Source organism: Ensifer sp. EB106-03-01-XG145 (assembly GCF_058792075.1).
The window spans coordinates 1-54220 of sequence record NZ_JBYTEC010000021.1; the positions used below are offsets into that span (position 1 = coordinate 1).

Sequence of the window (54220 nt, forward strand, 5' to 3'; positions counted from 1 at the left end):
ATCGAGAGCCGCGCCGTCGACATCCTGCAGCCGGATCTCTGCGGCTGCGGTGGGTTCTCCGAGATGGCGAAGATTGCAAGTCTTGCGACGTTGCATGGCGTTCGCATCGTGCCGCATGTCTGGGGTACCGGCGTGCATCTTGCCGCTGCGCTACAGTTCATGGCGGCGATGACGCCAGATCCGGTGCGGGTGAACCCGATCGAGCCGATCATGGAGTTCGACCGGACGGAGAATCCCTTCCGCCAGGCGGTGCTGAAGACGCCGATCGAAGCCGTGAATGGTGTCGTTGCCATCCCCGACTCGCCCGGCCTCGGCATCGAGATCGATCGCGGTGCGCTCGCCCAGTTCAAGATGCCCGAGGCTTGAGATGATCGAGCGCACCCTCTCCGGCTGTCCTCCTGAACCCCGTCTGCCGAAGGGCACGGTCGATGCCCAAATGCACATGTATCTGCCGGGGTTTCCGTCGCTTCCCGGCGGTCCGCCTTTACCGGCTGAACCGTTGCCAGACGTCACGGCCTATCGCGGGGTCATGGATTGGCTCGGTATCGACAGGGTGATCATCACCCAGGGCAATGCCCACCAGCGGGACAACGCCAACACGCTTGCCTGTGTCGGCGCAATGGGCGCCGCCGCGCGGGCCGTCGTCGTCATCGACGAAACCACGTCCGATGCGGACATGCACGCGCTGAGCGCATCCGGCGCCGTCGGCGCACGCATCATGGATCTGCCCGGTGGCGCGGTGGGGCTCGATGCACTGGAAGCGGTCGACGCGCGTGCACATGCGGCGGATTGGATGATCGCCGTGCAGTTCGATGGCAATAGGATTCTCGACCACCTGCCGCGGCTGGAGCGCATCCGTTCACGCTGGGTGCTCGATCACCACGGCAAGTTCTTCGCCGGCGTCGACCCGGATGGGCCGGAGATTGCAGCACTTCTGAAGCTGATCGATCGGGGCAATGTCTGGTTCAAGTTCGCGGGGGTCTACGAGAGTTCGCGAGCGGAATGGCCCTACGAGGACGTGGCCGCCTTTTCGCGCAGGATCGCAGACCATGCCCCGGAACGCATCATCTGGGGCTCGAACTGGCCGCACAACATGATCCGGAAAACGGAAGACTATCCCGATGACGCGCGGCTTGCCGAACTGGTGCTCGGCTGGCTTGCCGACGACCGGGCAAAGCATCTGGCCCTCGTTGAGAACCCGGAACACCTGTTCAAGCTGCCGGCCTTCGCGGCGGCGTGACTTCGACCCGCGGCCGGAGCCGGGAGGCTCCCTGTCGGGCCCAAGGACATGAGATTTCGCATGCCGGCCCGGACGGGCAGCAACTCGGCCTTGGGAGAGGCCGAAGCACAATTAGTGGAGGAGGAAACGATGAAGAAAATTGCAGGCATGCTTTGCGTCGCAATGGGGCTGGCGTTTGCCGGCACAGCGGCGCAGGCGCAGGAAATCACCTTGCGTTCGGCGGACATCCACCCGGACGGCTATCCGACGGTTGAGGCCGTGAAGTACATGGGGCAGCTGCTGTCCGAGCGCAGCAACGGCCGGATCAAGATCGAGGTCATGAACAACGGCGTGCTCGGTGGCGAGAAGGACACGATCGAGCAGACCCGCTTCGGCGTCATCGACATGAACCGGGTCAATGCGGCGCCCTTCAACAACCTCGTCAAGGAGACGATGGTCCTTGGCATGCCATTCCTGTTCCGCTCGACCGAGCACATGCACAAGACGGTCGACGGCCCGATCGGCGAGGAGGTTCTCGCCGCTTTCGAGCCGCACGGTCTGATCGGTCTCGCCTTCTACGATTCCGGCGCCCGTTCCTTCTACACGACCAAAAAGCCGATCGAGAAACTGGCCGATCTCAAGGGGCTGAAGATCCGCGTGCAGCAGTCCGACCTCTGGATCGCGATGATGCAGGCCTTCGGCGCCAACCCGACGCCGATGCCGATGGGCGAGGTCTATTCGTCGCTTGAAACCGGTGTCGTCGACGGTGCCGAGAACAATTGGCCGTCCTACGAGTCCGCCCGTCATTTCGAGGTGGCCAAGAACTACTCGCTCACCGAACATTCTCTCAATCCGGAAATCCTGGTGATCTCCAAGATGAGCTGGGACAAGCTCTCCGCCGATGACCAGGGCCTGATCCGCCAGGCGGCAAAGGATTCCGTCGGCAAGATGCGCGAATTGTGGAGCGCGCGCGAAAAAGTCTCGGAAGAGAAGGTTCGCGCCGCCGCTGCAAACGTCATCAAGGTCAACAAGGAAGAGTTCGCCGCCGCCATGGGGCCGGTCTACGACCAGTTCGTCAGCGACCCGAAGCTCAAGGACCTTCTCGAGCGGGTGAAGGCGGTCAAGTGACAGCAGACGGCGGGCCGGCTCCGAGAATGGAGCCGGCTTTCGCAACTGTCCATTGATCGCTTTTGCGGAGGAGGAAGAGACATGCGTCGTTTCATGCGGGCGATGCGCCCGGTTCTCGGAGCGCTAAGCCGCGCGTCGCTCTATATCGCCGGCACCGGCATGGTCGCTATGACGTTGATCGTCGGCTGGCAGGTCTTTGCCCGCTACGTCTTGAACGACTCGCCAAGCTGGTCTGAACCCTTGGCCCTTCATCTCATGGCCTGGTTCATCATGCTCGGTGCCGCCGTCGGCGTGCGCGAAAGTGTGCATCTCGGGCTCGATGTCATCCGTCATGTGATGAAGCCTTCAGTGCAAATGGCCATGGACCTGATGAGCCTTGGCCTGATCGTCATCTTCGGCGCTTCCATGGCCTATTACGGCCTGCTGCTTTGCGTCGGCACTTGGACGGCCACCATTCCCGTTCTCGGCTGGCCGGGAGGGGTCGACTTTTTTCCGCTCATTGTCGGCGGTGTGATGATTGCCCTGTTTGCCGCCGAGCGTTTGATCGATCTGGTTCTGGGTGTCGATGTCGCCGCAGATGTCGTCGTGCAGGAGATGGCCTGAATGGCTTACACTATCCTCTTCGGGGTCTTCACCCTCTTGATGTTCATCGGCACGCCGATCGCGTTTTGCCTCGGCATCGCCTCCTTCGCCACCGTTCTCTATCTCGGCCTGCCGCCGGTGGTGGTGTTCCAGCAGTTGAATTCCGGCATGAACATCTTCGCCATGATGGCGATCCCGTTCTTCATCTTTGCCGGCGACCTCATGGTGCGCGGTGGCATTGCCAACCGGCTGATCCAGTTTGCCGCCGGCCTCGTCGGGCACCTTCGCGGTGGTCTCGGCCAGGTCAACATCGTCGCTTCGACACTCTTCGGCGGCATCTCCGGCTCGGCAGTGGCGGATGCCTCGGCGGTCGGCGGCCTGATGATCCCGCAAATGGCAAAGCGCGGCTATGACCGCGACTATGCCGTCAACGTCACGGTCAATGCGGCGATCATCGCGCTGATGGTGCCGCCGTCGCACAACATGATCCTTTATTCGATCGCGGCGGGCGGCAATGTCTCCGTCGCCGATCTCTTTACCGCCGGCATCATTCCCGGCCTGCTGCTTGCGCTTTCGCTGATGGTGACGGCCTATATCGTTGCAAGGCGCAGAGGCTATCCGGCCGAGCCGTTTCCGGGATTTTCCAAGGTCTTCTATTACCTGCTCGCCTCATTCCCCGGTATCGTGCTGATCGGAATCATTTTCGGCGGCGTACGCTCCGGCGTCTTCACCGCCACCGAGAGCTCTTGCATCGCCGTGCTCTATGCTTTCCTCGTCGCCATGCTGGTTTACCGCGAGCTGGATTGGACGGGTTTCGTCGAGGCGGTGATGGGGGCGGTGCGCACCACCGCCATGGTGCTTCTGGTCATCGGCATGGCGGCGTCCTTCGGCTGGCTGATGGCGTTCCTGCAGGTGCAGGCGCTGATGATCAGCGCGATCAGCGCGATCTCGGAAAACCCGATTATCGTGCTGCTTGTCATCAACATCATCCTGCTGTTCCTTGGCACCTTCATGGACATGGCGCCGATGGTGATCATCTGCACGCCGGTGCTCCTGCCGGTGGTGAAGGCCTTCGGCATCGATCCGGTGCATTTCGGCGTGGTGATGATCCTCAACGCCGGCATCGGGCTCAACACGCCACCGGTCGGCACGGTGCTGTTCGTCGGCTGTGCCGTTGGCGGGATTTCCATTCGCGAGGCGATGCGCACCATCTGGCCGTTCTTCGGCGCCAGCATCGCGGTGCTGATGGCGGTCACCTACATCCCGGCCCTGTCGCTCTGGCTGCCGTCGGTCTTCAAGTGAGTTGACGGTCTCGATGCTTTCGGGCTCGGCATCACTGCCGGCCCGGTCTACCCCCGCGATGGGTCGGCTATTCGTTCCGGTTCGCAGCGATGCACTGGCGTTCCAAGCGTTTCAGAAAAACGCCGATCTCCTTTGCCGCCTGCAGATCGCCCTTCCGTTCGGCGACAACGCGACCTTCGCGCCAGACCTGGATCGCCTCTTCGAACCGGGCGAGCTTGTGCAAGATGGCACCGCGCAGTTTCCACGCTGCCGAATAGTCCGGGTCGAAGGCGATTGCCCGCTCGACATGGGCAAGTGCGGTTTCGAGATCCGCCTCCTGAAGGCAGATGCTGCCGAGCGTGAAGCGCAGCAGGGCGTCATCCTTGCCGTCTTGTAAGAGCTTTTCGAGCACTTGCCGCATTGCTGGCGTTCCTCCTACACGATCGCCGATTCAGGCCGCAGGCTTGGTTGGGGCGAGGACCGCATGTCCGTTGCCCGGCGGCGCCGGCAACGATCTCGCCCTGTCGAGAGACTGATATCGCCGGCGGCTCCAGATCAAGGGGTCGGCATGGGTGGAAGTCTCGGTTGCGACAATTGTTCCGACGAACAGCGTGTGGTCCCCGACCTGCATCGACGCGCTGAGCACGCAGTCGAGCGCAGCGGCGGCCCCGAGAAGCCTTGGTCGTCCGCTCGGCCAGTCGGCCCAGATGCCGACGAGGTAACGCTTGGACGCTTCGATCTTGCCGGCGAAGGCATCCGCGATCAGTTCCTGCCCCTCAGCCAGCATGGCCAGCGAGAACCCCTCTTCAGCGGCGATCAATGTGGCGAGCGGACTGTCCGTCTTGATCGAAATGACGATTGATGGCGGGTTGGCGGAGAGCGAGAAAGTGGCGGTCACGGTCCGGCCGAGACTATCGGCGCCCCTACCGGAGCTTGCCACGCAGACGGTAGCGGCGAGATGCGACAGGGTGTCGGCGAACTCCGGTTTCGACACGGCCAGGTCGGCGTGGGCGTCGATATCGACGGAGAGCGAATATGTCTGGCGCATGGGTCTTGTTCCAACTGAGGTAGCCCGTGGCGGCGGGGAGACGCCACGGGGTTTGCGAACGCCCAGGTGCAGGCGGGGGCGAGAGGGCCGTCGCAAATTCTCTGACCATCCGATCCGCGAGCCGGTTCCGGCTCGCGGTGCTCATCGGCTGGTCAGGCGGACTTCAATTCCGCTTCGGCAAACTCGTAGTTGGCGAGCTTGTCGAGGAAGTTCGAGGTGTAGTCCGGCCGGCGGTTGCGGTAGTCGATGTAATAGGCGTGTTCCCAGACGTCGAGGCCGAGCAGAGCCTTGCCTTCGTTGGTGGCGACCGGATTGGTGCCGTTGGCCGTCTTCGTCACCTTGAGCTTGCCGTCAGGGCCGAGTACGAGCCAGGCCCAGCCGGAGCCGAACTGGCCGGTGGCGGCGGCCTTGAAGGCATCCTTGAAGCCTTGAACGCTGCCGAAGTCTTCGGTGATCTTCTTTTCGAGCGCGCCTGGGATCTGGCCACCCTGAGGCGAAAGGTTTTTCCAGAAGAGGATATGGTTCCAGTGTTGGCCGGCATTGTTGAAGACCGGCGCCAGTTCCGCCTTGCCGTGGCTGAGTCGAATGATCTCCTCGAGCGACAGGCCGGCAAGCGATGCGTCCTTCTCGACGAAGCCGTTCAGCGCCGTGACATAGGCCTGGTGGTGCTTGCCGTGGTGGAATTCGATCGTCTCGGCGCTCATGCCGTTTTCAGCGAGTGCTGCGGGTGCATAGGGAAGGGCGGGAAGTTCGAAGGCCATGATCAATTCCTTTGCGGGGGGGACACTCTCGACGGATCACTTGTCTGCGAATGGATGAGAGTGTATTTAGCAAGACAATTCTTTGTAAATCTGCGTGCAGGAATATGTCAAGCGATCACTTGTTAAATCCGGAGCAAAGCAGCGGCCGCACGCCGGGAGAGCGCATCATGCTGGCGCTCAAGCTGTATGGCCCGCAAACGGCGACGGCACTCGGCAAGCGTCTGACGATTACCGGTGAGGCCGTACGGCAACAGCTGGTTCGCCTCGCCGAAGATGGTCTCGTCCTGTCCTGGTCGGAGGCGAAAGGCGTCGGCCGTCCATCGCAGTTCTGGGGGCTGACCGCGCTTGGCCACGCTGAGTTTCCCGATACGCATGCGGAACTGACCGTCCAGTTGTTGAGGACGATCCGGCAGACGCTCGGCGAGGTGGCGATCGATCGGCTGATCGCGGCACGGGAGAACGAGACGCGGGAGAACTACAGCGCGGCGATGAGTGACAAGGAGAGCCTGCGCGAGCGGGTGGACGAACTAGTGCGGTTGCGATCTCAGGAAGGCTATATGGCGGCTTACGAGGATCCCGGTGACGGCACGCTGCTGTTTGTCGAGAACCATTGTCCGATCTGCGCCGCTGCGACGAGCTGCCAGGGCTTCTGCCGGGCGGAGTTGAGCGTGTTCCGTGCAGTGCTTGGCCCCGGGGTCGAGGTCGAGCGCGCCGAGCACATCCTCGCCGGCGCCCGCCGCTGCGCCTATGTCGTCAGGATGGTCGATCAAGCCGCCTGATCTGCCTTGGTAAAGGCGTGGCGCCGCGCCCGGTTGAATACGAGCGCGGCGCCGGTGCTCATCCTGTCAGCGCGCGCCCATGCGCAGCGCACCGTCAAGGCGGATGACTTCGCCGTTCAGCATGCGGTTCTCGCAGATGTGCTGCACGAGGGCCGCAAATTCATCCGGTTTACCGAGGCGCTGCGGGAAGGGCACGCTCTTGCCGAGCGAATCCTGCACTTCCTGCGGCATGCCGGCCATCATCGGCGTTTCGAAGATGCCCGGAGCAATGGCGACGACACGGATGCCATAGCGCGCGAGTTCACGGGCGACCGGCAACGTCATCGCGACGACGCCGCCCTTGGACGCCGCATAGGCGGCCTGGCCGATCTGGCCGTCGAACGCGGCAACCGATGCGGTGTTGACGATCACGCCTCGTTCGCCGTCCTCACCGGGCTCCTCCCGCTGGATCGCCTCGGAGGCAAGCCGCAGCATGTTGAAGGTGCCGATCAGGTTGATGCCGACCGCGCGCGAAAAGCTTTCGAGGCGATGCGGGCCGTCGCGGCCGAGCACCTTTTCACCCGGCGCGATACCGGCGCAGTTCACCAGTCCATGGAGATGGCCGAAGCGATCCAGTGCCGCTGCAACGGCGGCGGCGCCATCCGCTTCGTTGGTGACATCCGTCTTCTGGAAGAGGGCGTTGCTGCCAAGTTCCTCGGCCATCTTCTGGCCGGCCTCGGCGTTGACGTCGGCAAGAACCACACGGGCACCCTCGCCATGCAGTCGCCGCGCGACGGCTGCGCCGAGGCCCGAACCGCCACCGGTCACGATAAAGACTTTTCCATCGATCAGCATCTGAGGCTCCTCCCGTACCGGATCGTGTCGTTCGTGCATGTTTCCTTTAATCGTGCCCGATCAAAGGGCAAAAACATGCAGCACGTCAAAGTGCTACAGCGACCTTAGCGCGCCTAACGAGACGCGCGGCGCTGCAGGACATGGACATAGCCTTGCTGAGGCATGAAGCCAAGGGTGGCGGGTGCGGCGATGCGTCCATTCCCGGTCCGCGTCACCGCCTCCTTTCCGCAAACCGCTTTAGAAGTCCGCCACCAGGTGCGGTTCGCGCTCGGGTCCAAAGCGGGGTTGGACGCCGAGGAAGGAACCGGCGCGACTGATGATCTCCCGGACGACGGGCGCCGCTGTGTGCGCTGCCTGACGGCCGCCTCTCTCGCCCGTCAGCGGTGCATCGACGATCGAAAGGACGATGTAGCGTGGGTTATCCATGGGAAAGCCCGCTAGAAAGGCATTGAAATTGAGGTTTGTGGCGTATCGGCCATTGATGACCTTGTCCGCCGTGCCCGTCTTTCCTCCGACATGGAAGCCGGGCACCTGGGCGTGGCGGCCGGAGCCCAGTTGGCCGTTGCGGTTGTAAAGGTAGCGCATGTCGGCGCTCGTCGTCGGCTGCAGGACTTGCTGAGCCTGTGCCTTCGCCGTCTCGGAGGATCGCGGAAGGAACGTCGGAGAGATCAGGGTGCCGCCGTTCAGCAGAGCGGCCGCGGCGACCGCGGTTTGCAGCGGCGTCGTCGCAACGCCGTGTCCGAAGGATATGGTCACCGAATTGATCTTCTTCCAGCTCCGGGGCTGCGTGGGCGTTGCCACGCCCGGCAGCTCGGTCTCCATCCTGGAAAGGAGCCCAAGCCTGGTGAGAAAGGCCTGATGTCCCTCGATGCCAACCAGATCGGCGACCGCGGCGGTTCCGATATTGGATGAATACTGAAAGACCTCGGGAATGGTGAGGGGGCGATACTTGCCGCGAAAATCCTTGATGGTGAAGCCGCCCATGCGGATGGGGCGCGACGCACCGACCACGGAGTTGAGGCTGATCTTGCCGGCGTCCAGTCCCATTGCCAGGGTGAAGCTTTTGAACGTCGAGCCCATCTCGAACGTCGCATTGCTCATCCGGTTGAACCAGCCCTTTTCGTATTCCTTGTCGATATTGCCATCCGGTAGCGTGCGCGAAGGCTGGTTCGGATCGTAGTCGGGCACCGAAGCCATCGCGATGACTTCTCCGGTGTCCACATCTAAGACCACGGCACCGGCGGCTTCCGCCTGGTAATCGATCATGGCGCGCGCAACCGCTTCCCGAACGATGCTCTGAACGCGAAGGTCGATCGAGAGCTTGACCGGCTCGAGCGGGGTGTTGCCGGTCAATCCCGCCGCCCGGAGATCGGCAAGTCCTTGCTGATCGATGTAGCGCTCCATGCCCTGCAGGCCCTGATTGTCGACGTTGACATGCCCGAGGATATGCGAGGCCGTCGATCCGCCCGGATAAAAGCGCCGCTTTTCCGGCCGGAAGCCGATGCCGGGAATGCCGAGTGTCAATATGTCCGCCTGCTGTCGCGGCGTGAGTTGTCGCCGCAACCACTGGAAGGCGGTGCCGGATCGAAGCTTCCGGTGCGTATCGCGCCAATCGAGATTGGGAATGACGGTCGCGAGCTTCTCGACGACTTCGTCCGCATCGACGATCTTTCGCGGCTCGGCATAGAGCGACACCATGTTGACGTCGGTCGCCAGCAGTTCCCCATGCCGATCGACGATGTCAGGGCGGGAGGCCACAGCGTGGCTGGTGTCGTTGATCCACGCCGTCTCGACAGGTCTTTCCAGTCCGTACTGGACCAGTCGCCCCATGATCACCAGAAAGATCAGGGCAAAGCCGGCGATGATGATGCCAAGCCGTTGCCTTGCCTGCGTTCTCCGGCCCAAGGTGATGCCGACGACCGCTCCGCTTTTGCCACTGACGTTTCGTTTCAGGGAAAAATGTGCCCGGCTTTTCAGCCGGACGGCGAGAGAGATCAATGTCATTCCGAACGCATCCAGATCTAAGCCACCCGAAGCCATGGGATCGGTCTGCCAGCCGGCACACCGAACAAGGCTCTCGGACGCGAATTAAAAGAGGATAGGCTTTGCCTGTGTGGCTAAAATTGTTCGGTATGTCCTAACAACCTATTAACTCTTGCGCGTTCTGGTTGTTGATCCACAGGCAATCGACGGAGAACCGCGTGGAGACCGGGTCAACGCCGGAAGAAAAGGGCCTCCGCGTCTCTCCGGCGCGGAATGCGCGACGTTGAAACTAGCGCTGCGCGATCGGCGAAATATCGATAATCCTGATGCCGACGGCGTTACTGGATTCGTCATAGACGATTTCCCCTCGGCCGATGACCATGCCGTTGACCTTGAGTTCGACCGGATCGCCGAAATCGCGGTCGAGATGGATCGTATCATCAGGGTGGAGTTTTGAAATCTGAGAGACCGTCAGCCTGGCGCGGCCGATGACCGCCTCGATCGCCAGGGGGATGCCCTGGACCGCCCGTTCGCTCATCACCGAGCGGCTCTCGAGCTCAGGTCTCTCATGGAGCTCGACCAACTCATCCTGTAGCTTCTTGTTAATCATTCTGCACCATCCAAAGCACTGATTCACGACTCTTTAACAAAGAGTTGCGCCAGTTCGCCCTGGGTGGCAACCGTGGCTAAATGGGGGTTCTTCCTGCCTTGCAAGGGAGCGTTAACAAACAGTTAACATCCACAACGCGCGCCCGGCAGAAGGCCTCAAAGCGTCACCGCGTTCCAGTTTCCGTCCCGTTTTTGGAAACCGATCATACGACGGCCGTTCGGCAACTTGTCACCGAGTCGCACGACATAGACGTAGCCCTCGTACACCATCAGACCCTGATCACCGTTGCTGTAGAGGATCTCGAAGCTCGGCTGGTTCGGGGAAGCGCCTGCACCTGTCGGAGCCCCTGACGGATCGATCGCCGCCACTTCCGAGGGGACGTTTTGGGGACCAACGAGATAGTATAGCGACGACGCAAGGGCGGCGGCGCAGAGGAGGGCGCCGACCAGCGACGGCACCAGGCGCAGCTTGAAACGTTTTGGCGTCGGCTGAGGTGTTGCAACACTCAAGTTCGTTTTCCCGATTCGATCAAATACTGCCATCGGAACCGTTCTCGCGCGGCACTACCCGGCAGCCGTTACAGACAATGCTGTTGGTGGGCGGCCGGGTTTGCGTTGCGGAAGCCGTTCTCTGCTCTAATCCAAAGAGGTCACGACCTCTCAGAATCAACAGCATGCCCATTCGTCGATATCAGGGACATATGGTCCTGGTCGTTTCCACACCTTTTGAGTGTCTGCAACATCTGCCCCACTTCGCCTTCAAGTAGGGCCGATACGGTGCCTTGCTAGGGGATATGTCGACCCGCCGCCTCTAGGCTGCTTCGCGCTTGCCGGTTTGGAGGAGCCGCAGCCATGGGGTCAGGTGGAAGACGCTCATGAAGATGTACATCACGGTCATCCCGCCGATCTGCAGTCCCTGCTCGCCGGCGCATAACATCTGTCCGACGTCGGCGCCCCATGCGCCGGTCGAAATCGCCATGAGCGCGAAGGTCGGCGCCGCCGCGAGGGCGAGCCCATCGGCCGCCCTCCGTGCTGCCGTCCGGTGGACCTCCCGCGCGCTCGCAGAGAGGCTCGCGCTCATCGCACCGAGCCCGCGTCCTGGTTTCGCATCGCTGCCTCGCCGGCGTCCGAGACCTCGACCCAGCGCCGATCGGGTGCGGCGCCTTCGACATAGCTGTCGTTCCAGTTCCACCACTTGTAGGTCGGCGTCTGGGGATAGCCTTCGGGAGAGTCTTCCCAGATCTCCTGTCGGCCGAGCGGCGTGATGTCGAGATAATTCCAGGTGCCGCCCATCTGCTCATCACCGCGGTTGTTGATGAAGTAGGTACGAAACAGCCGATCGCCGTCGCGGAAAAACACGTTGTGGCCGTGCCACTCGTCGACGCCGAAATCGAGGTCGAAGCTGTCGGTGATGGTGTACCACGGCATCGTCCAGCCCATGCGCGCCTTCAGCCTGGCAATATCCGCCTGCGGCGCCCGCGAAGCGAAGACCAGAGTGGTTTCACGGGCGTTGAGATGGGCAAGGTGGGCAACCTGGTCGGCGACCATGGAGCAGCCGCGGCAGGCGTGCTCGGGCCAGCCATAGACGCCCGGCTCGTAGAAGGCGCGGTAGACGATCAACTGATGCCGGCCGGCAAAGAGGTCAAGCAAGCTTTCCTTGCCCTCGGGGCCCTCGAAGACATATTCCTTCGTGACCGCCATCCACGGCATGCGCCGGCGCTCTGCAGCAAGCGCATCGCGAGCATGCGTGTGTGCCTTTTCCCTGACGAGCAGGTTCTGTCGCGCTTCTTCCCAGGCCTGTTGTGAGACCACCTGCGGCTTCTGCATGGTGGGCTGGTCGGTTGCATTCTCGACTGTCTTGGTCATGGCTTTCAATCTCCTCGTTTTAGACGAAGCCTGCGTCGCACGGGCGAGAGCGCCGGGATGCAGGTCATCGCGCCGTCATCGAGAGTAGTTTGGCACCGTGGATCAAATGGCGGGAGTAACAACTGTGACGGTATTCATTCGGGCGGCGCGATGGGGGCGTGTGGGCCGGCGACCTTTCCGTCCTAGAGCCCGGCCAGCCGGATCTCGCCGGCGAAGAAATCGGCAAAGGCCCTTACCTTCGGCAGCAGCAATCGATTGGTTGGATAGACGATATAGATGCCGCGCTCAGCAAGTTTGTGTTGCGGCAGGATCCGCACGAGCTTGCCTTGGGCGAGCAGCGGGTTGGCGATGAAGGATGGCAGGGCGCCGATACCGATGCCGGCCTGGATCATCTCACGCAGCATCAGGCTGTTGTCGACGACGAAGCGTGCCGGCAGTTCGATGCTCGCCGTGCCGTCGGGACCTTCCATGATCCAGCTTCCCGGCTGGTCGGCGAGCCGGTAGCTGAGGCAATCGTGATTCTTGAGCTCGCTCACGCTTGCCGGCGTACCCCTGGCCGACAGATAGGTGGGCGCGGCGCAGATGATTTGTTCGACCTCGCCGAGCCGCTTGGCAATCAGTGATGAATCCGCAAGTGCTGTGCGCGCGCGGATCGAGACATCGAACCCTTCCGAGACGACGTCGAGCACATGATCGTCGAGCGTCATGTCGACCTTCAACTGCGGATGCAGCGCCATGAAGCGGGCGAGCATCGGCGCAAGGACCGTCAGCCCGAAAGAGAGGGGGGGCGTTGATCCGCAGCCGGCCATTGATCTCTCCGGCCTCGCCCGATGTCGAACGCTCCAACTGGTCGAGTTCGTCGAGGAGCCTGCAGCACTCGGCGAAGTAACCACGCCCGGTCTCTGAGAGGCTCATGCGCCGGGTGGTGCGCAGAATGAGCACGGTGCCGAGACGTTGCTCGAGCTGCCGGATCTGCTTGCTGATCGACGCATTCGATTGTCTGAGCTCTTCGGCCGCCCTGTTGAAGCTTTGAAGCTCGACGACGCGCCGAAACGCCCGCATGGCCGCCAGCAGATCCATAATTTCTCCAGAGTAAAATATCTATTCTCCTTATCGCTGATTATTCGCAATGCCGCCAGCAATACGGTGAGCTCAGCTTCCTGATGTTCAGGCAATGCAGAAAAAGGAGTTCACCATGTTCAACACCGCAACGTTCAGCCGCACAGTGGCAGTCTCTCTCGTGGCCGGATTGCTGGGGAGCGCGGCCTTCGCGCAGGACGTCGGCAAGAGCCCCTGGGGGCCGAAGGACGAGATCGGGCGCCTCAACCTGATTACGCCCGCTTCGCGGGCTGCGATCCTGTCGCGCATCGAGGGTGCCAAGTCCTACGACCTCGCGGTGGAGTATTTCATCGGCATGCCAAGCTGGGAGGCGGCCGGCGACCCGCCATACCAGATGTGGATGACCCACACGCCGCACGGCACAACGGTTTCTGATCCGATGAAGGTCGGCAAGGAGATGAACCAGCACGTCAGTTACTCTGGCTCGGCCGTTTCGATGTACGCGCATATGGGCACGCATATCGATGCGCTGAACCACTTCGGCCTGAACGGCAAGATATGGAACGGTTATGCGGCAGCCGATCACCTCGGAGACCAAGGCTGGACCGTCACCGGCGCGGAGAAATTGCCGCCGATCGTTGCGCGCGGCATCCTGATCGATGTCGCGGCGGCGAAGGGCATGCAGATGCTGCCGGAGAACTACCGCATTACCCGCAACGACCTGCAGGAGGCGCTCGACAGCCAGGGCGTCAAGCTCCAGCAAGGCGACGTGGCGCTGATCCGCACGGGGCGCATGCAGCACTACGAAGACAAGTCCGCCTACATGAGCAACCCGCCCGGGCTGAGCATCGATGCGGCGAAGTTCCTGGTCGAAGATGGCGGCGCCATGGCCGTCGGTGCCGACAACCTGAGCTTCGAAGCGTTTCCGGCAGAAACCGAAAACAACTACATCCCGGTTCACACCTATCTGCTGGCCCAACAGGGCGCGCCGATCATCGAGCTCATCAATCTCGAAGAGTTGTCGAAGGACCGGATCTACGAGTTCGCCTTCGTCGGCGCATCCCTCAAGTTCCGCGGGGCCGATGCCGCACCGATCCGTCCTGTCGCCTTCCCGCTGCGTTAGCCTTTCCAGAATGCTCTTGCTTGAGAGGAAGAGCCAGCCGAATGATCAAACGACGAAGACGCCGCGGCAACTCCGCGGCGCCTTCGCTCTGTCATCGCGCGATCTGAAATCAGGCCCTGTCTCACCGATTGGTAAACGCCCGCGCGCTTTCTGCGGTGCCACTAATCGATGGCGGCGGGTATCTCTGTTTCGGCGCGGCCGCGCAGCGGCTTTTCCGGCATCAGATGGAACATCGCGAGCGACAGCACCATCGCCGCGGTGCAAGCGGCAAAAATATAGGCGAATGGCAGTGCCGAGGCGGTCGTGGCACTGATCGCCTGAATGGCTTCACCACCCAGCGGTAGGCCATTGCCGAGCGCGATCGCGCCGAGGATCGCGACACCAAGGGCGCCGCCGAGCGATCGCAGGAAGGTCAGGACGCCGGTTGCCACGCCGAGATGCGCCTGGTCGACGGCGTTTTGCACGGAAATGGTCGCGACCGGAAACGTCATGCCGGAGCCGAAGCCCGCGCCCGAGGTCAATAGCACCAGCACCGATAGGGTTGTTCGCCCGGCGAGAGCGGCGAGCGCCGCCAGGCAGAGGAAGCTGAGGATGCTGCCGACGAGTGCCATTCGCTTGTAGTGGACGAGGCGCGGTATCGTCCGCGCGCTGGTCGTTGCTCCGAACACGGTGCCAAGCAACAGGCCGAGCATGATCAGCCCCGAGCCACCGGCGGAGAGGCCATGGAACGATTGCGCGTAGACCGGGAGGTAGACTGAAAGGCCGACATTGGCGCCCTGCGCCAGAAACATCGCCAGGGTTCCATAACGCACGATCGGATTGCTGAGCACTTCGAGCGAAATCAGAGGCTCGGTCACGCGCCGAAGGCGCAAGGCGAACGCACCCCAGAGAAGCGCCGAACAGCCGAGCAAACCGGCGATCGCCGGCGAAAGCCATGCATAGCGGCTGCCGCCCCAATTCAGCGCCAGCAGCAGAAGCGCGGTCGCGACGACGAGCAATGTGGCGCCTGCTCCATCGATCCGGTGCGCCCTGGTTATAACAGGCAGTTTCTTCAACGGATTGCTGATGATCGCCAGGGCCGCAAGGCCGAGCGGGATGTTGATCCAGAAAATCAACGACCAATGGAGATGTTCGGCGAAGGTGCCGCCCAAAAGCGGCCCGGCGATGCTTGCTACGGCCCACGTTCCGGAAATCCAAGCGGCATAGCGTGCGCGCTCGCGTGGTGGGACGAGGTCGCCGATCACCGTTTGCGAGAGGGCGAAGAGACCGCCGCCACCCAGGCCCTGGACCGCGCGGCCGATGATCAGCGTCAGCATGTTCGGCGCCAGCGCGCTTATCAGCGATCCCGCAAGGAAGATGATCACGGCGGCGAAGATCGTCGGCCGTCGCCCGTGAATATCGGAGATCTTGCCATAAAGGGGAGCCATGGCCGTCGCGGTCAGGAGATAGGCCGTCACGACCCAGGGCAGATAGTCGCTGTGTCCGAGGGTCTTGCCGATCGTAGGCATGGCGGGTGCCACGATCGTCTGGTCGAGTGCGGCCAGAAGCATCGCGAGAAGGACTCCCCCGATGATGACGTTCTTCTCCGGCTCCGAGAGAGAGGCCGCCGTCGCGGTCGTTTCACTAGGGTGACGTATCTCATTCATGCGGGTGGCCCGATGCAGTCATTTCCACTTTGACGAGAGGCATTCAGAATGCTTGGGCGCGCGATAGTCAACCGTCCGAGTGACCGGGAGCTTCTCGCCGCCTGATGATCGGGGGAAGCAAAGCGGGGTCGACCGAGCCGCCTCGTGAGACGGATCTGGCGGGCGAGGCAGTCTGCGGGGCGACCGGGCTAGGCACTTCGGTGCCGTGCCATCAGCTTGGCCTGAAGCACGACCACGACGAGCAGGAAAGCGCCGCGGATGACCGATTGCCAGTAGGCGGAGAGCGAAATCCAGCCGAGACCGTTTTCGAAGTTCAGGATGACGGCCCTCGGTCACAAGTCAATGGTGAAAGCTGGATGGACGCGGCCATGGACCGCCTGAAAGGCTATAAGCAGGCGCTCGCTTCCGCCGACATCGCCTTCGACGAGACGCTTGTGCGCGATGGCGACTGGCTGCCACTACGCGGTTACGAGGCCGGGCTGGACCTGCTCTCCATGCCGAACCCGCCGATCTTTCGGTCATGGGCTACGACGACCAGGAACTGGCGCGCTACACCCATCCGCCGCTCTCGACGCTGGTGCTGCCGAACTACGAGATGGGACAGAGGGCCGCCGAGATCCTGATCGACATGGCGATCCACGGAAAACACATGCGTCCGATGACCATAAAGGTCGACGGGCCTTTGGTGGTTCGCGAAACCACCTCCGGCTGGCCCGCCCGGGCCGCGCAGGCAAAGCGATAGAGCGGCGCAACGCTTTCGGGAAACAGGATAGAGCGTCGTTAGTCGTCCGCTTCGTTGGCATAGGCGGCGATGTAGGCTTCCGTTAGCGCCTCTTCCAGCGGGCGACCCAATCGATAGGGAGAAAGCGTCTCGGGCCGCGCGACGCCGTGCGGCAAGCGCGAGCAGGGTTCGGGTGCGCCCAGAACGGTGTGCACGGGAAGGCGCTCCGCATAAACAGGCAGATCGTAGTCCTCCTCATCGTCGGCGATACCCTTGGCCCTGATCTTTGCTGAGGCCCGTTCGATTTCCATGACGATGACAGCGGTCGCCTTGATCTCTTGAGCAGTGCTCGGGCGCAGGGTCGCGGTGCGGTCCGGAAAGAGCCGGTCCACCATCATCGTCAGGGCACGCAGTTTCTCCTCCTGGTCCTCGACCAGGCGGGCCGTTCCGAAAGCCATGACCGAGCGGTAATCGGCCGAATGGTTGAAGCCGGAGCGGGCAAGCACGAGGCTGTCGAGGTGTGTGACGGTCAGGCAGGCCGGCTCGCCCGCCGACAGGTTGCGCAGCATGCGGCTGGCGCTGCTGCCGTGCCAGTAGAGGTGCCGCCCTTCACGCCAGAAGAGCGTCGGCGTGCAGAAGGGTTGGCCGTCGATGACATAGGCGACGTGGGCGAGTGCCGCCGCGTCGAGCAGCCTGTGCACCGTCTCGTGGTCGTAGAAACCACGGTCATGGCGGCGCTTGACGCGGTTGACCGTATCGACGGGGTAGGCGGGCGTGGAATGTTCGGTCACGGCTGGTTCCTTTCAGGCTTGCATCCTGAAGGTTCGCATGAGCAGACTGGTTTGAAATAGGTCCACTTTTGTAATCTTCATGCCAACCACTTCTCTTCCAAGACAGGGATCGGCCTTCCCGCCGATCGAACTTGATCGCTCGATCCGCAACCATGCGCTTCGGGTCCACAGTGGGTTGCGTGCCGCTATCGTCGACGGTTTGCTGGCGCCCGGCTCCCGTCTGCCGTCGAGCCGCGAGCTTTCCGCCCAACTTGGCATAGGCCGCAATATGATCGTTGCGGCCTATGAGCATCTCGCGAGCGACGGACTGATCGAGGCCCGCCACGGCTCGGGCACCTATGTCTCGTCCAGCCTGCCGACACCGCCATCCATTGCAACGGCACCGGATATCCCGCTGGCCTTTGGCGGCCGGCCGCCCTTCGCTCTCGGCCAGACCCATGTGGAGCCGGCTTTTCTTGCGCGGCTGGCTGCGGCCACCCGGCGTCATATCGCGGAAGCGAGCGTCGACGACCTTGCCTATGGCGACCCACGCGGCAGCTTGCATTTGCGCCGACAGATCGCAGACTTCCTGGCCGTCAACCGAGGCATCCGTTGCGATCCAGGCTGTGTGGTGATCGTCAGCGGCACCCAGCACGGGCTGAGGCTGTGCGTCGACGCACTGCTTGCGCCGGGAGATTGTGCCTGGGTCGAGGAGCCCGGCTATGGCGTGTCGCGCTCGACACTGATGACAGCAGGTGTGCGGCTTGTGCCGGTGCCGGTCGACGGGGCAGGGATCGATGTTGCAGCGGGTTTTGCACGAAACCCTGGCGCCAGGGCTGTCTATGTCACCCCTTCGCACCAGTTTCCGACCGGTGTGAAAATGGCGATGGACCGACGTGTGGCGCTGATCGATTGGGCTGACGCGACTGGCGTCTGGATCTTCGAGGACGACTACGACAGCGAGTTCCGCTATTCAGGTCCTCCGCTGACGGCACTGGCAGGGCTTGCGCCGGACCGCGTCGTCTATCTCGGGACCTTCGCCAAGACGCTGTTTCCGGGGTTGCGGCTGGGTTACGTGGTGGTGCCTCCAGGCGCATTGGGACGGGTGTTGGCGCGTCGCGCCGCCTTCGACCGGTTCATGCCGGTTTTCCTGCAGAACGCCGTGGCCGATCTCCTGGCGGATGGATCGGTCGCGTCCCATTTGCGCAAGAGCCAGAGGCGCTATCGTGTCGCCCGCGATCAACTGACTGAAATTGTCAACGCCACATCCCGGGGGACACTGTGCCCGGATGTCCCGGAACAGGGCCTTCACATGATCGTCCGGCCGCGCGACGGGCTCGCGCCGGGCCTGTCGCAATTGATCCGGGCGGAAGCGAAAATCGAAGCGGTGCTTCTGTCCGAAACCTTCATGGAGCGACGCGACGCCGAAGGCCTCATCCTCGGGTTCTCAGGATATGAAACCGGTGCGCTGCGGGCGGCAGCCACGCGCCTGGGAACCACCGCGCTCAAACTGGCCGACGGCTCTCGGTGGTGACCACCCCACGCGACACCTTCAAATGGTGGGCAACACGGTTCTTACGTGGTCCGCGAGTGCCTTCACCGCGGATGACGGGCGAAGTTCGGCAAATTCGAGCGCAATGCCGATCGTCGGGAGCTTCGGCAATCCGGCCGAAATGACGTGCAGGTCGGAGGGGACGGCGGTTCTCGTTAGAACACTGATCGCATGGCCGGATCGGGCAAATGCGATGAGACCGGCAAGGCTGTTGCTCGCAAAGGCGACGCGGTACCGACGATTGACGGCCTCCATCGCGTCGCAGGCTGCCCGGTAGTCGAGCGTCGTCGGGGCTGACAAGGCTAAGGGCAGGGAGACACGGTCGAGGATCTCCGGTTCTGCAGCCTTGCCGACCCACACGAAGTCTTCGGTGCGAATGGTCTCGCCGTTTGAAACATCGGCAATTGACACGAGCGCCAGATCGATTTGCCGCCGCAGCAACATTGGGCGCAGTTCCGTGGTCGGTGCGCAGACCATGCGCAATTCGACCTCCGGGTGCTGATCGAGAAAGCGCTCGATGATCCCTGGGAGAAAGGCGATTGAATAATCTTCCGGGCACCCCAGGGTCACGGAACCTTTGAGACCCTTGCCTTCCATCTCCGCCAAGATCTCATCGTGCCCGGCGAGAAGATGTTCGGCATGGGCCAGCAGCTTTTCACCGGCCGCGGTCAGCCGTACGCCGGATCCGGTGCGATGGAAGAGCGCCTGCTCGAGAAAGTCCTCCAGACGCTGCATCTGCATGCTGAGCGTCGATTGCGTTCGCCCGACCTGAAGGGAGGCAAGGCTGATTGAGCCCGCCCGCGCGATGACGGCGAAATTTCGAAGCAAGGCAAGATCGAGATTTCTCATGATATCAAAATATCCAATATCGGAGCGGAATACTATCAATTTGCATGAGGCCATAACTCCCACTAGCCATTGAGAACCGCCAACGAGGAGCAATCTGATGTCGCTGAATTCCGATCCTGCTTTCTGGGCCTCCGCCAACAAACATCTCACGCGCTATGGGCCCGGTTTCGAGGCGATCATCGTGGAACGCGCGGAGGGAAGCTTCGTCTATGATGCGGACGGTCGCGCCGTTCTGGACTTCACCTCCGGACAGATGAGCGGTGTTCTCGGCCATACTCACCCTGACATTGTTGCGACCGTCGACTGGCAAATGCGGACGGTCGCCCATCTCTTCAGCGGCATGCTGTCGCGGCCCGTCGTCGAGCTCGCCACGCGCCTTGCCGCGCTTGCGCCGGGGCTCGACCGGGTTCAGCTTCTGACAACGGGCGCTGAGTCGAACGAGGCGGCCATTCGCATGGCGAAGCTGGTGACCGGCGGCCACGAGGTCGTCGCCTTCGCGCAGAGCTGGCACGGAATGACGGGGGCCGCCGCCTCGGCGACCTACAGCGCCGGCCGAAAGGGATACGGTCCCGCCGCCGCCGGCTCGTTCGTGATCCCGGCGCCGAACGCCTACCGGCCGCGGTTCACCCACCCGGATGGGAGCAATGATTGGCAAACGGAGCTCGACGATGCCTTCTCGTTGATCGACCGGCAGTCGACGGGCAGCCTCGCGGCGTTCATCGCAGAACCGATCCTTTCGAGCGGAGGGATCCTCGAACTTCCGCCGGGCTACCTCGCCGCGCTCAAGCGCAAGTGCGAGGAACGGGGCATGCTGCTGATCCTCGATGAGGCCCAGACGGGCATCGGCCGGACTGGGCATATGTTCGCCTTCCAGCGTGACGGCGTGACGCCCGACATTCTCACCTTGTCGAAGACATTGGGCGCCGGGCTGCCGCTTGCCGCCGTCATGACGACGGCGGAGATCGAGCAAAGGGCCCATGAAAGGGGCTTCCTCTTCTATACCACCCACGTCTCGGATCCGCTGCCAGCGGCGGTCGGCGTAACGGTGCTCGACGTGGTCGAACGTGACGGCCTGGTCGAACAGGCGATCGCGCGCGGCGAGCTGCTGCGCAGGGGTCTCCTGTCGCTTCAACAAAGGTTCGAATGCGTCGGCGATATCAGGGGGCGCGGCCTTCTCCTTGGGCTCGAAGTTGTCGCTGATCGGCAGACGAAGGCTCCGGGCTTCGATCTGGGTGCCAGGGTCATGGAGGAGGCGATGCGGCGCGGTCTCAGCATGAACATCGTCAAGCTTCCCGGGATGGGCGGCGTCTTTCGCATCGCTCCGCCACTGACCGTTTCGGACGGAGAGATCGATCTCGGACTGGAGATCCTGTCGGCTTCCATCGACGCGGCCATGCGTGCCGGCTGAACGCGCTCGCGTGCAGATTTTCGTTTCATCCCAAGATACCGCCAACCCGCATCGGAAACCTGATGCGGGTTGGCCTGTCCCGTTGGCAGGTTGAAGCATAGCGCCAAAGCCATCATGGACGCGACCTTGCAGCCGATAGGGGCGGCGTCGTCATTCTGTTTTCGTCGACGTGGCGCGCATCGCCGTTAAATACGCGCCTGGCGGCTGGACCCGAACTCGCAGGAAACATAACTCCACGATTATGATTTTGGCCCCATATTTCATTTTTACATCACCGTTTGGCATGGCAAGTTGACGCCTATCAAATCAACGGGGTTTGTGAGGACGATGCGGGTTCGGGAGCGATCGGCGTCGCAGGGAGGAAACATGAAACGGATGATTCTGGCTGCGATCGCGGCTTTGGCAATGAGCGGCGCGGCCTATGCCGACACGATCAAGATCGGTGTTGTCGGTCCATTCTCCGGTCCGTTCGCGCTTCAGGGCAAGAACTTCAAGGCTGGCATCGATGCCTATATGTCGCTGAACGGCAGCAAGGTCGGCGACGACGATATCGAGATCATCTATCGCGACGTGCCGCAGGCCGATCCGGCCCAGGCGAAGGCGCTGGCACAGGAACTGGTGGTGAAAGAAGGCGTGCAATATCTCGCCGGCTTCTACTTCACGCCGGATGCCATGGCGGTAACGCCGCTCCTTACCCAGGCGAACGTGCCGCTCGTCATCATGAACGCGGCAACCTCGGCGATCGTCACGAAGAGCCCGCTCGTCGTGCGCACCTCGTTCACCACATGGCAGACCTCGACGCCGATCGCCAAGGTCGCGAAGGACGCCGGCGTTTCCAAGGTCATCTCGGTCGTCAGCGATTACGGCCCGGGCGTCGATGCCGAGAACGCCTTCAAGGCGGGCTTCGAAGCGGCCGGCGGTCAGGTGGTCGAGGCGATCCGCATGCCGCTCGCGACCAATGATTTCTCGCCGATCATGCAGCGCATCAAGGATTCGGGCGCCGAGGGCGTGTTCGCCTTCCTGCCGTCCGGTCCGACGACGCTCGGTTTCGTCAAGGCCTTCAAGGAGAACGGCCTGAAGGACGGCGGCATCAAGTTCTTCGCCCCCGGCGACCTGACACAGGAATCCGACCTGCCGGCACTCGGCGAGGCGGCGCTCGGCATCCAGACGACCTTCCATTACGCGGTTTCGCATGACTCGCCTGAGAACAAAGCCTTCGTCGAAGCAGCCGGCAAGGCGATCGGCAACCCGGCCGAACTCTCGTTCCCTTCGGTCGGTGCCTATGACGGCATGCATGTCATCTACAAGATGATCGAGGCGACCGGTGGCGAGCAGGATGCGGCCAAGGCAGTGGAGGCCGTAAAGGGTCTCTCCTGGACAAGCCCGCGCGGCCCCGTGACGATCGATCCGGAATCACGCCACATCACGCAAAACATCTACCTGCGCGAAGTCGCCAAGGCTGATGACGGCACCTACTACAACAAGGAAATCCAGACCTTCGAGAAGCAGGGCGACCCCGGTCTCGCTGCGCTGAAGTAGGCAGGTTGGGGCGGGCGCACAGCGCCCGCCGACACCGATGATGCGCTGATCGGCGGCGCCCATGAACGAAGCCATGTGCCCGCCCCGCGACGTCACAGTGCTGGCGCAGGAGTAGCGCTCCGCGCATATAATGCGCCCAGAATCCGGCGCAGCAAAAACTGGAAGAAAGGGCACGGATAGCCCCATGCAAACCGTCCTCAGCATTGCGATCGATGCCCTTGCCTATGGCATGGTGCTCTTCGTCATCTCCATCGGCCTTTCGGTGACCATGGGCCTGATGCGCGTGGTCAATCTTGCGCACGGCGCCTTTGCCATGATCGGTGGTTACATCGCCTCCTATGCGGCGCGCGATCTTGGCCTTGCCTATGGCTTTGCCGTGCTGCTTGCGATCTTCGGCACCATCGTCATTGCCGTGCCCATCGAACGACTGCTCTACCGGCGCATCTATGGCGCGCCGGAACTGACCCAGGTGCTGATGACCATCGGCATCACCTTCTGCATCATCGGCATCGCCAACTACGTCTTCGGCCCGACGTTGAAGACGGTGCCATTGCCGAGCGAATTGCAGGGATCGGTGGATCTCGGTTTCCGGGCGATCGCCACGCACCGCATCTTCGCAATCGTCTGCGGCCTCGCAGTTGCCGCCGGCCTCTGGTACGCGATCGAAAAGACCGCCTTTGGCGTGAAGCTGCGTGCCTCGGTCGACAATGCGGCGATGGCTGCCGCCCTCGGGGTGCGCACGGAGATCGTCTATGCCGTGAGCTTTGCGGTTGCCGTCGGGCTCGCCGCCTTCGGCGGCGTCGTCGGCGCCGAGTTGCTTCCGGTCGAGCCCTATTATGCGCTGCGCTACATGGTGACCTTCCTGGTCGTCGTCTCCGTCGGCGGTGCCGGGTCGATCCCGGGTGCGCTCGTCGCCTGCCTGCTGCTCGGCGCGATTGATACGACCGGTCGCTATCTCATGCCGGAATTCGGCGAGTTCTTCTTCTATCTGGCCGTGATCGCGATCATCTGCGTCTTTCCGCGCGGGCTCGCCGGGAGGGCCAAGGGATGACCATGACGACGACGAACGACATGATTGCGGCATCCCCAGCGCGCCGGCGTTTCGGCGGTGGAGACCTCATCGGCCTGGCGATCATCCTGCTGGTCGCGGTGATCGGCTATTTCCTCTTTCCCAACAATCTGGCGCTTCTGACCCGGATCATCGCCGCGGCACTTCTGGTGCTGTCGCTGGATCTCGTCACCGGCTATTGCGGCGTGGCGACACTCGGGCACGCTGCCCTCTTCGGCGCCGGCGCCTATGCAGCGGGCATTGCCTCGGCGCATTACAGCATCAACGATCCGCTTGCCATGCTGGCGTTCGGCATCGTGGCCGGTGCGGTTGCGGGGCTTATCTGCGGCGTCGTGATCCTGCGCGCCCACGGTCTTCCGCAATTGGTTTTGTCGATCGCGCTCATCCACCTTTTCCACGAGTTCGCCAACAAGGCATCGTCATGGACCGGCGGTAGCGACGGCCTTTCCGGGATCGCGCCGACTGCGCTCCTCGGACTCTATGAGTTCGACCTCTGGGGCCGCACGGCCTACGTCTTCGGCGTCGTGTTGCTCGCCATCGTCTTCGTGCTGTTGCGGCTGATCGTGCGTTCGCCCTTCGGCATGCTGTGTCGTGGCATCAAGGAAGATCCAGTCCGCATCCGCTCCATGGGCGCGTCGCCGAAGATCGCGCTGACGAAAATGTACGTGATATCCGGCGCCGTTGCCGGCGTCGGCGGGGCGCTGAACGCGATCTCAACCCAGGTCGTCGGCCTCGACAGCCTCTCCTTTACGATGTCGGCCGAGAGCCTTGTCATGCTGGTGCTCGGCGGCACCGGCTCCCTCTTCGGCGCGCTGACGGGCACGGTGGTCTTCATGTTCTTCGAGGATGTGGTCTCGGCCGCCAACCCCTTCCATTGGCTGACGATGGTGGGTGCGCTGCTGATCGCCGTCGTCTTGTTCGCGCCGAAGGGCCTCTACGGCACCGCGGCCGCCTTCGTTGCCCGCCGCCGGGAGGCCAAGTGATGCAGCCGATCTTCGAAGTCCGCAATTTGAAGCGCGCCTTCGGTGGCCTTGCGGTCACCAACGATGTCAGCCTCAGTATGGCGCCGGGAGACCGGGTGGCGCTGATCGGCCCGAACGGTGCCGGCAAGACGACGTTCGTCAATCTCGTTACCGGCAACCTTCGGCCTGACTCAGGCGAAGTGCGCATCGCCGGCGAGCCCGTGACCGGCGTCGACGCGATTGGCCGCGTTCGGCGCGGGCTTGTGCGCTCGTTCCAGGTGACGCGGCTTTTTGCCGACATGACGCCGGCCGAGCATGTTGCGCTTGCCGTGCTTCAGCGGAGCGGCCGCGCCGGTCGTCTCTTCGGCAATTTTCTCGGCATGTCCGATGTCATGGCCGAGGTTCAGGAACTTCTCGGCAAGCTCGGCCTCAAGGAACTGATGCACCGCAAGGTGAGCGAGATCGCCTATGGCCAGCAGCGACTGCTGGAGATAGCCGTCGCCCTGGCGCTGAAACCGAGGGTGCTGCTGCTCGACGAGCCAGCTGCCGGCGTGCCGCAAAGCGATACCGGCCGCATCGAGCAGGCGCTGGCCGATCTGCCTGCCGGCCTCGCCGTGCTGATGATCGAGCACGACATGGATCTCGTCTTCCGCTTTGCCAAGCGCGTGGTGGTGCTGGCTGCGGGCGCGATCATCTTCGACGGTTCGCCGTCGGAGGTCACCAAGGACCCGCGCGTCCGGGAAGCCTATCTGGGGAGCTATGCCAATGCCAGCCACGCCGCTTGAGGTGGAAAACCTGTCCGCGGGCTACGGCCCGACGCGCGTGCTCGAAGGCGTGTCCTTTGCCGTTCCGGCGGGCGCCCGCCTTGCCGTTCTTGGCCGCAATGGCATGGGCAAGACGACCCTGCTTGCGACCCTTGCCGGCCAGACGCGGCGCTATGACGGACGCATCCGCATGGGCGGTACCGATGTGACCGCGCTGCCGAGCGCCTCGCGCGCCATGCAAGGGCTTGGCTTCGTGCCGCAGGCGCGCTGCGTCTTCCCGACGCTGACCGTCGAGGAGAACCTGTTCGTCGGGCTCAAGAACCGTCCGAAGAGCGCCATCCAGGAAGCCTACGACATGTTTCCGCGGCTTCACGAGCGGCGAAGAAACCTCGGCAGCCAGCTTTCCGGCGGCGAGCAGCAGATGTTGTCGACGGCGCGTTCAATCCTCGGGCGGCCCTCGATCCTTCTGCTCGATGAACCGCTGGAGGGGCTGGCACCCGTCATCTGCGAGGAACTGATGAAGGCCTTTGCCGAACTGGCGAAGACCGGCGACATGACCATCCTGCTGGTCGAACAACGGATCCAGAGCGCCCTCGACTTTGCCGATCAGGTGATCGTGCTCGAGCGCGGGCGCATCGCCTGGAGTGGAACGCCGGAAGCGCTCGCCAGAGACCACGATGCCGTCGAACGGCTGCTGGGAGTGGGCGGCCTCCACTGAACCGGAAACGGCTTACTTCGGTCGTTAACGGACAACGAGACGGCTGCGCTCGCGCTCGTAGTAGCGTGCGAGCGGCGGCAGGGCATTCTTCAGTTGGTCGAAGACCGCATCATCCACCAGAAGCGCGCCATCATACTTGGCTTGCACGAAGGACCGGTGCCGCTCAAGCGCTTCCTTCTTAGCGCCGACAGTGACGGTGAAGACGGGCGATACGGTGCTGCGTCCCTTGACGGTAATCCGATCCAGTTCGGCGATAGGGAAGGTTTTTTCCACGAGACGCGCAGTTTCTTCGCCGAGGAGCAGCGAGATGCCGTAGTCCTTGGAAGCCCCTTCGAGACGCGATGCGAGATTGACCGCATCGCCGAGGGCGGAATAGTCGAAGCGCTGGTGCGAACCCATGTTGCCGACGACGCACTCGCCGGTGTTGATGCCGATGCCGATTCGCAGCGTTTGCGCGGGCCGCCGCTCCCGCTTCGCCTCAGCCTCCAATTCCTCGTTGACCCGCGCGAGCGCTGTAAGCATGTCGAGCGCTGCGCGCACCGCGTGAACCGCATGGTCGGGGTCGTCAAGCGGCGCATTCCAGAAGGCCATGAGGCAGTCGCCGATATATTTGTCGATGGTTCCGCCCTGTTTCAGCACCGCATCCGACAGCGGCGTCAGTAGGCGGTTGACGAGTGTCGTCAACCGCTCAGGATCGTCCTTCATCTCCTCAGCGATGGTGGTGAAGCCGCGGATGTCGCAGAAGAGGATCGAAAGCGTGCGGCGTTCGCCGCCGAGCTTCAGATGCGACGGGTCTTTCGCCAGTCGTTCGACAAGGGCGGGGGAAAGGTACTGCTGAAAGGCGCGGGTGATTTCATGGCGCCGTCGGCGCTCTTCGGCATAGTCAAGCCCGGCCTGGCCGGCGGCCACGGTCAGGAAGGCGAGCCCCGGGCCGAGCGGCGAGAGGAAGACATGCCCGAGGCGCATGGCCACATAACTTGCCAGCACAATAAGGCTCAGCGCGACAATGGTGGATCCGAGCGTGCGCCACCCCGTTGTTCTGAGCACCGCGAAGGCGGCGAGGATCGCCGCAAACGCGATCGCCGCGATCACAACGGGTCGTGGAGCCCGCTGGATGTAGAGTTCGTGCGCAAGGTTGTCGTAGATCGTCGCCTGCATCTCTACGCCGGAAACGAGCTTGTTCGAATGGACGGTATCGGACGTCGCGAATGCGTCCGCGCCCCCATCGGCAATCGACGGAGCGTTCTGCAAGCTGAGCCCGACGAGGACCACCCGATCGCGAAAGGTACCTTCCGGCAGGAAATTGGTGGGATCGAGCGCCTGGTAATAGGAGACGGTCGGATAGGTTCGCGCCGGTCCGAAGACCTGGATGAGGGCATCGGTCGGGGGAGGTTGCGTCCGCGTGCCGGCGATCCCGGCCAGAACGGCGGCAAAGCCGTCGGGATAGTCCGGGATGGAGCGTAGCGTGCCGTCGCCACCAAGGTTGACCGAGGCAATCCCGGTTCTTGCTCCCTTAGCGGTGAAGCGGGCAAGGGGCTCGGTGCGCACGAACTGGTCGGCCTGCGGCGCTTCCACCAGCGTCTGGTCGCCGGCAAGGACGACGCCGGTATCAAGAGCTTTTTCCAGCTCGTCGTCGTTCACCGGATCGGCCGACGGCTCGGCGAAAATGACGTCCATGCCGATCGCGCGGGCGCCGGCCTTGCGCAGCGCTTCGATGAGACGGGCGTGCAGCGCGCGTGGCCACGGCCACTGCCGGCCGATCTCGGCCATCGAGGGTTCGTCGATGGCGACGACGACGGGGCTGTTTTCGGGCAGTGGCGGTGTGCCGATGGTCGACAGATAGTCGAAGCTGCGCAATTCGTTGAGCAGCCAGGCATTGGACAAGGTCGCAAGCGAAAGCGCGATGCTGACGAAGGCGGCAAGACCCAGAAGCTTCAGCCGCCGCAACGCGAGGCGACGAGCATCCAACTGTCCGTATCGGCCGCCCGATGCCTGCACGGCGACGTACTCCTTGATCAGAACCGCACCTTGACTGTGCCCTTGAACGTCGGTCCCCAACCGGGGAGACCGCTTCTGAGCTCGAAGTCCTCGTCAAGCAGATTGAATGCCGCCAGGTCGACTTCGATCTGCTTGTCGAAGGGCTCCCATTGCAGCGATGCGTCGAGCGTCCAGAAGTCATCGAGCGTCACCCCGCCGGCCGGCCGTGAGCCGATGTAATTTGCGGCGATCGTTGCCTTCACGTTTGCGGTATTGACCCAGGTCAGCGCTACCTGGCCGGTGTTATCGGGTACGAACAGTAGCTCGTCCAACTGATTGACGGTGTTTTCCCTGACGTCGGCCTCCGTGTGGGCGGCCGCCAGGGAAAGGCCGAAACCGTGGCCGATTGCAAAGTTCGCGGTCGCCGCGACCCGGTCCAGCCCCACTTTGGCGTAGTCCAGATTGATGGGGGACAGCGGGACATTGAGCGACAGTTCGCGCACCTCCTGGTGCTGGTAGTCGAGCGCGGTGAAAAGCCAGTTGTTCCACTCCGCGTCCCAGCGGAACGCCAGAGTGTCGGCGTAACCTTCTGCACTGAAGCGAAGTTGGTTGGGCTGCAGGGCGACGATGCCGATCGGAGCGAGGGTGGCGACATCGAAGTTCAAGCCATCGCGCATGGCGGCGGCCCTCAACCAATGACCCTCCGCGGGCGCCCAGGCGATGCCGAGCTTCGGTTCGAGCCGGATGTTGCCGTCGTTGGCATCCTCGATGTAGCGGGCAAACAGCGCGCCTTCTGCCTTCAGGTCCGGCGTGATTTCGTAGATTGTATCGATATAGGCCTTGGCGACGGTCTGCGCCGCGGATGTCGAGACGGATCCGATGAAGGGGGTGTTGTTGCTGCCGACCGTCATCGCAAACGGATCGAAGATGTCGAACGAACTGTCGGAGCGAACAACGCCGCCTTCGATCCCGTAGCGCCAGGTGAAGTCGCCGTCTCCGTAGAGGTGATTGATGGCAGCGATATAGGTTTTCTGCTTTTCCTCGCTGCGGCTCGTTGCAAGGTCCGGTAGCCCGACGCGGGAGGCGCTGACCTTCTCGTTTTCCACGACATCCCGATCAGAAAAGAAAAGGGCGGCATTGGCGATGTTGCGGTAGCCGAAGGTGTGGCTCCAGGCGACGCCGGACAAAAGTCTATCGGCCTTGTCATCGAGGAGGTTGTCGAGGCTCGTGGTCGGATAGTCGAGGACACTCTTGTCGTCATCGAACTTGCCGTAATTGGCATAGGCGACGATCCGGTCGTCCGGTGTCGGCGAGGCGGTCAGATAGCCGTTGCCGCCGAGCAGGCGCGTTTCACGCTCGATCGCCAGACCCTGCCCGAAGTCGATGGTATCGCGCGGCTCCTCCCAATGGAGGTTGCCGTAGACACTGATCGGGAAGGGCGAGAAAGTGAGCCCGCGTAGTTCCGCCTCGCCGATCCAGCCGGTGTGATCGTTGTCGGCAATGATGCCGCCGCCAAGTGCTGCTTCAAAGAATGGCCGCTGGACGATATTGGCCGTGCGTTCGCGGCTTGCCAGCATATGCGGTTCGATCAGCAGACCCTGGAAGAAGGCGGAGAAGCTCTGCGGGTTGGCGGTGTTGACGACCGGGCTGCCGTCGAAATCATAGTCGTTGAACAGCGGATTGACGCTGCCGTGGATCGCCTGGTCGACATAGCTCGATCCCGTGAACGGATCGAAGACCACATCGCCGTAATATTGCCCCCAGACGTTCAGCCCCTGCAGACGAAAGGCGTCGTTGAGCGTCGAGCCGGCGTCCTGGTTGGCGCCAAGGGCTGCACTTTCGCCGCCGCGCGCCCGGGTTCGGCGCATCAATTCCTGGGCATATCGGATCGCCGCGTCGGAATCATATTCGTCGATCGCAATGGCGGTCCGCATCTGCATGATGACCGGATCGTTCGGATCAAGGCGATCGGCATTGTCGAGCGCTTGCGCGGCGGGGATGCGGTCGCCCTTTTCGTAGTAGGCGCCCGCCAGCAGCAATTGGGCGTTAGAGTAGGCGGGATTGGCGGTCGAACCGGCGAGCAGGTCGTTCAGGGCCTTGTCCAGATCGCCCGTCTGCATGTGGTAGCGCCCGCGTGCGACCAGAGTGATGTCGAAGGACGGGTCGGCGGCCAGGGCCGCGTCGATCTCAGCCTTCGCTTCCTTCATCCGGTTTTCGTCGAGATAGAGGATCGAGAGATTGGCGTGGGATACCGGGTCGCTGGGATCAAGTGCGATCGCCTGCTTGAAGGCCCTTTCTGCTGCGCGGTTGTCGCCCCTTTGTCCCTGAACCAGGCCAAGCGAGTTCCAGAGAGAGGAGGAGCCCGGAGCCGTCTTCAGTCCAGCCTCCAGGTCTGCCAGCGCGCCATCAAGGTCGTTTTCGTAATGGTAGCGGTAGTCGGAGCGGGCTTCGAGCGCAGTCGGGTCCGCAGGGTCGATGGCAAGCGCCTTCGCGATGCCATCGCGGACCTGTTCCCGGTCGTCGAGCAGCAGCGCAAAGCGCGCGCGGGCGGCCGGCAGGGTAGGATCATCGGGATATTGGCGCTCGGCTTGCTTGAGCGTTTCGATGGCGGCGCGGATATCGTCGCGGAAACCGTTGGTCCAGGCCTTGGCCATCGCGCCATAGGCACCGGTCGTACCCTGCGGCGGTGCCTCGACCCGATCCGGATTGGCAAGCGCCCGGGCGAAATAGCCACCATAGGCAGCGATGGAACGCCGCTTGGCATCAAGTCCGCGGGCCGAGTGTGCAAAAAGCTTTGCCGCATCGTCATAACGCTTCTCCGAGCCGGCGATCAGGGCATCGATGAGATCGGCGCGCGCCTGCTGTGTTGCGCCGAGCCGTCCGCGGCGCGCCTCGGCCAGAGCTGCCTGGGCCTTCTGGCGGCCGTCGAGTGTCAGGTAGATTTCAGAGAGCGTCAGCCAGTCTTCGACCGAGCGCGACTCGGGGCGCTTGCCCTCGATGCGTTCGCGTTCCCCACGCATGTCGGGCACGCGAAGCGGCGTCGCCGGCATCCAGACGAAGGAATCGCGCAGCGACAGATGGAAAAGCATCTGCTCGCGATCCTTCGGATTGACGACCACCACCTTGGACGGCGCCTTACCGATTGCCGCGACCGCGCCTTCGCCTTGGGCAACCGTGACGCTGCCTTGTGCGTTGCTGAGTTCGACGATGCCTTCGAGCACGATCAGCGAGGTCTTGCCGTCAGGGCCAACGGTCAATGTCCAATCGGTGCCGCGAATGGCGGCCGTTGCGGCCGGCGTATCGATTGCCAGGCCCTGTCCGCCGCGTTCCGCACGTGCCCAGATCGTGCCCGATTGCAGTTCGAGATTGGTGTCGCCATCCGCCCCCATGCGCTTGACGCGCAGGGCCGTGTTGCGGCCGAGCCGGATCTGCGTGTGGTCGGAAAAGAGAACCGCAAGCGCGCCGGTTGCGTTGGTGCGCAGCACGTCTCCGGACAGCAAATCCTGGGCGAGATCGACGAAGCGCCAGTTGGAGACATCGACGAAGCGAACTTCCTCACCGGATTTGCGGGCGATTACCGATCCGGCAACGGGCGGCGTCCGCTGAACCGGCTCAGCGAATGCCATGCTTGGACAGAGTATCGCTGCCGTAGCTAGCAGTACCCGAAGTCTTTGCCGCCCCATCTTTGTTCCCGTCTCCACCCCGCCATGGATTCAGTGAATTTCGACCAGGTCAAAGTCAATAGTGTTCGAATATTCTAAGTTGTTTTCCAAGCAATGTGTCTTATTCGGGAAACAGCTTCCGCAACCTATTCGCTCGGTTGCAGCATTTGGCCGCTGAATGACGAAGGGCGCCCATCGGGCGCCCCTCGAATTGCCGTGCGTGGCGAGAGATTCCTGCCCGTCCGGGAAGAATCAAACCGAAGCCTTCACCCGCTCCCAAGCATTCATCAGGTGACGGCCAAGAACCTCCGACAGCTTTGCCTTGTCACGGGCCTCGAGCGCGACGATCATCTCTTCATGTTCGGCAACGGCATCTGCCCATTTCTCCGGTCCCTCGTGGCCGATGAAGCGGATGCGCTTCAATCGCGTCTGCAGCACCGCATGCATGTCGGCCAAGGCGGCGTTTGCCGCGAGTTGGACGATGGCGGAATGGATCTGCTGGTTGAGCTTGTAATACTGCAGCCGGTCGCCGGCCTTGTAGCGCTGGACCATCTCGTCGTGCAGCGCACGCACTTCGGCAATGCCCGCGTCGCTTGCCGCCTCGCAGGCGAGCTTGCCGGCGAGCTCCTCCAGCGTCTGCAGGACCGTCAGCATGTCATGTACGTCCTTGGCGCTGAAGCGCTTGACGACGGCGCCCCGGCTCGGGACGAGCTCCACCAGTCCTTCGCTCGCCAGGTACTTGATGGCTTCGCGCAGTGGCGTGCGCGACACGCCCAGTTGTTCGCCGAGCTGGCCTTCGTGCAGGCGGGTGCCGGGCGATAGATCGCCCTCGATGATCATGTCGCGCAGGTGGCTGACCAACGTGTCGTGCAGGGCCGTGCGCCTGATCGGGCCAGGGCCGCCATCCGGCCGTCTCTCCAGAGATGTGATTTCGTTCATTGTTTTGCTTCTGCACCTGGCGACTGGGTGTCGACCGTCTGTTCCCGTTCGTGCCGATTGAATCAGCGCTGTCTCATTAAAGCATGGAGACCGCCTGTCCCATCGTCAACAGAAAATGCTGCATACAGAATACAAAAGACTTGATGCAGAATTTTGAATAACGTATGACAGCAACCGAAAGAATGAAGCGGAGGACATCTCACATGACGACCAACGGTGCTGCCGGTCACGGCGCGCGTCCTGTCATCGCGCTCGCCATGGGCGATCCGGCGGGTATCAGCCCGGAACTCACGGCAAAGCTTCTGGCGCTTGCCGATATCCGCGAAGCCGCACACATCATCACGATCGGTGATCGCAGGATCCTGGATGAAGGCGCCAAGGCTGCGGGCGTGAAGCTCGATCTCGAGCCGTCGACGCTTGAGGATCTGGAAAAGGCCGGCACGTCGCGCCACGTTTTCGTCGACCTCGCCCACCTTGATCCGGCAGATGTCGTGCGCGGCGAAGCGACGCTTGCGGGCGGAACCTTTGCTACCCGGAACTTCCGCGCCGCGCTCGAACTGGCGCATGCCGGCAAGGCCGACGCCGTCTGCTTCACGCCCTTCAACAAGAAGGCCATGCGCTTTGCCTATCCGGGCTATGACGACGAAATCCGTTTCGTTGCCGATGTTCTCTGCTTCACCGGCAAGGTTCGCGAGTTCAACGTCCTCGAGAAGGTCTGGAACGCGCGCGTCACCTCGCACATTCCACTCAAGGACGTGGCTGACAACCTCTCGGTCGACGGTATCATCGCCGAACTCGAGCTGACCCGGGCCTGCCTCAAGGAGGCGGGTTATGAAGAGGCGAAGATCGCGGTTGCCGGTCTCAACCCGCATGCCGGCGACGGCGGCAGCTTCGGCATGGAAGAGATCGACATCATCGAACCGGCGGTCGAAAAGGCGAAGGCACTCGGCTTCAACGTCGAGGGGCCGTTCCCGGCCGATACCGTTTTCGGTCGCGCTCTCAAGGAAGGCTACAACGCCGTCCTCACCATGTATCACGACCAGGGCCAGATCGCGATGAAGCTGATGGGCTTCGACAAGGGCGTGACCATGATGGGCGGTCTGCCTTTCGCGCTCTGCACGCCGGCCCATGGCACGGCTTATGACATCGCCGGCAAGGGCATTGCCGACGTCGGCGCCAGCCGCCAAGCGCTGCTGCTCGCCGTGCGCATGGCAAAGAAAAAGGCCGCGCTCAAGGCCGCCGCCTGATTTCGCACGCTTTCACGCAATAACGGCGCAGGAGGAGGTCTTGCGCCACAGAACCACAAAAACGGGAGGACCCGACTTGAAGAATACCGTCTCCATCGCATGCATCATGGCAGCCGTCTTCGGCGTTGTTGCTCCGGCCGCAGCCTTCGAACCCGATCGCCCGGTTGAATTCGTCGTCACGGCAGGTCCCGGTGGCGGCACCGACATCTTCGCCCGCACGATCCAGGCGATCATCGGCAAGTACGAGCTGATGAAGGCTCCGGTCGTCGTTACCAACAAGGGCAGCGCCGGCGGCGCCGAAGGTTTCGTCTACACGGCGACCAACAAGGGCGACGCTTACAAACTCGCTTTCGGCACGAACAATGCCTACCTGCTGCCGGTTCGCGCCAAGGTGCCGTACAAGGCTGAAGACCTGACCCCGGTCGCGGCGCTCGCTTCCGACGAATTCGTTCTCTGGGTCAACGGCAAGGCCACCTACAACACGGCGGCCGACTTTGCGGCCAAGGCGAAGGAAGGCGGCCTGAAGATCGGCGGCAGTCAGTCCAAGGACGTCGACCAGATCCTCACCTCGATGATCAACGAGGCGACTGGTGCTACGATCAACTACATCCCGTTCAAGAGCGGCGGTGAAGCAGCCGTCCAGCTTGCCGGCGAACACCTCGACGCCAACGTCAACAACCCGAGCGAAAACCTCGGCCAGTGGCAGGCCGGCATGGTCAAGCCGCTCTGCGTCTTCAAGAGCGTCAAGCTTTCGAACGACGCCAAGGTCGCCGGTGACAAGGGCTGGAGCGATATTCCGACCTGCAAGGAATCGGGCATCGCCATCGACAACTACTCGATGCCGCGCACCGTCTGGCTGCCGGCCGGCGTTGACCAGGATGTGGTCAAGTTCTATGCGGACCTGATGCGCAAGGTTTCGGAAACGCCGGATTGGGCGAAGTACCTCGCCGCCACCTCGCAGTCCCCCTCCTACATCGCTGGCGACGATTTCAAGGCCGCCATCGATATGGACGGCGCTGCCGTCGGCGAAGTGCTGAAGCGCGAAGGTTGGCTCGCCAACTAAGGGCGAGACATTGAGGCGGGTGCCTTCGGGTACCCGTCATCCGCTTTGAAAGGTCACGATCATGAGCGAGAACGGTGCGAATGGGGTCTCCCGCTTCGCGGTTGAGCTTGGCGTTGCTGCGCTGACCGGCGCCTTCGGCGCGGCGGTCTGCTACGGGTCCCTCGATATCGGTGCGGGATGGACCGAATTCGGGCCGGAAGCCGGTTATTTTCCCTTCTATGTCGGCCTTCTGATCCTTCTCGGAAGCGCTGCGAACGCGATCCACGCTTTCGCCAAGCATCGCGGCACGGGTGAGATCTTCATCGACGGTCACCGCGCCAAGGTGGTCTCGTCGTTTCTGTTGCCGCTGATCGCCTTTGCCGGCGTTTCCGCCTGGCTCGGCCTTTACGTCGGCACGGCGCTCTATATCGCCGGCACAATGCTTTTCCAGGGGCGTTACAAATGGTGGATCGCGTTGCCGTCCGGCGTCGCCGTTTCGCTGTTCTTCTTCATCGTATTCGAGATCGGCTTCAAGGTTCCCCTGCTCAAGGGACCGGTCGAGGCCTGGTTCGGGATCTACTGACATGGAAAATATCGGTCTTCTGATCGATGGCTTCGGCCACATCCTCAGCTGGAACCATATCCTGCTGATGATGGTCGGCGTCACGCTCGGCATTCTGGTCGGCGTGCTGCCGGGCCTTGGCGCGCCCAACGGCGTGTCGCTGCTGTTGCCGCTGACCTTCTCGATGGATCCGATCTCCGCCATCATCCTGCTCTCCTGCATGTACTGGGGCGCACTCTTCGGCGGGTCGACCACATCGATCCTCTTCAACATTCCCGGCGAACCTTCGTCGGTGGCGACGACCTTCGACGGATATCCGATGGCGAAAGCCGGCCAGGCGAGCCGAGCGCTGACGCTCGCCTTCGTGTCTGCCGGCATCGGCGCGCTTGCCGGCGTCGTCATGATCACGCTGCTCTCCGGCTGGGTCGCGAACTTTGCGCTGCGCTTCTCGTCGCCGGAATATTTCGCGGTCTATTTCCTGGCCTTCGCCAGCTTCATTTCCATGGGTGCGCAATCGCCGTTCAAGACGCTCGTCTCGATGATGCTCGGCTTTGCGCTTGCCTCCGTCGGCATGGACACGATCTCCGGTGACCTGCGGCTTACCTTCGATATCCCGACCCTGATCAAGGGCGTCAGCTTCCTGATCGCCGTCATGGGCCTCTTCGGCATCGGCGAACTCTTGCTGACCACGGAAGAAGGCTTGCGCTTCGAGGGCATCAAGGCGCGCGTCAAGATCGTCGAGATCGGCCGCACGCTGATCGAGATCCCGCGCTACTGGTCCACGATCCTGCGCTCGACGATCATCGGCATCTGGATGGGCATCACGCCCGCCGGCCCGACGGCGGCCTCCTTCATGAGCTACGGCGTTGCCCGTCGGTCGGCCCGCGACAAGTCGAAGTTCGGCAAGGGCGATCCGCGTGGCGTTGTGGCACCCGAAACCGCTGACCACTCCGCCGGTACCTCGGCACTGCTTCCGATGCTGGCGCTCGGCGTCCCCGGCTCGGCAACGGCCGCCGTCATGATGGGTGGCCTGATGATTTGGGGTCTGACGCCCGGCCCGATGCTCTTTACCGAGCGGCCGGACTTCGTCTGGGGGCTGATCGCCTCGATGTATCTCGGCAACGTCGTCGCCGTGTTCCTGGTGATCGCCACCGTGCCGCTCTACGCCTCGATCCTGCGCGTGCCCTTTGCGATCATCGGCCCGATTATCGTCGCCGTGATCTTCTCCGGCGCCTACCAAGTGGCAAACTCGGTCTCCGACATCTTCCTGGTCATCGGCTTCGGCGTGCTCGGCTATGTCTTCAAGAAGCTCGAGTACCCGCTGGCGCCGTTGGTTCTCGCCATGGTGCTTGGCGACAAAGCTGAGGACGCCTTCCGCCAGTCCATGCTGCTTTCAGGCGGCGGCCTCAATATCTTCTGGTCGAACCCGCTGGTTTCCTCTCTGATGGCGCTCGCTCTTGCACTCCTGCTGTCGCCGCTTGTCTTCGGACTGATCGGCCTAGTCCGCAAGCGCAAGCACGATACCGATGCCCCGCATGGTGACGGCAGCGCGGCGGCTTGACGGAGCCGCCGCACCCCCAACATCCAGAGACGACGAGGAAGGTCATGGCGAACACATTGCGCAAATGGACCCGTGAAACCTGGCCGATCGCGGCCGCCATGATCCAATATCCAAACGTGCTGGGCGACGGCAGTTCGGTGCAGGAGCAATCGGTCGAGCAATGGGCAGAAACGCTCGCCGATGTGGTCGATGCCGGCTTCACCGAACTCGACCCCACCGACAGCTGGATCCGGCTTGCTGACCTTTCGCCGGATCGGCTCGACAGCTTCGTCAAGCTCGCCCATGACCTCGGCCTCACCATGCCGGCGATCTCGACTGCGCGGCGCAGCGTGATCGACCCGGAGCATGGCGACGAGTATCTTGCCTACGGCCACCGGGTCATTGAAACCGCGGCCGCCATCGGTGCGGGCTCCGTTTCCTTCGGCTTTTTTGGCTCGCTGACTGACGCGCAGAAGAAGGCGCTGTGGTTCTGGACCGTCGATGGCGTCAAGAACCCCGACGAGCCCGCCACCTGGCAGAAGGCCGTTCAGCGTATTCGTGATCTTGGCCGTCATGCCGAGGAACTCGGCATCGAGCTGGCGCTCGAAATGTACGAGGATACCTATATCGGCTCGGCAGACAGCGCCGTGCGCTTCGTCACCGATGTCGGCTTGGCGAACGTCGGCATCAATGCCGATCTGGGCAACCTCGTTCGCCTGCACCGTCCGGTCGAGCACTGGCAGCAGATGATGGCCAAGGTTGCTCCCTTCGCGAAGTATTGGCACGTCAAGAACTACTACCGCACCGAGGACGAAACGTCGGGCCTGATCGTTACCCATCCTGCGCCGCTGGAGTTCGGTGTGATCAACTACCACGCCGCGATCCGAATGGCGCTTGCCCACGGCTTCAACAGCCCGTTCCTCTGCGAACATTACGGCGGCGACGGCATCTCCGTCAGCGCTGCCAACCGGGACTATCTGAGGCGCATTCTGCCTCGCGAATAAGGGAAGAGACGCGATGACCACAATCTTTGACGCACCGGAAGAGTTCGCCACGACCGCGCTTGCCGGCTTCAGTTCGATTTACGCGCGCAACGTCCGTCTCGTGAAGGGCGGTGTCGTTCGCTCGACCCAGGTGCCGAAGGGCAAGGTCGCTGTCGTCATCGGCGGCGGCTCCGGGCACTACCCCGCTTTTGCCGGCTATGTCGGCCCGGGCATGGCGGATGCCGCCGTTGCCGGCGATGTCTTCGCTTCTCCCTCGACCGCGGCCGTTGCCCGCGTCTGCCGCCAGGCCGATCAGGGCGGTGGCGTGCTGCTCGGTTTCGGCAACTACGCCGGTGACGTCCTGAACTTCGGCGTCGCTGCCGAGCGCCTGCGCGCTGAAGGCATCGACGTGCGCATCGTGCCGGTGACGGACGACGTAGCCAGCGCTTCCGCTGAAACGCCTTCCAAGCGCCGCGGTATTGCCGGTGATCTCGTGGTCTTCAAGATCGCGGGCGCTGCTGCCGAAGCCGGCCTTAACCTGGATCAGGTCGAGCGCGTCACTCGCCTTGCCAACGACCGCACCGTTTCTTTCGGCGTGGCCTTTGGCGGCTGTACGCTTCCGGGCGCCAAGGCACCGCTCTTTGCCGTGCCGAAGGGCGAGATGGCGCTTGGCCTCGGCATCCACGGCGAGCCGGGCATCCGCGAAGAAAAGATGGTTTCGGCGAGCGAGTTCGCCAAGCTTCTGGTCGGCAAGCTGCTGGCCGAACGCCCGGCGGATGTCCGCAAAGTTGCGCCTGTCCTGAACGGTCTCGGCTCGACGAAATACGAGGAACTCTTCGTGCTTTGGGTCGCGGTCGAGAAGGAACTGAAGGCGGCCGGCCTCGAGATCGTCGATCAAGAATGCGGCGAATTCGTCACCAGCCTGGACATGCAGGGCTGCTCGCTAACGCTGATGTGGCTGAACGATGAGCTTGAGACCTATTGGCGCGCGCCGTGCGATGCGCCGGTGCTGCGCAAGGGCGCGATCATCGCGGCCGAGCCCGCGACCGAAGAGATCAAGGTCGAGGACGGCCCGCAGATGTTTGCCCCCGCATCCGATGCTTCGAAGGAGAGCGGCAAGTGCATTGCCCGACTGATTGGCGAGATTGCCGAAGCGTTGAAGGAGGCGGAAGACGAACTCGGCCGTATCGACGCCTTCGCCGGTGATGGCGACCACGGTCAGGGCATGCGCCGCGGTTCCGCCGCAGCCGACGAGGCGGCAAAGACGGCGGTCGCGGCCGGCGCCGGCGCTGCAAGCGTCCTGGCGGCGGCGGGCGATGCCTGGGCGGATCGCGCCGGCGGCACGTCGGGTGCGATCTGGGGTCTGTTGCTGCGTTCGTGGAGTAATGCTTTCGACGACGAGACGGCGCCCTCGGACGCCGCCATCGTCGATGGCGCACGCCGCGCCCTCGATGGCGTCACGCGCCTCGGCCGTGCACGCGTCGGCGACAAGACTCTCGTCGATGCGCTGGTGCCCTTTGTCGAAACCCTGGAGCGTGAGTTTGCCGCCGGCAAGCGTCTGATCGAGGCGTGGCAGGCTGCCGCCAAGGCCGCGACCGCCGCCGCAGAGGCGACTTCCAGCCTGACGCCGAAGCTTGGCCGCGCCCGTCCGCTCGCCGAAAAGAGCATCGGTCACCCCGATGCCGGCGCCATCTCGCTGGCGTTGACGGCGCGAATTGCCGGCGGGTTCCTGCTGCAATCGGCGATGGCCTGAGCCCTCAATCTTCCGATCGGGTGGCCGCAGTGCCGCCCGATCGTCTCTCTCTCTCTCTCTCTCTCTCTTTCCTTTCGCGCGCGCGAACCGCCCGTTTTCTCGCCGAATTGCTCCCGTCGGTGCGGTTCTGGCTTCCGGGACGGCGTGCCGATACCGTCGGCCGTGGCTTTTTCAACACAATCTCCGGTCATTGTTGGGGAAACCCCATCAATTTTCTCGGCTAACGAATATCTGCCACGGAATTGCCGGATCGCGGGCTATGCCTCGTCTTTCCTGCAGCGTGCGCTAAGTGCTTGAGTTCGTGTGCCGCCGGTTAACTGCCAATGATTTCTGAAGTTCCGAGAAGGAGACAAGAATGAAAAAGAGTTTTGCCGTGAAGGTGTCCGCAGCGTCTCTGGTTCTCGCTGGTGCGATGGCCGCAAACGCAGCCGATCTCGCGACAGTACAACCGCAACCGGAGCCGGACACCAGCAACGGCGTCAAGATCGGCTACCTCGATTGCAACATCGCCGGCGGCGTCGGCTATGTGCTCGGTTCTGCCAAGGAAGTCGATTGCGTCTTCCGCTCGACGATGGGGGCTGAGGCTTCCGACCACTACGCCGGCGCCATCCGCAAGATGGGTGTCGATGTCGGCTTCACGACGCAGAGCCGGCTGATCTGGGCGGTGTTTGCACCGACCGCTGGCTACCACCGCGGCTCGCTCGGTGGCCTCTATCAGGGTGCAACTGCCGAAGCGACGGTCGGCGCCGGCATCGGCGCCAACATCCTCGTCGGCGGCACTTCCGGTTCGATCCATCTGCAGACGGTCAGCGTGACCGGCCAGATCGGCCTCAACCTTGCGGCAACCGGCACATCGATGACGCTGACTGCCGTCAACTAAGGTCGTTATCGTCGGCCTGTTGACCCCTCCCGCAACTGGCCCGACACGATCGCATAAACGACAAGGGCACCGCGGCTCAGATTGGGCTGCGGTGCCTTTGCATTTGAACTGTTGCCATCCGCCGATTCCCGTTTAAGGAAGGCTGGTAAAGTTGTGCGCCGTAAGGGGCGAACGTCGAGGTTTGGATTGAACAAAAGCCTTTGTCTGGGTGTGGTTGCCCTTTGCTTCGCGTCCACGCCGCGCTGTGCGTTTGCCGAGTGGCAGGCGGTCGAGAAGGAAGCGCCCTATGCCATCGAAGGGCAGACGGGCGCGGACCTTTATGCGTCGATCGGCGAGCGCGGGCCGAAGGCCGGACTTGGCCGGGCGATCGCCCATACCAATTTCAAGCTGACCTGGACGCGGAAGTACGAAGAACAGGCAGGCGCCTGCGTGCTGACGACGGCAAAGCCGAAGCTGATCATCACCTATACCCTGCCGAAGCCCGCGAAGCCTCTGCCTGCGGGCACACGCGAAAACTGGGACATCTTCATCGACGGGGTGCGCAAGCACGAACTCGTGCACGGGGATTTCATCAAGGAAATGGTGCGCGCGATCGAAGGCGCGACCTTGGGGCTCACCGTCCCCAATGATCCGAAGTGCCGCAAGATCAGGACCGAAATGACCAAGCGCCTCGGCGCGCTCTCGCAGGCACAACGCCAGCGCAGCGGCGACTTCGACCAGGTTGAGCTGACGGATGGCGGCAATATTCACCAGCTTATCTTGAGGCTTGTGAACGGGCCGTAGCCAGGGACCTTGCGAGGAGGATGCAGAACAACCCGGCATGTCCGGGTTCAATCAAACGCTCACGCATAACGCACAAGGAACTCCTCGGCCGTCAGTTCGCGGAAGTCATCGAGCGCGCGGCGGAGGCGCTGGTGGTCCCAGTCCCACCAGGAAAGCGCGTCCATGCGCTCGCCGATGCCTTCGTTGAAGCGAGCGCGGATGAGCTTGGCGGGCACGCCGCCGACGATGGTGTAGGGCTCGACATCCTTGGAGACGACGGCGCCGGCGCCGATCACCGCGCCATTGCCGACGGTGACGCCAGGCAGGATGGTGGCGCCGTGGCCGATCCAGACGTCGTGACCGATCGTCACCCGGTTCGATCGTCGCCAGGCGAAGAGGTCGTGGTCGAGATCGGTGTCGTCCCAATAGTTCGGCGCGCGATAGGTGAAGTGGTGCAGCGTCGCGCGCCAGGTCGGGTGGTTGGTGGCGTTGATGCGCACGGCGGCGGCGATGTTCACGAACTTGCCGATCGTCGCGCACCAGATCGAACCGTCCTGCATGATGTAGGAGTAGTCGCCAAACTCGACTTCGTCGAGCCGCGAACGCTCCTGCACTTCGGTGTAGCGGCCGAGCGTCGATTTGTTGACGCTCGCCGTCGGGTGGATGAAGGGCTCGAGCCCGAGCTTCTGGCTCATGCGGCGGCCTTTCGCGGCGAGAAGGCCGAGACGTCGAGAATGCGGTCGGCAACGGCGTCGCGGACCTCCTCATCGTGGAAGATGCCGATCAGCGCCGTACCCTTCGCCTTCTTCTCAGCGATCAGTTCGACGACGACGGCCCTGTTCTTGGCGTCGAGCGATGCGGTCGGCTCGTCGAGCAGCAGGATCCTGTGGTCGGTGATGAAGCCGCGGGCGATGTTGACGCGCTGCTGCTCGCCGCCGGAGAAGGTGGCTGGTGGCAGGCTCCAGAGTTCGCGCGGCAGGTTGAGCTTGCTTAAGAGTTCCGCCGCGTGCGCACGCGCCTCTTCGATCGGGGTGCCGCGGGCCTGCAAGGGTTCCGCGACGATGTCGAGAGCGGAGACACGGGGCACGACACGCAGGAACTGGCTGACATAGCCGAGCGTCGTGCGCCGGACCTCAAGCAGGGTGCGCGGCTCGGCCGTTGCCAGGTTTACCAGCTTGCCGTCGTGATCCATCAGGATCTGGCCTTCGTCCACGCCGTAATTGCCGTAGAGCATTTTCAGGATCGAGCTCTTGCCGACGCCGGAGGGGCCGCCGAGAACAACGCACTCGCCTGCCTTGACCGAGAAGGAGACGTTGGCGACGACGGGCCGGCGGACGCCGTCGCGCAGGTGCATGGTGAAGCTTTTTGCAACTTCGGAAACAACGAGGGGCGTAGCCATGATTTACACCTGCAAGATCGAGGAGACGAGGAGCTGGGTATAGGGCTCGCGCGGATCGTCGAGCACCCGGTCGGTCAGTCCCTGTTCGATGACTGCGCCATCCTTCATCACCATCATGCGGTGTGAAAGCAGGCGGGCGACGGCAAGGTCGTGGGTGACGATAACAGCGGCAAGGCCGAGGTCATGCACGAGCCCGCGCACCAGGTCGAGCAAGCGTGCCTGCACCGACACGTCGAGACCGCCGGTCGGCTCGTCCATGAAGACGAGGCGTGGGGAGGTGACGAGGTTGCGGGCGATCTGCAGGCGCTGGCGCATGCCGCCGGAGAAGGCGCGCGGCTGGTCGTCGATGCGATCGACGCCGATCTCCACTCGCTCCAGCCAGTCGCTGGCGGTGGCGCGAATGTTGCCATAGTGACGATCGCCGACGGCCATCAGCCGCTCGCCGACATTGGCGCCGGCCGAGACCGTCATGCGCAGGCCATCGGCCGGGTTCTGATGAACGAAGCCCCAGTCGGTGCGCATCAGGAAGCGGCGTTCCGCTTCGCCCATGCGGGCAAGATCACGGTACTGACCGTCGCGCATGTGGTACTCGACGATACCCGAGGTCGGCATCAGCCGGGTCGAGAGGCACGAGAGCAACGTCGTCTTGCCGGAGCCGGATTCGCCGACGATGGCGAGCACTTCGCCCGCATAAAGCTCGAAAGAGACGTTGCGGCAGCCGATGCGGCTTCCGTAGAACTTCGAGAGGTCGTTCACTTTCAGAAGCGGGAGGGTACTCATTCTGCGGCCTCCTGGCGGGCGAGCATGTGACCTGCATGGCCGCAGGCGCGGCGGTCTTCGCAGTGATCGGTGTCGGAGCAGACGAACATGCGCCCGCCTTTGTCGTCGAGAATGACCTCGTCCAGATAGACGTCCTCCGCACCACAGAGTGCACAGGGCTTGTCGAAGCTCTGGATCTCGAAGGGATGGTCGTCGAAGTCGAGGCTGACGACGTCGGTGTAGGGCGGTACGGCATATATGCGCTTTTCGCGGCCGGCGCCGAAGAGCTGCAGCGCTTCCGACATGTGCATCTTCGGATTGTCGAATTTCGGTGTCGGCGAAGGGTCCATGACGTAACGGCCCTCGACCTTGACCGGATAGGCATAGGTCGTGGCGATGTGGCCGTTGCGGGCGATGTCCTCGTAGAGCTTCACATGCATCAGCCCGTATTCCTCGAGCGCATGCATCTTGCGTGTTTCGGTCTCGCGCGGTTCGAGGAAACGCAGGGGCTCCGGGATCGGTACCTGGTAGACGAGCGTCTGGCCTTCCGAGAGCTTTTCCTCCGGAATACGGTGGCGCGTCTGGATGATCGTCGCCTCCTTCGTCCGGGTGGTGACGGCGACATTGGCGACCTTCTGGAAGAAGGCGCGGATCGAGACGGCGTTGGTGGTGTCGTCGGCGCCCTGGTCGATGACCTTCAGCACGTCCTCCGGCCCGAGGATCGAGGCGGTGACCTGGACGCCGCCGGTGCCCCAGCCATAGGGCATCGGCATTTCGCGTGAGGCGAAGGGGACCTGGTAGCCGGGGATCGCGATCGCCTTCAGGATGGCGCGGCGGATCATGCGTTTCGTCTGTTCGTCCAGATAGGCGAAATTATAAGTAGCAAGATCGTTCATCGCCGATTACCCTTGAGTGTGTCGACCGCGGATGGGGTCAGGATTTGAGCGAGATAGTTTTCTGGGTGGTTGTGACCGTCGCGGTGGTGGTGGCCGCCCTGTTCTGGGCCGCCCGCAATGCCCGGCGCGAGCCGGACGCCAAGGCGCGCAAGGACGATGGTTCCGGCGATGCCGGTGTCGTCTTTGCCGGTGACAGTGGCGGCGATTGCGGCGGTGGAGATGGCGGCGGCGACTGAACGGTCACCGTGCGTCCATGCGGTTTGCCCGATCATTCGGCCGCCTCCCGTTGTTCCTTCGCCGTGTCGCCGGCGTTGGCCGCCTCGTAGTCGCGGCGCATGCGGCGAACGAGATCGAGTTCCGCCTGGAAGTCGACATAGTGCGGCAGCTTCAGGTGCTCGACAAAGCCGGTCGCCTGGACGTTATCGGCATGCGAGATGACGAATTCCTGATCCTGGGCGGGTGCTACGATGTCCTCGCTGAACTCGTCGGTCCTGAGCGCCCGGTCGACCAGCGACATCGACATCGCCTTGCGTTCACTCTGGCCGAAAACGAGGCCGTAGCCGCGAGTGAACTGGGGCGGCTGCTTGGCCGAACCCATGAACTGGTTGACCATCTGGCATTCGGTGACGCGGATCGTGCCGAGCGAGACGGCAAAGCCGAGCTCGGGCAGGTCCAGTTCGACCTCCACCTCGCCGATGCGGACTTCGCCGACGAAGGGGTGGGTGCGGCCATAGCCGCGCTGGGTGGAATAGGCGAGCGCCAGGAGGAAGCCTTCGTCGCCGCGGGCGAGCGCCTGCAGGCGCAGGTCGCGGGCCATCGGAAACTCCATCGGCTCGCGGGTAAGGTCGCCCATGACATGACCTTCGGGCATCTGGCCGTCGCCCTCGATCAGGCCCTCGCCGTCGAGAATGTCGGAGACGCGCATCACATGTTCGCCGGGTTCCTTGACCGCCGGTTCGGCGACGCTCTCGTCGGCGATCAGCGACGGGTCGAGCAGGCGGTGGGTATAGTCGAATGTCGGGCCGAGCAATTGTCCGCCGGGCAGATCCTTGTAGGTCGCCGATACGCGGCGTTCGACCTTCATGTTAGCGGTGTCGACCGGTTCCGAGTAACCGAAGCGTGGCAGCGTCGTGCGGTAGGCGCGCAGGATGAAGATCGCTTCGATCATGTCGCCCCGTGCCTGGCGAACTGCTAGAGCCGCAAGCGCGCGATCATAGAGCGAGGCTTCCGCCATCACCCGATCGACGGCAAGGCCGAGCTGCTCGACCACCTGTTCGATGGTGATCGACGGCAGGTCGCGGTCGCCGCGACGGCGGTCGGCGAGAAGGCGGTGGGCATTGGCAATGGCGGCTTCCCCCCCCTTGACGGCTACGTACATGGATTACGCCTCCTTCTGCGAAAGACGGGTTGTGCGCGGCAGGCAGAGCAGGTCTTCTCCAGCCGTCAGCACGAGATCGACGCCGCGCGGGAAGATTGCGCGGTTGGCGGTCCAGAATTCGAGGAAGACGTCGGGCAGGCCCTTCACGGCAAAGTCCGTCTCGTCCTTGATGCCGGGACCCTTGGCGGTCAGCAACGGGCCGCCGGTCAGCGCCTCGATTTCGATGACGAGCGTCGTCGATCGATCCGGGTATTCCTGGGTGCCGAGCGAGAACAGGTCGAAACCTGGGAAGGCAGCGCCTTTTTCGACGAAGGCGAATCGGGCTTCGGTCTTGCTGGTGGTCACCGAGGCGCCCGTATGGAAAGCGACCCATCGCGGAACGGCCGATTTTCCGAGCGCCGGCGTCAGCCAGACAGGCGTATCATGGTCGCAAAGCGTAAGCGCCACCGCGCCGGCGGCAGCACCGAGCGGAGCGGGGGGCGTGCTCATCGCCTTGAGGCGCATGGTCGTGCCCGGGCGGGCAAAACCGTCCATCAGGTCGCGGAAGACGGATTGGGCGGCAAAGACTGGATCTGCGAAGGCGCCGGCGTAAATCTGCGATTGGCTGGCCATCAGTCGTCTCCCCGGACCATGGTGAAAAAGTCGACGCGGGTTGCTGCAGTCTCTTCGGCCTTGCGGCGTTCTTCCAGCGCCAGCCGGTCCGCCACTTGGTGAAGCAGAGCATCGACGTTCGCGCGACCGTCCTCGCGCTGGGCGAGTGCGTCGAAGATCGCTGCAAGCCGCGCGCGCTGCCGGTCCGCACAGAGCAGCTGCCCGTGGCCGATCTCGCCGCTCGAAAGGCGGATGGTCGCGCGCGAGACCGTCGCCTCGCCGAGATTGAAGGGATCGCCACCGCCACCGATGCGGCCACGCACCATGACGAGGCCGGTCTCCGGACCGCGAACCGGATGAACGTCCGGCTTGTCGGCGAGCGCTTCCCAGGCAGCATTCAGCTCGTCGAGGGTCGCGCGAGCGAGCAGTCCCATGGCTTTCTTGCGCGCCGGATCCGGCGGGCTTTGTTTCAGCTTCGCATCCATCATTTTCACCTCAAATGTCTATTGATCTAGACAACTGTACATCTTATACTTTTCCATAACGTCCGCAAATGACAGGCTTGTGACATGGCAATGCGAAAAGTGGTTGAGCGCCAGACCGGCGTCGCTCTGTGGCGGCAGATCGCCGACCGGATCCGCCTGGCAATCAGCAATGGCGACTACGATGCGGCCGGCATGGTGCCGCCTGAGACGGTGCTTGCGGGCGAATTCGGCGTCAACCGGCATACGGTCAGAAGCGCGCTTGCGGCTCTTGCCGAAGAGGGACTGGTGCGCGCGGTCCAGGGACGCGGCACGATGATCGAGCGCAAGGAAAGGGTGAGCTACCCGATCTCGAAGCGCACGCGGTTCTCGCAAGGGCTCGGTCGCCAAGTGAAGGAGATCGGCACGAGGCTGCTCGGCCACGCCGAATTGCCGGCAAGCGGCGAGATCGCAAAGGCGCTCGACATTGCGCCGGGCGATACGGTGATCGAGCTCAAGACCGTCAGCAGCGGCGATGGCCGGCCGCTGTCTGTATCCTCAAGCTATTATCCTGCGCATCGTTTTCCGCGCATGGCCGAAGAATTCGAACGGCTGCATTCCGTCACCAAGGCTTTCGCCGCCCACGGCTTGGATGACTATGTCCGTGCCTCGACCGAGATCGTCGCCCGGCATGCCGACGCGGAGGAGCTTTCGATGCTGAAGCTCTCGCCGGGTGCGATCGTGCTTGAGGCGCAGTCGCTCAACGCCGATCTCGACGGCTCCCCGGTGGAGTATTCCCTCACCCGTTTCGCCGCTGACCGGATGAAGCTGCGGATTGAGACATAGAACGCGGCCGGCTACCCACGGCGACAGGATCCGCACCCGGCCTCAAGCACCTCATCGGGGAAATGTGGCGGATAGGCCGCATTTCCGACGCGTTTTTGCCGCATGACCGGAACCTGCATCAGGAACCGCGCATTTAGAATTCTCGTAGGGGAGAATGGCAATGGCGACGTGGCGACCCGATCCTTCCTTCTATCCATCACCGCGCATGGCGGCCAAGGCTCCCAAGGAAACGCTCGCCTATGTGGCGGCGTTCGATCCCGAGCGGAAGCGGCCGGATGCGATTGCGGTCGTCGACGTCGATCCGGCGTCATCAACCTATGCGCAGATCGTCGGCCAGGTCGACATGCCGAATGTCGGCGACGAGCTGCACCATTTCGGCTGGAACGCCTGTTCGTCCTGTCTCTGCCCCAATGCGCCGCATCCGCATGTCGAACGTCGCTATCTGATCGTGCCGGGCTTGAGGTCCTCCCGTCTGCACATCATCGACACCAAGCCGGACCCGCGCAATCCGAAGATCGTGCGCGTGATCGAGCCTTCGGAAATTGCCGAGAAGGCGAACTATTCGCGGTTGCACACCACCCATTGCGGGCCTGAAGGCATTTACGTCAACGCGCTCGCCGACCGCGACGGCAAGGCGCCCGGCGGCATCTTCCTGCTCGATCATCAGAGCTTCGATGTGCTCGGGCAATGGGAAATGGATCGTGGGCCGCAGAAGCTCGCCTATGATTTCTGGTGGCATCTCGGTCACGACACGATGATCACCAGCGAATGGGGCACGCCCGATACCTTTGAAAACGGGCTGGTTCCCGAGGTGCTGCTCGGTTCGAAATATGGCCGCCGGCTGCACTTCTGGGACCTACACAAGCGCAAGCACCTGCAGGAGATCGATTTCGGCGAGGAGCACCAGCTCGTCTTCGAGCTGCGGCCTGCGCATGATCCGACCAAGGCCTATGGCTTCGTCGGCTGCGTCATCAGCCTCAAGGACCTCTCGGCGTCGATCTGGACCTGGTATCGCGACGGCGACCGATGGGCGGTGAAGAAGGTGATCGAGATACCGGCGGAGCCGGCCGATCCGGATTTGCTGCCCCCTGTGCTCAAGGGCTTCAGCGCTGTCGCGCCGCTCGTCACCGATATCGACCTGTCGATGGACGACCGGTTCCTCTACGTTTCCTGCTGGGGCACCGGCGACATGATCCAGTACGACGTTTCTGACCCCTTTGCGCCGAAGGAGACGGGCCGTGTGCGGATAGGCGGCATCGTTTCGCGTGCATCCCATCCGAAGGCCAAGAACGGAGCGCTGAATGGCGGGCCGCAGATGGTGGAGATCAGCCGCGACGGCAAGCGGGTCTATTTCACCAATTCGCTCTATGGTGCCATCGATCCGCAGTTCTACCCCGAAGGTATCGACGGGTGGATGGTCAAACTGGACGTCGCCGACGGTGGCGGCATCACCTTCGACGAAAACTTCTTCGTCGACTGGCCGAAGGGCCATCGCCCGCATCAGGTCCGTCTCGAAGGCGGTGACTGCTCGTCCGACTCCTATTGCTACCCGTAGGGAGGGGACGATCGTGCAGTCCTGTCGGGGCGAATGACGACGTTCTGGCCGTGGCTTTCGATTGCCGCCCTCGGCGCCTTTCACGGCATCAATCCGGCGATGGGCTGGCTCTTTGCCGTGGCGCTCGGACTTCACCGCCAGGACCGTCGGATCGTGTGGTTGTCACTTGCTCCGATTGCTGCCGGTCATGCCGTCTCCGCCGCGCTGACGCTGGCAGTGGTCGTCACATTCGGCGCGGCGCTGGAGCCGCACAGTTTCAGGCTTGTCGCGGCGCTGCTCATACTCAGCGTCGCCGCCTACGGCGCGCTTTACGGACACCGCCATCGGGCGAGAGTTGGCATGCGCGCCAGCATGGCCGGCCTTGGCCTCTGGTCCTTCCTGATGGCGACGAGCCACGGGGCGGGCCTGATGCTGGTGCCGGCGGTCCTCAGCCTCTGCGTGGCGGATAGTCCCGGGGATCTCGCAATCGCAGGTTCGCTTCCCGTCGCGCTCGCCGCCGTTGCGGTTCATGGCGCAGCAATGCTGGCCGTCGTCGCCGCGGTCGCGCTCGCCGTCTTCGAATGGCTCGGCCTTGCGGCACTCCGCTCGGCGTGGATCAACTTCGATCGCCTCTGGACGCTGGCGCTGGGTGCAACCGGTATCGTGCTTCTCGTTCAATGAGCCTGCTACGTGGCAGCCGGCGGAGCGTCTACCTTTGGGCCTTCACGTAACTGATGTAGCCGCGCACATCGGTCGCCGGTTCGGTGTAGGCATTGCCGAGCGTCTTTTCCATGTTGGCGACGTAGGTCTTCGCCCAGTCCGGCAGCGAGTAGTCGATTGCCGCCAGGAATTCGAGGGTCGCCGCAAGCCTGATGTCAGCGATCGAGGGGGTGGAGCCACCGATGAAGGGTTTGTCGCCGATATAGAACGCCCGAAAGACGTCGAGCGGCTCGGCAAGCGCTTCGACTGCTGCGCGGCGCGCCTTCTCCTTGGTCTCCGCATCCGCATCGCTGCAACCAACTTCGCCCGGATAGAGCGGGAAGTTCAGTGCCGGATAGGTGGCCCGGGCGAGATAGGGGTAGAAGGTGCCGATCAGATAGAACATCGCGCTATCGATCATGGCGCGGGCCTCGGGGTCCCTCGGATAGAATTCGTCGAGCCCGTGCTTGTTGCAGAGATACTGCATGATCGCGCAACTCTCCCATAGGGCTCCCTTGGGCAGGTCCGCAGTCTCCACCATCGGTGTCAGATGCGACGGTGCCTTCGCCAGGTATTCGGCCGTCCGGGTCTGGCCGTAGACATCCTGTTCGCTGAAGTCGAGCTTGGCTGCCCTCAGGAAGACGCGCGCCGTCATGTTGTTGACGCTGGGCTTGATCACGTTGAGCTTGATTGCAGGCATGTCACTCCTCCCTTTGCTCGCGATCCCGCAGTTCCGGCTCGCTCGCCGGCGCGGTCGCGTGCGTTGAACGACAGGCGTGGACCACGACGCGCTTTATCGCGGCCGATAAGGATCCTTCGGCTCCCGGTCGGACGACAGCGTTGGCCGTGCGCGCTCGATCAGTGTCTCGATCGCATCGGCCAGGTGCACTTCGGCGATATTGTAGTCGCCGCGTGCGACCCTGACCTTGTGTGCTTCCATCAGCACCTCGGCGTGGCTGTGGCCCGGTGGTGGCTCGAAGCGATAGGAGGCAAGCTCGACCAGCAGCCCAAGCGGGTCCTCGAAATAGATCGAGTCCATGAAACCGCGGTCCTTGACGCCGCTGTGCCGGATACTTCGCTCGTCGAGCCGCTCCACCGCCTGGGTGAAGGTCGCGCGCGAAACGGCAAAGGCGATGTGGTGCACACAGCCGATCTCCGTCGGGGTTCGCTCGGGATCGGGCTTGCGGTTCTCGTCGGTGAAGATGGTGATCAGGCGGCCATCGCCCGGGTCGAAATAGAGATGGCTTTCGCTCGCCCGGTCGAGATTCGGCTGCTCGAAAATGAAGGGCATGCCGAGAAGCCCCTCCCAGAAATCGATCGACGTCTGTCGGTCGGCGCCGACGAGCGTGATGTGATGAACCCCTTGCGACTGCAGTTTTCGCATCGAAGGCCTCCCAGGTGAAGCGGAGGACACAGGACGAAACGGGATCTGGTTTCACCCTTTTCCGCTCCACTCGATTGTCGTCCGTCGCGGCAAGAAGGCAAGCGCCAATGCGGGGGCAAGCTGCCCGCAAAGCGGTCGGAAAGCATCCGACATCTCAACTATTTTCTTCTGGGTTGCTGTGTGTGTATTGTGCAATCAGTGAATGTGTCGTCAACGCTCCAAACGGTCTGATGTCTGGGAACAATCAGGGAGTTGAAGTGTGAAGTTTCTCTGGGGAGTCGGTGTTGTCTGCCTGTTGTCTTTTTCGCTTGCAGGCGCGGCGCGGGCGGACGGCTCTGCCTTTGCGGGGCAATGGCGGCAACTGACTTCGACGGCCGGCCGTTGCGATCAGTGCTACATCGGCATCGTAAGACATGGCGACCTGCTGACGGTCACGAGCAACAACGGCTGGCAGGCCGTCATGAACGTCGAGAACTTTTTGGACCTCGAGCTTGCCGCAGGGACCGGGCAGTGGAAGTCCACAGTCGCTGGCGCCTATGGCGGCAAGCATTTCGGAATTCAGTTCGTTCGGCGTGGCCCTGAATTGCAGATGTTCATGGTGGTTTCGCAGGCAACAGGCAGGCCATTGTCCATTCGCGCGACCTTCGAAAGAGGGCTGCCTGCTACGAACTGGCGTCATCAGCCGGCGCCGATCGAGATGCAACGGATCTAGGTACTGATGTCCTGACGCGGGCCGACAAAGACGCTTGCCCCGATACGCGTGTTTTGATTTTCCGTGCGAACCTCCCTATCTTCCGGTTGCAACATCCGAAGGGGCGGACGGAGGACAAATGCCGGTCGTGCAACGATCGAAAATCAGGCAGCGTCTTTTGATCATGCTGGTCACCGGTATCGGCGGAATGGCTGCGGCTGCGGTCTCCTTTGCGACCGCAGTCTATGATGCGGCGAATCCGGTGCCTGCCGTCACCGCAGCCAAGGGTGAGGCGATCGATACCGGCCGGTGGCGGGTGACGATCAACGACGCCACCATGGCTTCCGTGCCGCCGACCGGAACCAAGCCGTTCGAGCCGAAGCGATTCCTGATGGTGGATATCGAACTCGACAACCGATCGGTCACCACCAGCAATGCCTTTATGAACCTGATCGCGATCAAGGACGAGCGAGTCATGGCATCGCCGAAGCCGGTCTATTATCTCGCCAGGGACAAATGGATCGCGAGTGCCATCAACCCAAACATGCCGGAAAAGCTCATCGCGGTCTGGGAATGGCCGGCGGATCGCCCGGAGCCGGAGAAGGTTTCTCTGTCCATCGGCAAACAGATCTACAAGCCGCGTGACAACCTCTACGGCGCGCCCAACTGGTTCGATGATGGCGAGGCCGCGGTGGTCGAATTGGCAGTCACGCAAGATACGGGATCGTCGGAGCAATGATGTCGGCTCTTCGCGCGCTGCTGCTCTCAGTGTCTGCAATCGCAGCGCTGTACGCGATGCGAAGCAGCACGCCTGGCTACGGCGATATCACGGCACCGATTGCCGTTCGTGGTGCAGTCGGCGAGCGGGTCGAGAGCCGGGACTTCGCCTTCGGCGCGGCCAATGTGCACCTGGCACGCCAGGTCAGGGTCGAGAGCTTCGGGCGGATCAAGGATTACTCGACATCCGGCATCTGGCTCATCATCGAAGGCGCGGCCGTCGCGAAAACCGAAACGATGACGCTGACCTCGGCGGAGTGGCTGGCAGGCAACGGTTTGCGCTACGAGCTCAGCCAGCGGTTCTCGACCGTGCCCGGCTATCTGCCGACGGAAAGGCTCGAACCAGGCCTGCCGAGGCCGGTACTTCTTGCCTTCGAACTTCCCGAAGCGGCCGTTGACAAAGGCACGCTGCTCGTCGCCCGCAGCCTGGTGATGCCGCTTGCTGAGGAGCTTTGGATTACGCTCGGCGACAAGCAGCCGACCCATATCAAGCCGTCCGTCACCATTGCGCGCGGCAGCAGCGGCACGCCCTGGACGTTGGCGGCGCGCTGAGGAGACACCGGCATGAGCGAGAAGCGCACGTTCTGGATCTGCCTGCTGGCGCTGGTCGTCGCACTGCCGCTCGCCTTCGTCGTCCGTGCGTGGGAGAGCCTGCGAGAGGGGCATTGGCTTGCCACCCAAAGGGCCGAGATCGTCGTCGAGGATGGAGCGGGGCAGGCCTTTGCCGGTGGACAGTGGAAGCTTCTGGACATGAGGCGGCTGCCGCGCACCAATGACGCGCGCGTCATTCTCGCCGAATTCGAGGCGTCACCGACCGATCCGGCCGTTCTGTCGCAAGGAGCCTGCCGCGTCCGGCTGATCGACAGCGAGGGGCGCCGTTTTGAGCCCGTCACCCTGACCGAGCCGATCGTCCGGGAGATGTATCCGGAGGTGGCCGAACGCCCGCGCTGCGGTGTGCTCGCCTTTACCGACGCCAAGACTGGCGCCACGGTCCGTATGGCCGAGAGCTTCATCGTTCCCGCGGAGGCGCGGGATCTTTCGCTCAGGATTGAGTTTCCGGGCGCAAGCGATGAAACGCTGATCTTCAAGTAGACGCGTAGCTGATTTCGCTCTTCTCAGCCTGGCCGGAAACCGCATGTTCGAGCATCGCCGCCAACAAGGTGATGCGCACGGCGTCGAGCACGATGC

General features: G+C 63.0%; 57 protein-coding genes and 2 pseudogenes (1 of these 59 cut by a window edge). 31 read left to right on the plus strand and 28 right to left on the minus strand.

The genetic code is table 11. The features are described from left to right. The 5 genes from AC3WWH_RS29355 to AC3WWH_RS29375 all read left to right on the plus strand — a co-directional run. On the plus strand, positions 1 to 366 hold a 366-nt coding region (locus AC3WWH_RS29355), incomplete at its 5' end, for an enolase C-terminal domain-like protein (protein WP_492377355.1). Position 367: 1 nt separating this feature from the next. Beyond that, complete coding sequence (locus AC3WWH_RS29360; RefSeq protein WP_492377356.1) at positions 368 to 1240, plus strand: amidohydrolase family protein; 873 nt, start codon at positions 368 to 370, stop codon at positions 1238 to 1240. 129 nt (positions 1241 to 1369) lie between these two features. Next, positions 1370 to 2347, plus strand: a complete 978-nt coding sequence (locus AC3WWH_RS29365) for a TRAP transporter substrate-binding protein (RefSeq protein WP_058323219.1) — start codon at positions 1370 to 1372, stop codon at positions 2345 to 2347. An 81-nt stretch (positions 2348 to 2428) separates the two neighbouring features. Next, on the plus strand, positions 2429 to 2950 hold the full coding sequence (locus AC3WWH_RS29370) for a TRAP transporter small permease (RefSeq protein WP_058323220.1): 522 nt from the start codon (positions 2429 to 2431) through the stop codon (positions 2948 to 2950). Continuing rightward, positions 2951 to 4231 carry a TRAP transporter large permease gene (locus tag AC3WWH_RS29375; RefSeq protein ID WP_058323221.1) on the plus strand — a complete coding sequence of 427 codons (1281 nt, stop codon included), beginning with the start codon at positions 2951 to 2953 and terminating at the stop codon, positions 4229 to 4231. It begins immediately after the preceding gene. 67 nt (positions 4232 to 4298) lie between these two features. Here AC3WWH_RS29375 and AC3WWH_RS29380 read toward each other — a convergent pair whose 3' ends face one another. The 3 genes from AC3WWH_RS29380 to AC3WWH_RS29390 all read right to left on the minus strand — a co-directional run bounded on the left by AC3WWH_RS29380 (position 4299) and on the right by AC3WWH_RS29390 (position 6019). After that, on the minus strand, positions 4299 to 4631 hold the full coding sequence (locus tag AC3WWH_RS29380; protein ID WP_058323222.1) for a tetratricopeptide repeat protein: 333 nt from the start codon (positions 4629 to 4631) through the stop codon (positions 4299 to 4301). 30 nt (positions 4632 to 4661) lie between these two features. Continuing rightward, a complete protein-coding gene (locus AC3WWH_RS29385) occupies positions 4662 to 5258 on the minus strand; it encodes a flavin reductase family protein (RefSeq protein WP_063891505.1) in 597 nt (198 codons plus the stop codon). Positions 5259 to 5410: 152 nt separating this feature from the next. Next, positions 5411 to 6019 carry a superoxide dismutase gene (locus tag AC3WWH_RS29390; protein WP_058323223.1) on the minus strand — a complete coding sequence of 203 codons (609 nt, stop codon included), beginning with the start codon at positions 6017 to 6019 and terminating at the stop codon, positions 5411 to 5413. Positions 6020 to 6186: 167 nt separating this feature from the next. Between AC3WWH_RS29390 and AC3WWH_RS29395 the strand changes: the two genes are divergently transcribed. Beyond that, complete coding sequence (locus AC3WWH_RS29395; protein ID WP_082640932.1) at positions 6187 to 6798, plus strand: helix-turn-helix transcriptional regulator; 612 nt, start codon at positions 6187 to 6189, stop codon at positions 6796 to 6798. Between the two features lie 66 nt (positions 6799 to 6864). On the opposite strand, the gene AC3WWH_RS29400 is transcribed toward AC3WWH_RS29395, so the two are convergent. The 8 genes and pseudogenes from AC3WWH_RS29400 to AC3WWH_RS29435 all read right to left on the minus strand — a co-directional run. Further along, positions 6865 to 7632, minus strand: coding sequence for a 3-hydroxyacyl-CoA dehydrogenase (locus tag AC3WWH_RS29400; protein ID WP_058323225.1), 768 nt, complete (start codon positions 7630 to 7632; stop codon positions 6865 to 6867). A 237-nt stretch (positions 7633 to 7869) separates the two neighbouring features. Next, on the minus strand, positions 7870 to 9636 hold the full coding sequence (locus AC3WWH_RS29405; protein ID WP_492377357.1) for a peptidoglycan D,D-transpeptidase FtsI family protein: 1767 nt from the start codon (positions 9634 to 9636) through the stop codon (positions 7870 to 7872). Positions 9637 to 9904: 268 nt separating this feature from the next. Beyond that, on the minus strand, positions 9905 to 10225 hold the full coding sequence (locus AC3WWH_RS29410) for a FliM/FliN family flagellar motor C-terminal domain-containing protein (protein WP_113399453.1): 321 nt from the start codon (positions 10223 to 10225) through the stop codon (positions 9905 to 9907). Positions 10226 to 10380: 155 nt separating this feature from the next. After that, on the minus strand, positions 10381 to 10767 hold the full coding sequence (locus AC3WWH_RS29415; protein WP_492377358.1) for a hypothetical protein: 387 nt from the start codon (positions 10765 to 10767) through the stop codon (positions 10381 to 10383). A 268-nt stretch (positions 10768 to 11035) separates the two neighbouring features. Next, positions 11036 to 11305 carry a hypothetical protein gene (locus AC3WWH_RS29420; RefSeq protein ID WP_058323228.1) on the minus strand — a complete coding sequence of 90 codons (270 nt, stop codon included), beginning with the start codon at positions 11303 to 11305 and terminating at the stop codon, positions 11036 to 11038. Next, entirely contained in the window at positions 11302 to 12090 is a 789-nt protein-coding gene (locus tag AC3WWH_RS29425; protein ID WP_058323229.1) for a DUF899 domain-containing protein, read from the minus strand. Before AC3WWH_RS29425 ends, AC3WWH_RS29420 begins: the two co-directional genes overlap by 4 nt. 182 nt (positions 12091 to 12272) lie before the next feature. After that, positions 12273 to 12899, minus strand: coding sequence for a substrate binding domain-containing protein (locus AC3WWH_RS29430; protein ID WP_492377359.1), 627 nt, complete (start codon positions 12897 to 12899; stop codon positions 12273 to 12275). A 142-nt stretch (positions 12900 to 13041) separates the two neighbouring features. Then, positions 13042 to 13170 (minus strand): annotated as a pseudogene (locus tag AC3WWH_RS29435) (LysR family transcriptional regulator); the annotation flags it as partial. Positions 13171 to 13285: 115 nt separating this feature from the next. On the opposite strand from AC3WWH_RS29435, the gene AC3WWH_RS29440 reads away from it, so the two are divergent. After that, entirely contained in the window at positions 13286 to 14272 is a 987-nt protein-coding gene (locus tag AC3WWH_RS29440; RefSeq protein ID WP_113399474.1) for a cyclase family protein, read from the plus strand. A 161-nt stretch (positions 14273 to 14433) separates the two neighbouring features. Here the strand turns inward: AC3WWH_RS29440 and AC3WWH_RS29445 are convergent, their stop codons facing one another. Further along, complete coding sequence (locus AC3WWH_RS29445; protein ID WP_113399455.1) at positions 14434 to 15918, minus strand: MDR family MFS transporter; 1485 nt, start codon at positions 15916 to 15918, stop codon at positions 14434 to 14436. Between the two features lie 188 nt (positions 15919 to 16106). Beyond that, positions 16107 to 16238 (minus strand): annotated as a pseudogene (locus AC3WWH_RS29450) (ABC transporter permease); the annotation flags it as partial. A 200-nt stretch (positions 16239 to 16438) separates the two neighbouring features. Between AC3WWH_RS29450 and AC3WWH_RS29455 the strand changes: the two are divergent. Further along, positions 16439 to 16660, plus strand: coding sequence for a substrate-binding domain-containing protein (locus AC3WWH_RS29455; protein WP_058323232.1), 222 nt, complete (start codon positions 16439 to 16441; stop codon positions 16658 to 16660). Between the two features lie 38 nt (positions 16661 to 16698). On the opposite strand, the gene AC3WWH_RS29460 is transcribed toward AC3WWH_RS29455, so the two are convergent. Further along, positions 16699 to 17430: a pyridoxamine 5'-phosphate oxidase family protein gene (locus tag AC3WWH_RS29460; protein WP_058323233.1), complete on the minus strand. Its 732-nt coding sequence runs from the start codon at positions 17428 to 17430 to the stop codon at positions 16699 to 16701. A gap of 79 nt (positions 17431 to 17509) precedes the next feature. Here AC3WWH_RS29460 and pdxR point away from each other — a divergent pair, with 79 nt between their 5' ends. Next, a complete protein-coding gene (gene pdxR / locus AC3WWH_RS29465; RefSeq protein WP_113399456.1) occupies positions 17510 to 18943 on the plus strand; it encodes a MocR-like pyridoxine biosynthesis transcription factor PdxR in 1434 nt (477 codons plus the stop codon). A gap of 18 nt (positions 18944 to 18961) precedes the next feature. Here the strand turns inward: pdxR and AC3WWH_RS29470 are convergent, their stop codons facing one another. Continuing rightward, positions 18962 to 19810, minus strand: a complete 849-nt coding sequence (locus tag AC3WWH_RS29470; RefSeq protein ID WP_058323235.1) for a LysR substrate-binding domain-containing protein — start codon at positions 19808 to 19810, stop codon at positions 18962 to 18964. 97 nt (positions 19811 to 19907) lie between these two features. Between AC3WWH_RS29470 and AC3WWH_RS29475 the strand changes: the two genes are divergently transcribed. The 6 genes from AC3WWH_RS29475 to AC3WWH_RS29500 all read left to right on the plus strand — a co-directional run bounded on the left by AC3WWH_RS29475 (position 19908) and on the right by AC3WWH_RS29500 (position 26270). Continuing rightward, entirely contained in the window at positions 19908 to 21218 is a 1311-nt protein-coding gene (locus AC3WWH_RS29475; RefSeq protein WP_113399457.1) for an aspartate aminotransferase family protein, read from the plus strand. Between the two features lie 366 nt (positions 21219 to 21584). Beyond that, the gene (locus AC3WWH_RS29480; protein WP_058323237.1) at positions 21585 to 22757 is read left to right on the plus strand and encodes an ABC transporter substrate-binding protein; all 1173 of its coding nucleotides are present in this window, start codon (positions 21585 to 21587) and stop codon (positions 22755 to 22757) included. 184 nt (positions 22758 to 22941) lie between these two features. Then, a complete protein-coding gene (locus AC3WWH_RS29485) occupies positions 22942 to 23808 on the plus strand; it encodes a branched-chain amino acid ABC transporter permease (protein WP_057251667.1) in 867 nt (288 codons plus the stop codon). Then, positions 23805 to 24809 carry a branched-chain amino acid ABC transporter permease gene (locus AC3WWH_RS29490; RefSeq protein ID WP_113399458.1) on the plus strand — a complete coding sequence of 335 codons (1005 nt, stop codon included), beginning with the start codon at positions 23805 to 23807 and terminating at the stop codon, positions 24807 to 24809. Before AC3WWH_RS29485 ends, AC3WWH_RS29490 begins: the two co-directional genes overlap by 4 nt. Continuing rightward, positions 24809 to 25573, plus strand: a complete 765-nt coding sequence (locus AC3WWH_RS29495; RefSeq protein WP_113399459.1) for an ABC transporter ATP-binding protein — start codon at positions 24809 to 24811, stop codon at positions 25571 to 25573. The genes AC3WWH_RS29490 and AC3WWH_RS29495 overlap by 1 nt, the downstream gene beginning before the upstream one ends. Then, the gene (locus tag AC3WWH_RS29500; protein ID WP_058323239.1) at positions 25554 to 26270 is read left to right on the plus strand and encodes an ABC transporter ATP-binding protein; all 717 of its coding nucleotides are present in this window, start codon (positions 25554 to 25556) and stop codon (positions 26268 to 26270) included. Before AC3WWH_RS29495 ends, AC3WWH_RS29500 begins: the two co-directional genes overlap by 20 nt. Positions 26271 to 26294: 24 nt before the next feature. Here AC3WWH_RS29500 and AC3WWH_RS29505 read toward each other — a convergent pair whose 3' ends face one another. The 3 genes from AC3WWH_RS29505 to AC3WWH_RS29515 form a co-directional block, all read right to left on the minus strand. Continuing rightward, positions 26295 to 28268, minus strand: a complete 1974-nt coding sequence (locus AC3WWH_RS29505; protein ID WP_280938338.1) for a CHASE2 domain-containing protein — start codon at positions 28266 to 28268, stop codon at positions 26295 to 26297. Between the two features lie 17 nt (positions 28269 to 28285). Beyond that, positions 28286 to 31873 carry a FecR domain-containing protein gene (locus AC3WWH_RS29510; RefSeq protein ID WP_280938339.1) on the minus strand — a complete coding sequence of 1196 codons (3588 nt, stop codon included), beginning with the start codon at positions 31871 to 31873 and terminating at the stop codon, positions 28286 to 28288. Between the two features lie 288 nt (positions 31874 to 32161). Then, positions 32162 to 32848: a GntR family transcriptional regulator gene (locus tag AC3WWH_RS29515; protein WP_058323241.1), complete on the minus strand. Its 687-nt coding sequence runs from the start codon at positions 32846 to 32848 to the stop codon at positions 32162 to 32164. A gap of 203 nt (positions 32849 to 33051) precedes the next feature. On the opposite strand from AC3WWH_RS29515, the gene AC3WWH_RS29520 reads away from it, so the two are divergent. The 8 genes from AC3WWH_RS29520 (at position 33052) to AC3WWH_RS29555 (ending at position 41638) form a co-directional block, all read left to right on the plus strand. Further along, positions 33052 to 34095, plus strand: a complete 1044-nt coding sequence (locus AC3WWH_RS29520) for a 4-hydroxythreonine-4-phosphate dehydrogenase PdxA (protein ID WP_492377360.1) — start codon at positions 33052 to 33054, stop codon at positions 34093 to 34095. Positions 34096 to 34171: 76 nt separating this feature from the next. Continuing rightward, on the plus strand, positions 34172 to 35158 hold the full coding sequence (locus AC3WWH_RS29525; RefSeq protein ID WP_113399461.1) for a Bug family tripartite tricarboxylate transporter substrate binding protein: 987 nt from the start codon (positions 34172 to 34174) through the stop codon (positions 35156 to 35158). Positions 35159 to 35219: 61 nt separating this feature from the next. Beyond that, on the plus strand, positions 35220 to 35720 hold the full coding sequence (locus AC3WWH_RS29530) for a tripartite tricarboxylate transporter TctB family protein (RefSeq protein WP_058323244.1): 501 nt from the start codon (positions 35220 to 35222) through the stop codon (positions 35718 to 35720). 1 nt (position 35721) lies between these two features. Further along, positions 35722 to 37260, plus strand: a complete 1539-nt coding sequence (locus AC3WWH_RS29535; protein ID WP_113399462.1) for a tripartite tricarboxylate transporter permease — start codon at positions 35722 to 35724, stop codon at positions 37258 to 37260. Between the two features lie 44 nt (positions 37261 to 37304). Next, positions 37305 to 38243: a sugar phosphate isomerase/epimerase family protein gene (locus AC3WWH_RS29540; protein ID WP_492377361.1), complete on the plus strand. Its 939-nt coding sequence runs from the start codon at positions 37305 to 37307 to the stop codon at positions 38241 to 38243. Positions 38244 to 38256: 13 nt separating this feature from the next. Continuing rightward, positions 38257 to 39975 carry a dihydroxyacetone kinase family protein gene (locus tag AC3WWH_RS29545; protein ID WP_058323247.1) on the plus strand — a complete coding sequence of 573 codons (1719 nt, stop codon included), beginning with the start codon at positions 38257 to 38259 and terminating at the stop codon, positions 39973 to 39975. Between the two features lie 355 nt (positions 39976 to 40330). Continuing rightward, positions 40331 to 40855, plus strand: a complete 525-nt coding sequence (locus tag AC3WWH_RS29550) for a DUF992 domain-containing protein (RefSeq protein ID WP_057251657.1) — start codon at positions 40331 to 40333, stop codon at positions 40853 to 40855. Positions 40856 to 41041: 186 nt separating this feature from the next. Then, on the plus strand, positions 41042 to 41638 hold the full coding sequence (locus tag AC3WWH_RS29555) for a DUF922 domain-containing Zn-dependent protease (protein WP_492377362.1): 597 nt from the start codon (positions 41042 to 41044) through the stop codon (positions 41636 to 41638). A 59-nt stretch (positions 41639 to 41697) separates the two neighbouring features. Here AC3WWH_RS29555 and AC3WWH_RS29560 read toward each other — a convergent pair whose 3' ends face one another. The 4 genes from AC3WWH_RS29560 to AC3WWH_RS29575 are packed head-to-tail and all read right to left on the minus strand — an operon-like array spanning position 41698 to position 44671. Beyond that, positions 41698 to 42312 carry a DapH/DapD/GlmU-related protein gene (locus AC3WWH_RS29560; protein WP_058323249.1) on the minus strand — a complete coding sequence of 205 codons (615 nt, stop codon included), beginning with the start codon at positions 42310 to 42312 and terminating at the stop codon, positions 41698 to 41700. Further along, on the minus strand, positions 42309 to 43016 hold the full coding sequence (phnL, locus tag AC3WWH_RS29565) for a phosphonate C-P lyase system protein PhnL (protein ID WP_113399464.1): 708 nt from the start codon (positions 43014 to 43016) through the stop codon (positions 42309 to 42311). Before phnL ends, AC3WWH_RS29560 begins: the two co-directional genes overlap by 4 nt. Positions 43017 to 43019: 3 nt before the next feature. Then, the gene (phnK, locus tag AC3WWH_RS29570; protein WP_058323251.1) at positions 43020 to 43796 is read right to left on the minus strand and encodes a phosphonate C-P lyase system protein PhnK; all 777 of its coding nucleotides are present in this window, start codon (positions 43794 to 43796) and stop codon (positions 43020 to 43022) included. Next, positions 43793 to 44671: an alpha-D-ribose 1-methylphosphonate 5-phosphate C-P-lyase PhnJ gene (locus AC3WWH_RS29575; protein WP_058323252.1), complete on the minus strand. Its 879-nt coding sequence runs from the start codon at positions 44669 to 44671 to the stop codon at positions 43793 to 43795. Before AC3WWH_RS29575 ends, phnK begins: the two co-directional genes overlap by 4 nt. Positions 44672 to 44715: 44 nt before the next feature. Between AC3WWH_RS29575 and AC3WWH_RS29580 the strand changes: the two genes are divergently transcribed. Beyond that, positions 44716 to 44907 carry a hypothetical protein gene (locus tag AC3WWH_RS29580; protein ID WP_156433146.1) on the plus strand — a complete coding sequence of 64 codons (192 nt, stop codon included), beginning with the start codon at positions 44716 to 44718 and terminating at the stop codon, positions 44905 to 44907. 32 nt (positions 44908 to 44939) lie between these two features. Here the strand turns inward: AC3WWH_RS29580 and AC3WWH_RS29585 are convergent, their stop codons facing one another. From AC3WWH_RS29585 to phnG, 3 genes are read right to left on the minus strand one after another with little or no spacing between them, the layout of a single operon-like run. Continuing rightward, the gene (locus tag AC3WWH_RS29585) at positions 44940 to 46049 is read right to left on the minus strand and encodes a carbon-phosphorus lyase complex subunit (protein ID WP_058323253.1); all 1110 of its coding nucleotides are present in this window, start codon (positions 46047 to 46049) and stop codon (positions 44940 to 44942) included. Positions 46050 to 46052: 3 nt separating this feature from the next. Then, complete coding sequence (gene phnH, locus AC3WWH_RS29590; RefSeq protein WP_113399465.1) at positions 46053 to 46661, minus strand: phosphonate C-P lyase system protein PhnH; 609 nt, start codon at positions 46659 to 46661, stop codon at positions 46053 to 46055. Then, on the minus strand, positions 46661 to 47125 hold the full coding sequence (gene phnG / locus AC3WWH_RS29595; RefSeq protein WP_113399466.1) for a phosphonate C-P lyase system protein PhnG: 465 nt from the start codon (positions 47123 to 47125) through the stop codon (positions 46661 to 46663). The genes phnH and phnG overlap by 1 nt, the downstream gene beginning before the upstream one ends. A 90-nt stretch (positions 47126 to 47215) precedes the next feature. On the opposite strand from phnG, the gene phnF reads away from it, so the two are divergent. The 3 genes from phnF to AC3WWH_RS29610 all read left to right on the plus strand — a co-directional run bounded on the left by phnF (position 47216) and on the right by AC3WWH_RS29610 (position 50162). After that, a complete protein-coding gene (phnF, locus tag AC3WWH_RS29600) occupies positions 47216 to 47947 on the plus strand; it encodes a phosphonate metabolism transcriptional regulator PhnF (RefSeq protein WP_113399475.1) in 732 nt (243 codons plus the stop codon). Positions 47948 to 48107: 160 nt separating this feature from the next. Continuing rightward, the gene (locus AC3WWH_RS29605) at positions 48108 to 49502 is read left to right on the plus strand and encodes a selenium-binding family protein (RefSeq protein ID WP_058323256.1); all 1395 of its coding nucleotides are present in this window, start codon (positions 48108 to 48110) and stop codon (positions 49500 to 49502) included. 33 nt (positions 49503 to 49535) lie between these two features. Beyond that, a complete protein-coding gene (locus AC3WWH_RS29610; protein WP_058323257.1) occupies positions 49536 to 50162 on the plus strand; it encodes a hypothetical protein in 627 nt (208 codons plus the stop codon). Between the two features lie 28 nt (positions 50163 to 50190). On the opposite strand, the gene AC3WWH_RS29615 is transcribed toward AC3WWH_RS29610, so the two are convergent. Both AC3WWH_RS29615 and AC3WWH_RS29620 read right to left on the minus strand, forming a co-directional pair. Further along, positions 50191 to 50880, minus strand: coding sequence for a glutathione S-transferase family protein (locus AC3WWH_RS29615; protein ID WP_057251645.1), 690 nt, complete (start codon positions 50878 to 50880; stop codon positions 50191 to 50193). A gap of 93 nt (positions 50881 to 50973) precedes the next feature. Continuing rightward, the gene (locus AC3WWH_RS29620) at positions 50974 to 51564 is read right to left on the minus strand and encodes a VOC family protein (RefSeq protein ID WP_058323258.1); all 591 of its coding nucleotides are present in this window, start codon (positions 51562 to 51564) and stop codon (positions 50974 to 50976) included. Between the two features lie 259 nt (positions 51565 to 51823). Between AC3WWH_RS29620 and AC3WWH_RS29625 the strand changes: the two genes are divergently transcribed. From AC3WWH_RS29625 to AC3WWH_RS29640, 4 genes are all read left to right on the plus strand, one after another. Further along, the gene (locus tag AC3WWH_RS29625; RefSeq protein ID WP_058323259.1) at positions 51824 to 52276 is read left to right on the plus strand and encodes a hypothetical protein; all 453 of its coding nucleotides are present in this window, start codon (positions 51824 to 51826) and stop codon (positions 52274 to 52276) included. A gap of 118 nt (positions 52277 to 52394) precedes the next feature. Next, positions 52395 to 52994: a hypothetical protein gene (locus AC3WWH_RS29630; protein WP_113399467.1), complete on the plus strand. Its 600-nt coding sequence runs from the start codon at positions 52395 to 52397 to the stop codon at positions 52992 to 52994. Continuing rightward, a complete protein-coding gene (locus tag AC3WWH_RS29635; protein ID WP_058323261.1) occupies positions 52994 to 53584 on the plus strand; it encodes a hypothetical protein in 591 nt (196 codons plus the stop codon). The genes AC3WWH_RS29630 and AC3WWH_RS29635 overlap by 1 nt, the downstream gene beginning before the upstream one ends. 12 nt (positions 53585 to 53596) lie before the next feature. Continuing rightward, positions 53597 to 54124, plus strand: a complete 528-nt coding sequence (locus AC3WWH_RS29640) for a hypothetical protein (protein WP_058323262.1) — start codon at positions 53597 to 53599, stop codon at positions 54122 to 54124. On the opposite strand, the gene AC3WWH_RS29645 is transcribed toward AC3WWH_RS29640, so the two are convergent. Beyond that, positions 54117 to 54220, minus strand: partial view of a hypothetical protein gene (locus AC3WWH_RS29645; protein ID WP_492377363.1) — the end only. 1219 nt of this gene lie beyond the right edge of the window; 104 of the gene's 1323 nt are visible here — the last part of the coding sequence; its start codon lies off the right edge, out of view; it ends in the stop codon at positions 54117 to 54119. The genes AC3WWH_RS29640 and AC3WWH_RS29645 overlap by 8 nt on opposite strands.

What these genes read in the sequence shown, in the direction of transcription:
- AC3WWH_RS29360 (WP_492377356.1), top strand. Translation starts at nt 368, where the DNA reads ATGATCGAGCGCACCCTCTCCGGCTGTCCTCCTGAACCCCGTCTGCCG.
- AC3WWH_RS29365 (WP_058323219.1), top strand. Translation starts at nt 1,370, where the DNA reads ATGAAGAAAATTGCAGGCATGCTTTGCGTCGCAATGGGGCTGGCGTTT.
- AC3WWH_RS29370 (WP_058323220.1), top strand. Translation starts at nt 2,429, where the DNA reads ATGCGTCGTTTCATGCGGGCGATGCGCCCGGTTCTCGGAGCGCTAAGC.
- AC3WWH_RS29375 (WP_058323221.1), top strand. Translation starts at nt 2,951, where the DNA reads ATGGCTTACACTATCCTCTTCGGGGTCTTCACCCTCTTGATGTTCATC.
- AC3WWH_RS29380 (WP_058323222.1), bottom strand. Translation starts at nt 4,631, where the DNA reads ATGCGGCAAGTGCTCGAAAAGCTCTTACAAGACGGCAAGGATGACGCC.
- AC3WWH_RS29385 (WP_063891505.1), bottom strand. Translation starts at nt 5,258, where the DNA reads ATGCGCCAGACATATTCGCTCTCCGTCGATATCGACGCCCACGCCGAC.
- AC3WWH_RS29390 (WP_058323223.1), bottom strand. Translation starts at nt 6,019, where the DNA reads ATGGCCTTCGAACTTCCCGCCCTTCCCTATGCACCCGCAGCACTCGCT.
- AC3WWH_RS29395 (WP_082640932.1), top strand. Translation starts at nt 6,187, where the DNA reads ATGCTGGCGCTCAAGCTGTATGGCCCGCAAACGGCGACGGCACTCGGC.
- AC3WWH_RS29400 (WP_058323225.1), bottom strand. Translation starts at nt 7,632, where the DNA reads ATGCTGATCGATGGAAAAGTCTTTATCGTGACCGGTGGCGGTTCGGGC.
- AC3WWH_RS29405 (WP_492377357.1), bottom strand. Translation starts at nt 9,636, where the DNA reads ATGACATTGATCTCTCTCGCCGTCCGGCTGAAAAGCCGGGCACATTTT.
- AC3WWH_RS29410 (WP_113399453.1), bottom strand. Translation starts at nt 10,225, where the DNA reads ATGATTAACAAGAAGCTACAGGATGAGTTGGTCGAGCTCCATGAGAGA.
- AC3WWH_RS29415 (WP_492377358.1), bottom strand. Translation starts at nt 10,767, where the DNA reads ATGGCAGTATTTGATCGAATCGGGAAAACGAACTTGAGTGTTGCAACA.
- AC3WWH_RS29420 (WP_058323228.1), bottom strand. Translation starts at nt 11,305, where the DNA reads ATGAGCGCGAGCCTCTCTGCGAGCGCGCGGGAGGTCCACCGGACGGCA.
- AC3WWH_RS29425 (WP_058323229.1), bottom strand. Translation starts at nt 12,090, where the DNA reads ATGACCAAGACAGTCGAGAATGCAACCGACCAGCCCACCATGCAGAAG.
- AC3WWH_RS29430 (WP_492377359.1), bottom strand. Translation starts at nt 12,899, where the DNA reads ATGGCCGGCTGCGGATCAACGCCCCCCCTCTCTTTCGGGCTGACGGTC.
- AC3WWH_RS29440 (WP_113399474.1), top strand. Translation starts at nt 13,286, where the DNA reads ATGTTCAACACCGCAACGTTCAGCCGCACAGTGGCAGTCTCTCTCGTG.
- AC3WWH_RS29445 (WP_113399455.1), bottom strand. Translation starts at nt 15,918, where the DNA reads ATGAATGAGATACGTCACCCTAGTGAAACGACCGCGACGGCGGCCTCT.
- AC3WWH_RS29455 (WP_058323232.1), top strand. Translation starts at nt 16,439, where the DNA reads ATGGGCTACGACGACCAGGAACTGGCGCGCTACACCCATCCGCCGCTC.
- pdxR (WP_113399456.1), top strand. Translation starts at nt 17,510, where the DNA reads ATGCCAACCACTTCTCTTCCAAGACAGGGATCGGCCTTCCCGCCGATC.
- AC3WWH_RS29470 (WP_058323235.1), bottom strand. Translation starts at nt 19,810, where the DNA reads ATGAGAAATCTCGATCTTGCCTTGCTTCGAAATTTCGCCGTCATCGCG.
- AC3WWH_RS29475 (WP_113399457.1), top strand. Translation starts at nt 19,908, where the DNA reads ATGTCGCTGAATTCCGATCCTGCTTTCTGGGCCTCCGCCAACAAACAT.
- AC3WWH_RS29480 (WP_058323237.1), top strand. Translation starts at nt 21,585, where the DNA reads ATGAAACGGATGATTCTGGCTGCGATCGCGGCTTTGGCAATGAGCGGC.
- AC3WWH_RS29485 (WP_057251667.1), top strand. Translation starts at nt 22,942, where the DNA reads ATGCAAACCGTCCTCAGCATTGCGATCGATGCCCTTGCCTATGGCATG.
- AC3WWH_RS29490 (WP_113399458.1), top strand. Translation starts at nt 23,805, where the DNA reads ATGACCATGACGACGACGAACGACATGATTGCGGCATCCCCAGCGCGC.
- AC3WWH_RS29495 (WP_113399459.1), top strand. Translation starts at nt 24,809, where the DNA reads ATGCAGCCGATCTTCGAAGTCCGCAATTTGAAGCGCGCCTTCGGTGGC.
- AC3WWH_RS29500 (WP_058323239.1), top strand. Translation starts at nt 25,554, where the DNA reads ATGCCAGCCACGCCGCTTGAGGTGGAAAACCTGTCCGCGGGCTACGGC.
- AC3WWH_RS29510 (WP_280938339.1), bottom strand. Translation starts at nt 31,873, where the DNA reads ATGGCATTCGCTGAGCCGGTTCAGCGGACGCCGCCCGTTGCCGGATCG.
- AC3WWH_RS29515 (WP_058323241.1), bottom strand. Translation starts at nt 32,848, where the DNA reads ATGAACGAAATCACATCTCTGGAGAGACGGCCGGATGGCGGCCCTGGC.
- AC3WWH_RS29520 (WP_492377360.1), top strand. Translation starts at nt 33,052, where the DNA reads ATGACGACCAACGGTGCTGCCGGTCACGGCGCGCGTCCTGTCATCGCG.
- AC3WWH_RS29530 (WP_058323244.1), top strand. Translation starts at nt 35,220, where the DNA reads ATGAGCGAGAACGGTGCGAATGGGGTCTCCCGCTTCGCGGTTGAGCTT.
- AC3WWH_RS29535 (WP_113399462.1), top strand. Translation starts at nt 35,722, where the DNA reads ATGGAAAATATCGGTCTTCTGATCGATGGCTTCGGCCACATCCTCAGC.
- AC3WWH_RS29540 (WP_492377361.1), top strand. Translation starts at nt 37,305, where the DNA reads ATGGCGAACACATTGCGCAAATGGACCCGTGAAACCTGGCCGATCGCG.
- AC3WWH_RS29545 (WP_058323247.1), top strand. Translation starts at nt 38,257, where the DNA reads ATGACCACAATCTTTGACGCACCGGAAGAGTTCGCCACGACCGCGCTT.
- AC3WWH_RS29550 (WP_057251657.1), top strand. Translation starts at nt 40,331, where the DNA reads ATGAAAAAGAGTTTTGCCGTGAAGGTGTCCGCAGCGTCTCTGGTTCTC.
- AC3WWH_RS29560 (WP_058323249.1), bottom strand. Translation starts at nt 42,312, where the DNA reads ATGAGCCAGAAGCTCGGGCTCGAGCCCTTCATCCACCCGACGGCGAGC.
- phnL (WP_113399464.1), bottom strand. Translation starts at nt 43,016, where the DNA reads ATGGCTACGCCCCTCGTTGTTTCCGAAGTTGCAAAAAGCTTCACCATG.
- phnK (WP_058323251.1), bottom strand. Translation starts at nt 43,796, where the DNA reads ATGAGTACCCTCCCGCTTCTGAAAGTGAACGACCTCTCGAAGTTCTAC.
- AC3WWH_RS29575 (WP_058323252.1), bottom strand. Translation starts at nt 44,671, where the DNA reads ATGAACGATCTTGCTACTTATAATTTCGCCTATCTGGACGAACAGACG.
- AC3WWH_RS29585 (WP_058323253.1), bottom strand. Translation starts at nt 46,049, where the DNA reads ATGTACGTAGCCGTCAAGGGGGGGGAAGCCGCCATTGCCAATGCCCAC.
- phnH (WP_113399465.1), bottom strand. Translation starts at nt 46,661, where the DNA reads ATGGCCAGCCAATCGCAGATTTACGCCGGCGCCTTCGCAGATCCAGTC.
- phnG (WP_113399466.1), bottom strand. Translation starts at nt 47,125, where the DNA reads ATGGATGCGAAGCTGAAACAAAGCCCGCCGGATCCGGCGCGCAAGAAA.
- phnF (WP_113399475.1), top strand. Translation starts at nt 47,216, where the DNA reads ATGCGAAAAGTGGTTGAGCGCCAGACCGGCGTCGCTCTGTGGCGGCAG.
- AC3WWH_RS29605 (WP_058323256.1), top strand. Translation starts at nt 48,108, where the DNA reads ATGGCGACGTGGCGACCCGATCCTTCCTTCTATCCATCACCGCGCATG.
- AC3WWH_RS29610 (WP_058323257.1), top strand. Translation starts at nt 49,536, where the DNA reads ATGACGACGTTCTGGCCGTGGCTTTCGATTGCCGCCCTCGGCGCCTTT.
- AC3WWH_RS29615 (WP_057251645.1), bottom strand. Translation starts at nt 50,880, where the DNA reads ATGCCTGCAATCAAGCTCAACGTGATCAAGCCCAGCGTCAACAACATG.
- AC3WWH_RS29620 (WP_058323258.1), bottom strand. Translation starts at nt 51,564, where the DNA reads ATGCGAAAACTGCAGTCGCAAGGGGTTCATCACATCACGCTCGTCGGC.
- AC3WWH_RS29630 (WP_113399467.1), top strand. Translation starts at nt 52,395, where the DNA reads ATGCCGGTCGTGCAACGATCGAAAATCAGGCAGCGTCTTTTGATCATG.
- AC3WWH_RS29635 (WP_058323261.1), top strand. Translation starts at nt 52,994, where the DNA reads ATGTCGGCTCTTCGCGCGCTGCTGCTCTCAGTGTCTGCAATCGCAGCG.
- AC3WWH_RS29640 (WP_058323262.1), top strand. Translation starts at nt 53,597, where the DNA reads ATGAGCGAGAAGCGCACGTTCTGGATCTGCCTGCTGGCGCTGGTCGTC.